This is a genomic window from Companilactobacillus versmoldensis DSM 14857 = KCTC 3814 (assembly GCF_001434295.1).
Classification (GTDB): Bacteria; Bacillota; Bacilli; order Lactobacillales; family Lactobacillaceae; genus Companilactobacillus; species Companilactobacillus versmoldensis.
Window position 1 is genome coordinate 173015 of the sequence record NZ_AZFA01000001.1, and the last position, 57671, is coordinate 230685.

The window sequence follows — 57671 nt, forward strand, 5'->3', positions numbered from 1 at the left end:
ACAACAAGTCTGCTGCCCAAGTAGTATTACGTTGGCAAATCGATGAAGGCTTTGTGATTTTCCCTAAGTCTTCTAATATTGATCACGTTAAGGCAAATATCGACATTTTTGATTTTGAATTGACAAAAGACGAAATCAAAAAAATCGATGCCTTGGATCAAAACAAGCATTTGAATTACGATAATTAAAGTATCGTTGAACCAATAGTTGTAACAATTTAAGTAAAAAAAGGCAATTTGCTAGGATCGAAAGATTCTGTCACATTGCCTTTTTTGCATTTAAAGCTAATGCACAGGATTTCAGCAGCTTTTATTAAAATTTCAATTTGTGTGGGGGGATCCAATGATAGTCATGGAAACATTTATTATCCATATGTAATAATAAATGTTTTACGAAAACATCATGTCAAAAAATAACAACGTACTTAGGAGAAAAATTTTCCAATCTAAATAACGATTCTATGATTCATGTAGTATTTTAGAAAGTTTTACAATAAAACAATCAACTTAGCTATCAGGGAATTTCGTTTTCAAAATGCCATTGGAGACTATGATCTTTCGAAAGAGCATTGCTGATTTTGTTAATAAGATCATCGATCATCCGGAAAAATATTTTCATGAAAGTTATGGAATAAGTAAACCAGGGACAGATGATAAATTAGATGAAATAAAGAAACTCCAAAAAGAATATAAAAAATCTCCAAAGTATTTTTGAAGTGTTCCATAAATCTAATGCTTATGTGACATTTCAGTACTTTAGAGATTTTTTTCTTTAGTATTTAAGCAAAATATTTTTCAGCAATTTGTTTATAAATCGTGATGTATTGCAAATAGTCATCTTCAAAACAGAATTCATTGATCTGATGGGCACTTTCATTACCAGGTCCGGCAACGATGACATCAATATCAGAGTTAGCACCAATAAATTGTGAAGCATCAGTTCCACCAGGAGCACCAACAACGACATTTTTTTGACCCCAAACATCTTCATAGACTTCACGACCAATCATGACTAATTTCGAATCAAGATCAGTCTTAACAGGAAGGTTGCTGGAGTCAACGACTAATTCGAGATTCATCGTTGGATCAGCCTGATTCAATTTAGCAATCAAATCTTTAATATCAGTCAAAATCTTATTATTGTCATATTCAGGCACAGTTCTGATTTTGACACCTAAGTAAGCTAAATAAGGGATAGTATTTGGTTGATCACCAGCTTTAAAGACTGTGACTGAAGGCTTGGTAGTTCCCAAAATATCATCTTCATATTCATTAAGTGTTTTGAAATAGTCATTTTGTTGATTATAGAAGCTAATAAGTTTATCGATAGCGTTGACACCAGTTTCTGGCATCGAACTGTGGGCCGCTTTACCGTGAGAAATTACCCGATAATCAACTGAACCCTTGTGAGCAGCAAAGAAGGAGTGACGGCCAAATTTATCAGGATTTGGTTGAGGTACGCTCAATAATCCACTAACCACCAATTTATTGATGATCAATTGAGAAGAACCGTTGCTTGGTTCACCCACGATCAAGGCATTTAGGTCATTAGCATAGCCTTTTTCAGAAAGTTGAGTGGCACCTAATTCACCCTTTTCTTCACCAACGGTGGCGATGAATTTGATTTTATGGTCGAAATCTAACGATTCATTTAATTCAATCATGGCAATTGCCAAAGCGGCTAAGCCACTTTTCATGTCGGCCGCACCACGACCAATAATTTTTCCATCGATATGTTTTGGATTAAAAGGGCCATAATTCCATTTTTCTGGATCGACTGGGTCAACCACATCTTCATGACCAGTGAAGCCAAGTACTGGTCCATCAGCATCAGGATTGATCGTAGCAATCAGACTGGAACGATTATCGTCATATTTTTCTTGGGTAGCTTTAATGCCATTGTCTTCAAATAATTTTTGTAAGTAATCAGCAACTAATTTTTCATCACCATTGATGGTTTGTAATTTGATCAAATCATCAACAATTGCCAATCTAGCTTTTTTATCCATAGAGAATGCCTCCACATTTATATAAAATAGGTATAATTTTTATCCTTGTTACCAGTATAATATTAATTAAGTCAAAGGGTACATTTAGATGCCTTAATCAACATTAATGGAAAAAGTGGTGATTTTAGTGAATTTTATTATGAAAATTGATCGTTTCTTGGGAGCCATCCTTGTCATTGCTGGTATCGTCAGTTTTATTTTTAAATGGTTCTCCAACCAAACTAGTTTGGTTTACATCTTGGTCGGTATAGTTTTGATTGCTATATCAGCAACTGCTGATAAGAATAAACGTCCTGGACGAAAGAATTAAAAAAAGTGCAATTAGTCATTTTGACCAATTGCACTTATCTGAATTATTAATAGTTTAATTTACTTTTTTTCTACCTTCAGGTGTATAACGAGCACGTGCGTGTGCTAAGCGGGTACGCCGGTAGAAATAGTATATTAAACCTATGACTACTGCAGTAGTAATTAGTGGTATACCAATATAAACAAATAATGCGATTGAAACTGCCAGAATCAAGAACCACTTAAGTAGTCCTAATATTGTATCGAGCAATTAAAATCCTCCTTCTTTTATGTTGTTTATACATAATGATGCATATATGCCATAAAGTCAAGAAATAGCTTGCATTTTTCAAAAGAACCTAGTATAGTGACCATTAATCGCTACCTCTTGTAATACGGAACATAAAGGAGGTGTGAATAATTATGAAATATAGAATCTCATTAGATATTAAAGACCAATTATTCACAGCAGTAGATGTAAAAGATTCCAATCTTTCTGGTAATGGAACTACCATTGAACAAGCAATCGCAAACTTACAACACAAAGCTGAATAATAATAAGTGAGATGTACTCACTTAAAAAGACGCTAACAAATCACTCATTTTTTGAGAGTTTGTTAGCGTCTTTTGTTTATTCTGGTTCATCAACACCAAAATCGCCAAAGGTAGCCTTAACTGATTTAGCTAGGTCGTGTGGATCAATGATCAGTGAATAACCGATTTTACCAGCAGAAACAATGATCTCTTTCGATTTTTCTGCTTCTGTATCGAAATAAATTGGATAGTTATGTAGGGAACGGATTCCGACAGGACTATTAGCCCCATGTTCAAAACCGCTAGTTTTGACCAGGTCTTTCAAAGGAACCATTCCAACTTTCTTATTACCAGAAAGTTTAGCCAGTTTTTTATAGCTAATGTGTTTATCAAGTGCGACCATGCCGACGATTGGGCCAGTCTTGTTGCCAGTCAAGACCAAGGTCTTATAGATTTTGTATCCTTCTTGGATACTTTTGTCAGTCACTAATTCTTGTGTGTCACCATCAGCTTGAGTAGCGAAGGTGATTGGTTTGTAAGCGACATTTTGCTTATCAAGGATCTTTTCAACTAAAGTTTTTTGAATCTTTTTTTTCTTACTCAATATTAATCACCACGGATTTCTGAAATATTTAAGCTTCAGCAATTTAATGATAACAAAAGTAAACAATTTTGTCGCAATTATCCCTAGTTTAAAAATTGATTAATAATTTATCCATTTATAATAAATATTTTGAGAAATGATAGAAAAATCCGATTAAATCGTCACTTTTTACTAATCTGTGTTATATAATTAGGCAATGAAAATGATGAAAGGACAGATTAACATGGGACTTTTTAACAAGAGTAAACAGGAACGCGATCCAGCGGACAATGATTTCAGTAAGATCTCACAAGAGATCAAAAAGAGTCCAGAGAAATTAACTGAAGCACAGAGTCTTTTCAAAAATGATGAATCAAAACGTACTCGAGCTGCCGGCATTAAAGAAAAATCGGCTGATAAATAAATTTATTAATTAGTAATAAATAATCTTTATCATAAGAAAACATTATGATACAATATAAAAAACGGATTGGAGAGCCTATATGACTAGAAGAACCGCTATTGCTGAAACAAATGCTTTCTTGGAGAGATTTATTACTTATCGCTCAGTCTTTCAAGAATATTTCAAGACTATGCACTTGATTGAAAGTGGTGAAGTCCTCAAGTATGAGACTTACCAACGATTAACTAATAATTTTTTATTGAACGTTAAAATATATAATCGAGTTTGTTGGGATTTTATTGAGAAACAACAATTGGTAGAAAGCAAAGTCCATAAAAACTTGGACAATTATTTTATAAAGTTAGTTAAGAGTGTCCAGTGTATGAATCCAACTGATAATCAACTGGATCATAAATCCTTAAAAAAATCACAAATAGAAATAGATCGTGCTGGCCATGATTTTGTGACCGCATTGAGTAGCAATTTAGGATAAAGACGTGTTAAACGTCTTTTTTTTGTGGCTCTATTCTAGTAATCTTAAATATAAATGGAGGTAACGCATGAAGTGGACAAAAATTAGTGTCGAAATACCTAATGATTTCGACGAAGAAATTATTTCTGATGTTTTGATGAAGGTCGGAGCTACCGGCACAGAAATTATTGATAATGACGATTCGTCGGAACATTTACAAGGGAAATATGGTGAAATATATGATCCGCGCCCTCAGTTACCCTTTGTAACCGTCAATGCGTATTTTGAAAAAAATAAATTTGAACAAAAGATTATTGATGATTTAACTGAAGAAATCAATAATCTAACCAATTTTGGTTTTGACGTTACTGACGTTGCTGTTAAACAATCTGAAATGGATGATGCTGACTGGGAAAATAATTGGAAACAGTATTATCATCCAATTCACATCAGTCGTTATTTAACTGTTGTTCCGCAATGGGTAAAATATCAGCCACAGCCAAACGAAACGATTATTACGATGGATCCTGGTAAATCATTTGGGACAGGAACACATCCAACGACCTTTACTTGTATGCAAGCCTTAGAATTGATTTTAGGTGATGCAAGGTCAATGTATGACGTCGGAACAGGCTCAGGGATTCTGTCAATACAGGCCCGTAAATTAGGCGTCAAAGATATTACCGCTTTTGATTTGGATCCAGAGGCAGTTGATGCAGCTAAAATGAACTTAAAATTAAATGATGATTGTCAAGATATCGAGGTCTATGAGAACTCCTTACTAGATGGGGTGACAGGAAAAGTAGATGTTATCGTCGCTAATATATTGGCAGACATTGTTTTAAAATTCGTTCCTGATATTGAATCGCATTTAAATTCTAATGGATTCGTGATCCTTTCAGGTATAATAAATGAAAAAGAACAACAAATCACTGATGCCATGGTTCAAGAAGGCTTTGAAGTTATCGAAGTCTTTCATTTGAAAGGTTGGTCGACTTTGATTTGTAAACGTAAATCAGATATCGAGGCACAAAATGGAGCAATACTTCGTTGATCAACGCATTGAAAATTCGCAGTTGATCCTAGATGACAAGGAACAGTACCGTCACATTATTACAGTTTTACGCCACAAAGTAGGTGATGAACTCTATTTCGTTGATAACACTCGAAAACTTTTTCAAGCTAAGTTAGTTGATATTCAACCTGAGAAAGCAATTTTTGAGGTAGTAGAAAGTAAGCTGTCAATGACCGAATTACCAGTAGACGTGACAATAGCATGCTCGTTGTCTAAGAAAGATAAGATAGAATGGATCACCCAGAAAGCGACCGAATTAGGAGCTGTCAAGATTGTCTTTTTCCGTTCTCGCTACTCGATTATGAATTGGAAGAACAACGTCGTTGATAAAAAAGTTTCTCGCCTGCAAGAAATTGCCAAAAATGCCGCCCAACAATCAAAACGTCGAGTGATTCCAGAAGTAAGTTATTTAAGTGACCTTGACCAATTGAATAACGTTTCTAATGATTTGAAATTAGTAGCTTACGAGGAGTCTGCTAAAGAAGGCGAGACTAGTATTTTGGCTCAACAATTACAAAAAGTCGGTGTTAATTCAATCATCGGTGTGTTTGGACCAGAAGGTGGTTTCTCAAATGAAGAGTTTCAAAGCTTAGTAGATCACGGTTATCAGTCAATTGGATTGGGACCGAGGATCTTGCGAGCAGAAACTGCTCCTCTATACTTATTATCAGTGATATCCTATAATTATGAATTACGAATGAATGAGGAATAAATGTTGAAGAATTTTTGGACTATCGTTAAAAGATCTAAAACGACGTATATCGCGTTGATCTCTATCCTGTTGGTATTTATCATGCCAATACTGTTTAATTTATTTAACTTAGGTAGAACGAATCGCATCGTTTATCTGTTTTTTGTAATCAACATTATTTTTTCAGTCTTTATGGGCTGGTTTGTTAAAAAATATTCATTAGCATTTTATAATTTAGTAATTTTCCCAATTATTTTTGTAATCAGCGTATTTGCAAAATATGGGCGTTACGGGTATTTTTTAGCTGGTATATACTTGATCCTAAGTATTTTAGTTTATTTTTTATTTGATGATAAATAATAGATTGAATTTTAATATTTAATACATGATAATGATATACAAGAAAAGCACTCTTTGAGTGCTTTTTATTGTAAGAAAGAGGGAGTGAATAGGATGAAAAAAAGAGAAGATTATACTCCTGAAGAAGTCCTGGATATTTGCCGGAAGTACATGAATAAAGAACATGTCGAGTTTGTCAATAAAGCATATAATTTTGCTGCCTATGTTCATAAGGAACAAAAGCGCGCTACAGGCGAACCATATATTATTCATCCTACTCAAGTGGCTCAGATTCTAGTTTCACTTAGAATGGACCCTTATACAGTTGCTGCTGGTTATTTACATGATGTCGTTGAAGATACCAACATCACTTTGGGTGATGTTAATGAATTGTTTGGCGATCAAGTGGCTACCATCGTTGATGGTGTCACCAAAATCAGTAAATACAAATATCATTCACATCAAGAACTGCTAGCAGAAAATCATCGGAAGATGTTGATTGCTACTGCTAAGGATTTACGGGTCATCATGGTCAAATTAGCTGACCGCTTGCACAATATGCGGACTTTGAAGGCGTTACGCCCTGATAAACAAAGACGAATAGCTACTGAGACCTTAGAGATCTATGCTCCCTTAGCTGACCGCTTAGGTATCAGTCGAATCAAGTGGGAATTGGAAGATCTTTCATTACAATACATAAATCCCCAACAGTATTACCGGATCGTTCACTTGATGAATAGTAAAAGAGAGCAACGGGAAGGTTATATTGCAGAGGCCATCAAATATATCCGCACGAGTGTCGATTCATTAGGGATCAAATATGAAATCTATGGACGTCCCAAACATATTTATTCAATTTATAAGAAAATGCGTGACAAGCATAAACAATTTTCCGAATTATATGATCTTTTAGCAATTCGGATCGTCGTCGATACTGTTAAAGATTGTTATGCTGTGCTGGGTTCGATCCACTCCAAGTGGAAACCAATCCCCGGAAGATTCAAAGATTACATTGCCGTTCCCAAAACTAATGGATATCAATCTTTGCAAACAACGATCATTGGACCAGGTGGTCAACCACTAGAAGTGCAAATCAGAACTCATAAGATGCATGATGTGGCTGAATATGGTGTGGCTGCTCACTGGGCATATAAAGAAGGCAATTTCAAAGGTGTCCATCTAGATGAAGATGAACAGAAGATCGATGTTTTCCGTGAAATCTTAGAATTACAAGAAAACTCTGATAATGCCGCGGATTTTATGAAGTCAGTCAAAGGTGAGATCTTTAACGACCGTGTCTACGTTTTTACTCCTCAAGGTGAAGTTATTGAGTTACCAAAGGGCTCAGTTCCGCTCGATTTTGGTTTTCAAGTTCATACGGAGGTCGGAGCTCATTCGATTGGTGCAAAAGTCAACGGTCGGATGGTGCCATTGAATTATCAACTTAAAAATGGCGACATCGTTGAAATGTTGACATCTGCAAATGCTAAACCAAGTCGTGATTGGGTCAAGTTAGTTTATACTACCAGGGCCCGCAACAAGATCAAGCGTTATTTTCGGGTCAAAGATCGCCAAGAGAATATTTCTCTTGGAAAAGAATTGATCGAATCGGAATTGAAGAATCAATCTTTGTCACCTAATAAATATATGGACAAGAGTCATATTGAAGAAGTGATGAAACGATTCAGTTATACTGACTCTGAAGAATTGTTCAATTCGGTCGGTTACGGTGAGTTATCACCACTGAATGTGGTTCATAAATTGATCAGTGAAGATCCGGATAATAAAAAAGAGACCGAAAGAAAAGAGCTCGAAGAGAAAGTTATTTCTGATGATGACTCTAAGAATTCTAAGGTCCCTAATGAGCATGTACAAAATAAGCTCAAAAAAGAGCGTAGTGATGCTAACAACAGTATTTCAGTGGAAGGTATCGACAACTTACTGATTCGTCTTGGCAAATGTTGTAATCCGATCCCTGGTGATGACATTGTTGGCTATATCACTAAAGGAAGAGGTCTAACGATCCATCGTGCTGATTGTCCGAATGTTCAAAGTGAAGAAGCGAAGAAACGTTTCGTAGAAGTTAGTTGGGACAATGTCACTGTTGACAAACGATACATAGCTGAACTGGATATTTATGGTTTCAACCGTAATGGTTTGTTGAACGATGTTTTACAAGTTATCAACTCGACGACTAATTCGCTCAATAATGTAAATGGCAGACTCGATAAAGACAAAATGGCCATTATCCACGTTAGCGTCGGTGTCAATAACAAAGCACATCTCGATAAGATTATTTCACGTTTGAATAGTGTTCCCGATGTATATCAAGTAAAAAGGACGATTGAATAGTATGAAAGTAGTGATTCAACGAGTATCACAAGCTCAAGTTTCAGTCGCTGACAAAGTCCTTGGTCAAATTGATCAAGGACTTTGTTTGCTAGTGGGCATTGCCGATACAGATGACCAAGAGACAATTGAATATGTAGCAAGAAAAGTTGCCAATATGCGGATTTTTTCAGATGAAGCTGGCAAAATGAATCTGTCTGTCAAAGATGTTTCGGGCAGTATTTTATCAGTGTCGCAATTCACCTTGTATGCAGATACGAAACATGGCAATCGACCAAGTTTCACTAATGCTGGTGATTATGAAGAATCTAAAAAGAAGTATCAACAATTTAATAAAGCATTAGAACAACATGACTTGACGGTTGAAACCGGTGAGTTCGGTGCTGACATGCAAGTCCAATTGACAAATGATGGGCCTGTAACAATAATAATGGAGCGTTAAAATGACGAGTATAGTGTGGGATTTTGATGGGACGATTGCCAATAGTTATCCAGGGATGGTCATAGCTGTTCAGCAATCTTTGAAAGAGAACTTTCAATTAGAGTTTTCGAAAGATACGATTTACCACGATATCAAGAAAACATCCATCAGAAATTATGTAACCGAATTATTTAGGGATAAAGTTCATTCTGAAGATGAGCTAAAAAAGAATGTTGACATTTTTTATCACGACTACAAATTTTTGGAAAAAAACAATCAAGACAAGACCAATCTCTTGCCACATGCTAAAAGTACTTTTGCAGAATTAAAACAAGCAGGTTTTCAGCAATTTTTAGTCACACATCGTGATGAATCGATTTATCAATTAGCCAAAACTTTAGAAATTGAAGACTACTTCACTGAGATCGTCAGTGTGGAAAAAGATTTCCGCAGGAAACCTGACTCACACATGTTGGATTATCTGATTGAGAAGTATCACTTAGATAAGAGTAATTTGTGGGTCATTGGCGATCGTCAGATCGATATTGATTTTGGTAGATCAGTTTCTGCTAAAACTATTTTGTTGACTGATCAAAATGTTGATTTAGGCCAAGATAAAACAATCACTGATTTAAACCAAGTTTTGTCAGTTATCAAATAAATTTTTGCAGCAAAAAAGCTCGACCAAATGGTCGAGCTTTTTGATTTATTGGAAATAGTTTTTCAATCCAGCGGTAACTGCATTGGCAACTTGTTCCTTGTATTTTTCAGAATTGATGTGCTTATAGTCAGATTTAGAATTGATATAACCTAATTCAAGTAAGACTGAAGGTTGACTATTGTAATGCAAGACGTAAAGATCATTTTGTTGGGTACCACGATTATTGATCTTGATACTCTTTAATTGGTCATTCAATGAAGTTGCTAACTTACCATCTTTATTCTTTTGATAATAATAAGTCGTGACACCTGAACCAGAATTAGCGGATGAACTAGAATCAAAATGCAAACTAATGAAGGCATCAGCCTCAATCTTACTAGAAAGTCGAGCTCGGTCACCTAATGATTTGGTCGTATCTGAATCTCTAGTTAAAATTACCCGAGCACCAGTTTGTTCAAGCTTTTGCTTGATTGCTTGTGCATATTCCAAGGTAAATTTCTTTTCGTAAGTATCTTTTTTCGACTCAGCACCAACGTCACTGCCACCATGTCCAGGATCGATTACGATAGTTGCTTCAGAAATGTTTGTTGCAGCTGACTTGATGGGGTCCTTAGTACCGGAAACTGTAACTACCCAGCTAGCAACGTAGCCAACTGAACCATCTTTATCACGAACTTTATACCATTTACCAGTTTTACCTAAATAATCAAAAGTCTTACCAACGTTGACTGATTTAATCACTCGGCCGCTAGAGTTGGGTTCGATCCGCATCTTCGTACTTGGTTGAGTAACTGTAACAGTCTTGACGTCATTGCTATTGGAAGAACTACCAGCATTAGTTTCACCAGCAGTTTGTTGAGTGCCTTGAATGAAGTCACTCTTGATCCAACCAGCGGTACCTTTATAAAGAATCTGTGTCCAGTCGTTTTCTTGATACATGATCGAGACTTTTTGCGATTGGGAGACAGTTCCTAGGACAGAACTGGTTACGCTAGCATTTTTGAAGACTGTCGTGTTTTGAACTTTAATGATCCCGACTTTATTGGTGGTTGAACTAACAGTCGTATTATCCAGTAACCAGCTGGCGACCCAACCAATTTTATCACCTGATAATCGAACCTCATACCACTTGTTTTTTTCGCTAATGATTGATAATTTATCGCCTTTTTTTACTTGTCCCATATTTGCATATGAAAGTCCTGGTCCGATTCTAACGTTGACAGAATCAGATTTGACAATAACTGAATTAGCGTTAGCTAGTGCAACTGATGACCAGCTTGATATACAAAGTAGGATGATGACGGCGACAATGATTTTATATTTACGGAGAAATGCGATTATTTTTTTCATATAAAATCCTTCCTTTTGTCGCGTTTTATATAATTTCACATTGTCTTATAAACTATATTACTAAAAGTTTTGACAATTGTCCGAATTGTCATCAATATTTATAGGAAACTTGAAAAGTTTACCACATTTGATGGTATTAATTTATCGCTTGATGAATTTAATTCATAAAAGAGTGAATGGAAACGGATACAGTTATAATCAAGCTTGACATTTCGGGCCAACTTGATTAGTTTATAAATATATATTTCTTAATCAAACAACATTTACTTTACAGAGAACCTGAAGGCTGAGATCAGGTAGTAAACATTTGAGTGACGTTACACAAACGTATGGCAGGCGTTAACTGTAGAAACAAACTAGGTGGTACCGTGCCAAGAGCACCCTTGTCTTTAAAGACAGGGGTGCTTAAAAAAGGAGTAAACCAATGCGCTATCAAAAGCCAAAGGGGACCATGGATATTTTGCCAGGTGAGTCCCAAAAGTGGCAATACATCGAAGATGTAGCCCAAAAAGTTTTTAATCGTTACCGTTTTTCGGAGATCAGAACACCGATTTTTGAATCATATGAAGTTTTCGAAAGATCATCAGGTGACACATCAGATATCGTTTCGAAAGAAATGTATGACTTCAAGGATAAGGGTGACCGTCATCTTGCATTACGTCCTGAAGGGACAGCCGGCGTAGTTAGAGCTTATGTTGAAAACAAGTTATATGGGCCAGAACATATCAAACCATATAAAGTTTGGTATAAGGGTCCAATGTTTAGATATGAACGTCCACAATCTGGTCGTCAAAGACAATTCCATCAAATTGGTGTCGAAGCTTTTGGTTCAGATTCACCAGAATTAGATGCTGAGATCATCTCAATGGGATTAGAATTTTTAGGTCAACTTGGCGTTAAGAACTTGAAAGTTGCTATCAACACTTTAGGTGATCCAGAGTCACGTCAAAATTATCATCAAGCATTAGTTGATTATTTCACACCATTCAAAGATCAATTGAGCGATGATTCAAAGATCCGTTTGGATAAAAATCCTTTACGTATTTTAGATAGTAAAGATAAAAACGACCAAAAGATTGTTGAAAATGCTCCTTCGATTTTGGATTATTTAAACGACGAATCACAGTCACGTTTTGAGTATTTAAAGTCATTACTAGATGATCTGAATGTCAACTATGAAGTTGACCATACAATGGTACGTGGTCTCGATTACTACAACCATACGATCTTTGAATTCATGGTCACTGATCCGGCTTTTAATAATAAAGAAATCACCGTCTTAGCTGGCGGTAGATATAACGGTTTAGTTTCAGAATTGGGTGGACCAGAAACACCAGGTATCGGATTTGGATTAGGTGTTGAAAGACTACTCTTACTTTTAGATGATAATTTGAATTTGACTTCTGACTTAGATGTTTATCTAGTAACGATTGGCCAAAAAGCTGAACAAGCTTCAGTTAAAATCTTATCTAAGTTACGTGCAGCTGGTTTTTCTGCCGATAAGGATTATTTGCAACGTAAGACTAAGGCTCAATTTAAGACAGCTAACAATTTGAATGCAAAATATACAGTCACAATTGGTGACAATGAATTAGAAAATGATACAGCTAACGTCAAGAACATGGCTACTGGTGATGAACATCCAGTGTCATTGGAAAAATTAGCTGACGAGCTAAAACGAATCGAGGACAAATAATGGAGAAGAGAACAGATTATTGCGGTAATATCGATGAAAATTATCTCGGCAAGACTGTTTCACTAGATGGCTGGGTTCAACGCCGTCGTGATCTTGGTGGATTGATTTTCGCTGATCTTCGCGATTATAAAGGTATCGTACAATTAGTATTCAATAATGACGACAGTGAGATTTTTGCTAAGGCGGAAACTTTGCGTTCAGAATACGTTATCAATGCAATTGGTACAGTTAGATCTCGTGGACCTAAAGCTGTTAACCCAAATATGAAGACTGGTAAAGTTGAAGTTGTGGTTGAAAAATTGGAGATCCTCAACAAATCAAAGACACCACCATTTGAAATTGCTGATAATATCGATACAACTGAAGAAACCAAATTGAAGTATCGTTACCTTGATTTCCGTCGTCCGGTCATGCAAAAAGCTTTGCGGACACGTGCTCAAATCAAACATTCAGTTAATGAATATCTGTATGACAATGGATTTATCGACATCGAAACACCTAACTTAGGAAAATCTTCTCCTGAGGGTGCTCGTGATTACTTGGTACCTTCACGTGTTTACCCAGGTAGTTTTTATGCCTTGCCACAATCTCCTCAATTGTTCAAGCAATTATTGATGGTCGGTGGATTTGATCGTTACTTCCAACTTGCACATTGTTTCCGTGACGAAGATCTTCGTGGTGACCGTCAGCCTGAGTTTACTCAGATCGACTTGGAAACTAGTTTTATGAGTGCCGAAGAGATTCAAACAGTTACAGAAGGCTTGATTGCTCGTGTTATGAAAGATGAGAAGGGGATCGATGTTAAATTACCATTCCCTCGTATCGAATGGGACGATGCTATGGCCCGTTATGGTTCAGATAAACCTGATATTCGTTTTGGAATGGAATTGCAAGACTTGAGTGACATCTTTGCTGACTCTGAATTTAAGGTCTTCAAGGGTGCTATCGACAATGGTGGTCAAGTTAAAGCTATTGTTGTCAAAAACAATGCTGATAAGTATTCTCGTAAGAATATTGATGCTTACACTGAATACATCAAACGTTTTGGTGCTAAAGGTTTGGCTTGGGTCAAATATAATGATGATAAGTTGACAGGACCAGTGGCTAAATTCATTACTTCTCATGAAGATAAATTAGTTGAGCGTTTGAGTCTTGAAAACAACGATTTGGTCTTGTTCGTTGCTGACCGTAAAAAAGTGGTTGATGATGCCTTAGGTTACTTGAGAACTGATATTGCCAAAGACTTGAACTTGTACGATCCTAACGAGTTTGCCTTTACTTGGGTCGTTAACTGGCCATTGTTCGAATATGATGAAGGTATTCAAAGATGGACTGCTGCCCACCATCCATTCACAATGCCTAATGAAGAAGATGTTCACTACTTAAACGATGGTGAAGATCCTCATAAGGCTTACGCTCAAAGTTATGATATCGTCTTGAATGGTTACGAGTTAGGTGGAGGTTCTATCCGTATTCATGACCGAGAGATTCAAGAAAAGATGTTGAAGGCACTTGATTTCACACCTGAAAGAACCAATGCTGAATTTGGCTACTTAATGGATGCCTTGACTTATGGATGCCCACCACATGGTGGTTTGGCTATCGGACTCGATCGTTTTGCCATGCTATTGTCTGGTAAAGATAACATTCGCGACGTGATTGCCTTCCCTAAGAATTCAAATGCAACTGAACCAATGACACATGCACCTGCTCGAGTATCCAAAGAGCAGTTGGCAGAACTTGGCATTGAAGTTGCTGACGAAAAAGAATAGAGTCGATTTAAACTAATTGAATAAAATAGGACGTCGATCATTTTGATCGACGTCCTATTTTCAAAAAATCAGCAAGTTGACACTAAACAGGCAAGCCTTTGAGGTAAAACTTTTTACCAAAATGACATTTTTTGAAGAATTTATTACATATTTAAATTAGTTTCTGAAAATCGTGTGAAAATCTTAAATTTGTGAGCAGATTAATAGTAATGAGTATATTCTTGTTTATACTAAAATATATAAAAAGGAGTGATTTTGTTGGCAAAAGAATATAAGAAAGATTTAGATAACTTGGATGAGATGGAGTACATGGTTACACAACATGCTGCAACTGAAAGACCATTTAGTGGTAAGTACGATGATTTCTACAAAAAGGGTATCTATGTTGATATTACGAGCGGAGAACCACTCTTTTCATCAGCTAAGAAATATGATGCCGGTTGTGGTTGGCCTTCATTTAGTCAACCAATTGCTAAATTACAAGAAAAACGTGATACATCTATTGGAACTGAAAGAACAGAAGTTAGAAGTGAGGGTACTGATGCTCATTTGGGTCATGTCTTTACTGATGGTCCTGAAGCTGAAGGCGGTTTAAGATATTGTATCAATTCAGCTTCGTTGAAATTCGTTCCTTACGAGGAAATGGATGAAAAAGGATACGGCGAGTATAAGCAATTTGTAAACGAGGGTGATAAATAATGAAGGAAGAAACTGCGATTTTTGCTGGAGGATGTTTCTGGTGCATGGTTCATCCTTTTGATCAACAACCAGGTATTATCTCAGTTATTTCTGGATATACTGGCGGACACGTGCCAAATCCAACTTACGAACAAGTTTGTTCCGAAACAACTGGACATACAGAAGCAGTCAAGATCACTTTTGATGCTGATGTTATTTCTTACAAAGATTTAGTTGAGATTTATTGGACAGTAGCAGATCCTACTGATGCTACTGGTCAATTCCAAGATCGCGGAGACAGTTATCGTCCAGTGATCTTTTATGCAAATGATGAACAAAAAGACATTGCTGAAAAGTCAAAAGCTGCTTTAGCTGAATCTGGTGAGTTTGATGAACCTATCGTTACTAAGATTCAACCAGCCAAGGAATTTTATGTTGCTGAAGACTATCATCAAGATTTCTATAAGAAGAATCCACTACGTTATGAAATGGAAGAAAAAGGTGGACGTGCTGCATTTTTGGAAAAACACCAAAAATAACAGCTTTTATCAAGAATTGTGTTAAGATTACTAAGGTAAAAATACTAAGGTAATTAGGAGATTTTTTCATGGATGAACTCGATAAGTTGATTGAAAGACATCAGAGCTTATCAAAACTATCGGTTGCATTTCTATATTCAATTACAGTCTCAATAGCCGTTAATATGTTTTGGACCCCAGGCGGAATTTATGGTTCTGGAGTTACTGGTGCTGCCCAGTTAGTATCAACTATCTCGCAGCGCTGGATGCCATTTCATGTTTCAACGGCTATTATGCTGTTTGTTTTGAATGCACCACTGTTCGTTCTGGCTTGGACGAAAATTGAACACAAATTTACGATGTTTACATTCGTGGCAGTCGTCCTTTCATCGTTTATGATGCATTGGATACCACCTTTGAAGATCACAGCTGATCCTTTAGTCTGCGCAATCTTTGGTGCAGTCGTTAATGGTTTTGGTACAGGTATGTCATTAAGAAATGGAATCTCGACCGGTGGTATTGATATCATCGGTATCGTATTACGAAGGAAAACTGGAAAAAGCGTTGGCACGATAAATATTATTTTTAATTTATTTATCATCATCTGCGCAGGCTTTCTATTTGGCTGGGTTCATGCTCTATATAGTGCTGTCAGCATTTTTATTAATGGACAGGTTATTGATATGATCTATAACAAAGATCAAAAATTACAGGTTATGATCGTAACTTCTAAGCCTAAGAGTGTGATCACTGAGATTCAAAATGAAATGCGTCGTGGTATAACTATCGTGCATGATGCAGAGGGTGCTTATAAGCATCAACAAAAGACAATTTTGTTCACGGTCATTTCACGAGCAGAACAGCATGAACTAGAAAATGCTATGTATGAATCTGATCCACACGCTTTTGTCAGTGTTACTGATACTGTCAAAGTCTTGGGTAGATTCTATCAGAAACATATTTATTAGTAGGGGGATAAAAATGATTATTGGTTCACATGTCGCAATGAAAGCTCCAAAAATGTTGGTCGGATCGGCTCAGGAAGCTCATAGTTATGGTGCAAATGCTATAATGATTTTCACCGGTGCTCCACAAAATACACGTCGTAAAGACGTTTCTGAAATGCGGATACCTGAAGGTCAGAAATTACTCAAAGAGTATGACATCAACAATATCATTGGACATGCGCCTTATATCATTAATCTCGGCAATACTGTTAAACCTCAAAATTTGAAGTTTGGGATTGAATTCATGCAGGGCGAAATTGAGCGCTGTGACGCACTAGGTATTCAAGCCCTGAGTTTTCATCCTGGAGCTCATTTGGGTAAAGGCCCAGACGTGGCGTTGACACAAATTGCCCATGCTTTAGATGAAATCATTTCACCAGATCAAAAAGTTTCAATTGCGATTGAAACGATGGCTGGTAAAGGAACTGAAGTCGGCACTAGTTTTGAGCAGATTGCGCAAATTTTTGACTTGGTTTCGCAAAATGATAAGTTATCAGTGACAATTGATACTTGTCATATGAGTGATGCAGGTTATGATATCAAAAATGATTTTGATGGTGTTTTAAATGAATTTGACCACATTATTGGTCTTGATCGTATTTCGGTCGTTCATTTAAATGATTCAAAAAATGAACGTGGATCCCATAAAGATCGACATGATGATATTGGTTTTGGAACGATTGGCTTTGATGCCTTAAATTATGTTGCACATCATCCACAGTTAGAAGATGTTCCTAAGATTATGGAAACACCTTACGTGAAAAAAGATGACAACGATAAAAAGGGTGTCCCGGCATTTAAAGCTGAGATCGACATGCTGAAGGCTGAACAATTCGATCCGGATATGAAAACTAAATTATTAAATAATAAATAAAAATAGACATCATTCATAATTTGAATGATGTCTATTATTTTGGTTAGTGTATTATTTGAATGCTATTTAGTTTCGTGATAACCATTAAGGTTTAATTTTTCCATAATCAGTGCTGCTGTCTCTTCGATTGAACGGTCAGCTGTATTGATAACATAACAGCCAATTTTGTCATATAGTTCATTTGAGTAGTCTAGTTCCTTTTGGATTTCATCCGCCTCAGAGTAAATTGTATCTGGATCAAGTCCATAGGCAATCATTCTTTGACGACGAATTTTTAATAGAACACTTTTGTCATTAGTCAAGCCAACGATTTTATCAGGATCCACTTTCCAAAGCTCTTTGGGAATGCTGACTGATGGTATCAGTGGCAGATTGGCGACTTTAACATTTTTATTTGCTAAGTAGAGTGACAAAGGTGTCTTAGATGTCCTGGAGATGCCTAGAAGAACTAAATCAGCATCAAGAAATCCTTTGGGATTTTGACCATCGTCATTTGCTAAGGTGAATTCCATTGCTGAAATCATATCGAAATATTCATCATCTAAATTATGGGTCATACCTTTCTTACGGATTGGAGCAACATTTTTTAGTTGCGAAAAAGTTCCAATAATAGGGTTAAGTATGTCATAATAAGTAAGATCATTATTTTGACAGTAATCGTCAATGGTGTGAATGGTTTCTTTAGAAACAATCGTATGAACGATAACGGCATTTTTTTCTTTTGCTAATTTCAAAATAGTCTCTAATCGGTCATCATTTTTTACAAAAGGAAATTTGGTATAAATAATATCAAGCGTAGGGAATTGGGCGAAGGCCGCTGTAGCAACTTGTTGAGCGGTTTCACCGACGGCATCAGATAATACAAACACGTTTTGTTTTTCAGCCATAAAAACTCCTCCTAAAAAAAGTAAAAAATAGTTTGAACATTAAGCTCTTTTTGTTATAATAACATATGAACTGTAAAAGAAATAGGCAGTTACGTTCAATATTGGAAGGAGGGATATCATATGGCAAAAACTATCGTTCATGAAAATGAGTCGCTTGATGATGCTCTTCGTCGTTTTAAACGTTCTGTCTCAAAAAGTGGAACACTTCAAGAATACAGAAAGCGCGAATTTTACGAAAAACCTAGTGTTAAAAGAAAGTTAAAATCTGAGGCTGCTCGTAAGCGCAACAAGAAGCGTCGTTAAAAACAAAACCATATCCGTTTGGATGTGGTTTTTTTCTATCTAGAATTATTGATAATATAGAAAATTTGCTTTAAAGGGTTAAAACATTAGAAGGTTTAGCCTTTTTTTATTAGTTTTTACTATCACTATGGTATCATTCAAGGTAATGACAGGGGTGTGATTTATTGGCTGAAAACAAGCAACAAACTAAAAAAAGTATTTCCATCAGCAATCCGCAAGATGCAGTTAATATTTTTGGAGTGAATGATAGTAATTTGAACTTGATTGAAGAGGGTTTGAATGTAGAAATTCATGCTTTCGGAGAACAGGTGGATGTCATTGGAGAAACTTCTGATGTCGACAAAGCATTGTCTCTGATCAAAAAGCTCATCAAGCTTTCTCAAAATGGTATTTCATTTGGTTCCGCAGATATTGTCAGCGGTTTGAAAATGGCTGAACGAGGGACCTTGGACTATTTTGGTGACTTGTATAAAGAAGAATTGATTAAAGACTTTAGTGGCAAACCAGTCCGGGTACGTAATTTTGGGCAACGCCAATACGTTAATGCAATTCGACATAATGATATTACTTTCGGTATCGGGCCTGCCGGTACTGGTAAGACATATGTTGCAGTTGTAATGGCAGTTGCAGCATTGAAACAAGGAAGAGTTCAAAGAATCGTTCTTACTCGTCCGGCAGTTGAAGCTGGAGAGAGTCTCGGATTTTTACCAGGAGATTTGAAAGAAAAGGTCGATCCATATCTTCGCCCAATCTATGATGCCTTATACGCTATTATGGGTGCCGACCATACTAATCGTCTACTCGAACGTGGTGTGATTGAAGTGGCCCCTTTGGCATATATGCGTGGTCGGACGTTAGATGAATCCTTTGTCATTCTTGATGAAGCTCAAAATACTACTCGAGAACAAATGAAAATGTTTCTGACACGTCTTGGCTTTGATTCCAAGATGATCGTTAATGGTGATGCAACTCAAATTGATTTGCCCGGACACAGTCGTAGTGGATTAGTTCAAGCAGAGAAGATCTTACAAGATCTGCCTCACATTGAGTTCGTCAATTTCACTTCTGCGGATGTCGTTCGTCACCCAGTAGTAGCCGAAATTATTGATGCGTACGATGGTTCAGATAACAAAGAAAAATAACAACGGAGTAAAATATGGATTTAGAAATATATAATGATGACAATTTAATTGATGAAGAACGTCAAGCATGGGTGGAAGACTTGGTTGATTTCACAGCTAACGAGCTTGAGCTGGCTGACAATACCCAACTTTCGATCCATTTTGTAACTAAGGACAAGATTCATGAAATCAACAAAAAATATCGTGATGTTGACCGAGCTACTGACGTGATCAGTTTTGCTATCAATGACGGTGAAGATTCACTGGATTATATGGAACAACAAATTCCTGATTTACCAGTTGACTTAGGTGATCTATTCATCAGCGTCGAGATTGTTGCCGAACATGCGAAAGATTATGGCCATTCATTTGATCGTGAACTAGGCTATACTATCGTGCACGGAATTTTGCACTTGAACGGATACGATCATATTGAACCTGAAGACGAAAAAGTCATGATCGGTCTTCAAGAAAAAGTATTAAGCGCCTACGGCTTAAAAAAATAAGAGGTAACGACTATTGAAAATCGACGAGCAACAATTATTTGAGCAAGCTAAATCTGTTTTGGAAAATGCTTATGCGCCTTATTCCAAATATCAAGTTTCGGCCGCTATAGTAACTGAAGATGGCACAATTTATACCGGAGTCAATATTGAAAATGCTTCCTATGGATTAACGAATTGTGCTGAACGAACAGCTATATTTAAAGCTGTCTCAGAAGGGCATACTAGTGTTGAGGCTATTGTGATAGTTAATGGCACAACTGAGATGTCTAAACCATGTGGTGCTTGTCGTCAAGTGATGAGTGAATTTATGGGTCCAGATAGTCAAGTGTTCTTGGCTAATGTTAATAATGATTACCATGAATTTACTTTTGAACAAATACTACCGCTAGCTTTTAGTGATAAGGATATGGATTAATTATGGATAATAAATTTCGCTCAGGATTTGTAGCTATTGTTGGAAGACCAAACGTTGGTAAATCAACATTTATGAACCGTATTATTAAAGAACAAGTAGCTATTACTTCCCCAAAAGCACAAACTACCAGAAATAAAATACAAGGCATTTATACTGACAATGAACGTCAGATCATCTTTCTAGACACACCAGGTATCCATAAGACTCATAATGACTTGGATCAATATATGGATAAGGCAGCTCTTTCAGCTTTAAAAGAAGTTGATGTTGTTTTATTTATGACAGAGGCTGGACAACAAGCAGGTCCTGGAGATAAATATATCATCGAAGAATTGGCCAATGTCAAAGCACCAGTGTTTTTGATTTTAAATAAGATTGATTTGATCAATCCTGATGAGATGGCTCCTCAAATAGATGAATATAAGGATCTCTTGGATTTTGCTGAAGTGATTCCAATTTCAGCTACCAACGGAAATAATGTCGAAGATTTAATTGATTCACTGACTAAACATTTACCATTTGGTCCAAAATATTATGATGAAGATCAAATTACGGATCATCCTGAATATTTCATTGTTGGTGAACTGATTCGCGAAAAGATTCTTGATGATACTCGAGATGAGATTCCTCATTCTGTTGCTGTTATCGTTGAGTCTATGAATCAGCGGACTGAAAGAGGTAAGTTACAAGTTGAGGCCACTATTTATGTTGAACGCGATGGTCAGAAGGCCATTGTCATTGGTAAAGGTGGTAGTATGCTCAAAAACATCGGTATTGGTTCAAGAATCAAAATTGAACACTTATTAGGCGAGAAGATAAACTTGAAACTTTGGGTCAAAGTTAAGAAAAACTGGCGCGATGATCCGTTGTTCTTGTCTAAAGCTGGGTACTCACTCAAGGACCTGAAGTAATGAGCCGAAAAACGACTAATTTCTTTGGTATAGTCGTAAAACGACAACGTTATCGTGAACGTGATGCTTTAGTAACCATTTTGACACGCGAATATGGATATCGAACTTTTCTAGTTCGAGGTACACAGACAGGAAAGTCAAAGATTTCTGGGGCAGTTATTCCATTTTCTTACGGAGATTACAGTGGCCTAGTCAAATCACAAGGTTTATCCTATATAAATTCTGCCAGTAATATTCGTCAATTTGATGAGATCATTCAAGATATTGAACTCAATGCATATGCGACTTTCTTATTTGATATCGTGCAAAATGCTTTTATCGAACAAAGGCTACCAGACGATTGGTATAAGACTGTCTTCAAAACTTTGATGTACATCAACAATGGAGCTGATGCACAAATCTTAGTCAACATTGTCCAAATGCATCTTCTAAAAATCTTTGGTGTCGAACCAAATATGCATAGATGTGTTGTAGGTGGAGAAACAGAAGGTATCTTTGATTATTCGGTGAACCTTGGCGGGATAATTTGTTCAAAACATTTCAAGGCTGATCCTAATCGTTTGCATCTGTCCCGAAAAACACTTTATTTTTTACAATTGTTCTCAAATATTCAAATCGATCAAGTCCGTAGTATTGAATTAAAAGAAAGCAATAAAGATTTGATTCAACATGCGATCGATGCAATTTACCTAGGTTCAGTTGGGTTTTATCCTAAGAGTAAAACTTTTATCGAAAAGATGCATCATTGGGATGTCTGATATTGACAAAAAACTTTAAGATAGCTATCATTTATGTTATGTGACAGCGACGTGGGTCAGTGAAAGCCACGATAATTTTATATGGCGTAAGATTATTTTAATACAAAAGAGCAGAACTTTGATTAGTTCTGAATAAGGGTGGAACCGCGAGTGATCGTCCCTTGCAGCATGTACAAGTGTACTTTCTGCGAGGGGCGATTTTTGTGTTGTATTCACTTGAAGGGAGAAACAATGACAAAAAAGTTAAATATTCAAAATATGATTTTGACACTTCAACGTTTTTGGGGTGAAAAGGGTTGCATGTTGATGCAAGCTTACGATACTGAAAAGGGTGCGGGGACAGTGAGCCCTTATACATTTTTACGTGCTATCGGACCAGAACCTTGGAATGCTGCATATGTTGAACCTTCAAGAAGACCGGCTGATGGTAGATATGGTGAAAATCCTAACCGTCTTTATCAACATCATCAATTTCAAGTTGTTATGAAGCCAGCTCCTGAAAATATCCAAGAATACTATCTAGATTCATTACGTGCTCTTGGAATTGAACCACTAGAACATGATATTCGTTTTGTCGAAGATAACTGGGAGAACCCCTCAATGGGTTGTGCTGGTGTTGGTTGGGAAGTTTGGCTTGATGGTATGGAGGTCACTCAATTCACTTATTTCCAACAAGTTGGTGGTCTTCAATGTCATCCAACAACCAGTGAAATCACATATGGTGTTGAACGTTTAGCTGAATACATCCAAGATGTTAAATCTGTTTATGATCTTGAATGGGGCGACGGCGTCCTTTATGGAGATATCTTTAAAGAGCCTGAATATGAGCACTCAACATATTCTTTTGACGAGAGTAATCAAGATATGTTGTTTGACTTTTTCAATAAATATGAAAAAGAAGCAAATCGCTTAATGGATCTAGGCTTAGTACATCCAGCTTATGATTATATTTTGAAGTGTTCACACACTTTTAACTTATTAGATGCTCGTGGCGCTGTTTCAGTTACCGAACGTGCTGCTTATTTATCAAGAATTAGAAAGATGGCTCATAAAGTTGCCAAGGCCTTTGTAGAAGAACGTAAAAAACTAGGCTTCCCACTTTTAGCAAATAATGAATCGGCAAAGGAGAAAGCAAATGACTAAAAATTACCTATTAGAGATCGGACTTGAAGAAATGCCTGCTCATGTGGTTACACCAAGTATCGATCAATTAGCTCAAAGAACATCTAAGTTCTTAAAAGATAATCGAATTTCTTTCTCTGCAATTGAAAAATACTCAACTCCACGTCGTTTAGCTGTTCTTGTCAGAGATATGTCTGATAAACAAACAGATATCGATGTTAAAGCTAAAGGACCATCGAAAAAAATTGCTCAAGATGACGATGGCAATTGGACTAAGGCCGCTCAAGGATTTGCACGTGGACAAGGTATGACGGCTGATGACATCTTCTTTGAAGAATTAAAAGGTGTTGAGTATGCTTACATCCAAAAACATGAAACTGGTTTAGATGCTGCTGATGTTCTACAAAATATTCCTGAAGTTATCACTGCAATGACTTTCCCTACCAGAATGCGTTGGGGAAATTATAACTTTGAATATATCCGTCCGATTCATTGGTTGGTTTCTCTATTAGATGATGAAGAAGTCAATATTAAAGTTTTAGATGTCGAATCTGGTCGAATGACACTTGGTCATCGATTCTTAGGTGAAGATGTTGAGATTGACAATGCCCGTAATTACGTCGAAAAACTACGACAACAATTCGTGATCGTTAATGCTAAGGAACGTAAGGATATTATCAGAGATCAAATCCAAACTATTGCTGACGACAATGATTGGGTGATAGATGTTGATGAAGATCTGTTGGAAGAGGTTAACAACTTAGTTGAATTTCCAACGACTTTCCATGGTACATTTGACCGTAAATATTTAGAGATACCTGAAGAAGTTTTGATTACATCAATGAGAGATAATCAAAGATACTTCTTCGTTCGAAATAAATCAGGTCAACTCGAACCAGATTTCATTGGTGTTCGTAATGGTAATTCGGAACATATCGAAAATGTCGTTCAAGGTAATGAAAAAGTTTTAGTTGCTAGACTTGAAGATGCCGACTTCTTCTTCAAAGAAGATCAGAAGAAATCAATCGATGATTATGTTAACAAACTTAAAACAGTTAATTTTCACGTTAAAATTGGTACAATGTACGAAAAAATGCAACGAGTTCATCAAATCTCTGAACATTTGGCTGAAATTTTTGGTTTGAATGATTCGGAAACCAAAGATGTGCTTAGAGCTAGCGACATTTATAAATTTGATTTAGTAACTAACATGGTTGATGAATTTCCAGAACTCCAAGGTGTTATGGGTGAAAAATATGCTTCAATCATGGGTGAGACTGATGGTGTTGCTAAAGCTATTCGCGAACATTACATGCCAATCTCATCTGATGGCGAATTGCCAGCTACTAAAGCTGGTGCAACCTTAGCCATTGCTAATAAATTAGATTCGTTGATTACTTTCTTTGCCGTTGGATTGTTACCAAGTGGTTCAAATGATCCTTATGCATTGCGTCGCCAAGCTTACGGAATTATTCGCATCTTGCAAAATAATCAATGGTCATTAGATATCGATAAATTACAACAATACTTAGTTGAGAATCTTGATGTTCCTGAAAAGCTTGATCTTTCGGCTCATGTTGACGATCTAAATGACTTTATGATCGACCGTGTACGTCAATGGTTGTATACTACATCAATTAGAAAAGATATCATCGAGGCAGTTACTTCAGGTTCTAACTTTGATCCAATCTCAATGATCAAGACAGCCCAAGTTCTACAATCACATGTGGCTGATCAGAACTTTAAATTAAATATGGAAGCACTTGGTCGAGTAGTTAACTTAGCTAAGAAAGCTGATTTCAAATATTCAAAAGATCTTAAAGAAGATGAAAGTATTTTCGAACATCCTTCAGAAACTGAGCTAAATAAACAAGTTCAAGCTATTTATGGTTCAACGACTAAAGATATCGCTCAATTGTATGATCAATTGGTTGCTTTAGAAGCCACTATTAATAGTTACTTTGATGAAAACATGATCATGGATAAGGATGAAGCTATCAAGAAGAACCGTTTGACTCAATTAGTTGTCTTAAACAATTTAATTGCAAAATTAGGAGATTTGTCTAAAATAGTAGTTAAATAGAAAAAGTGGTTGCAAATGTATTTCTATCGTGATATATTGTAAGTCACTGTTTTTACAATTCTTTTGAGGGAGGTGACGCTGTGGCAAGAAGAATTCCGCAAGACTTCATCGATGAAGTTACCTCAAAAACAAATATCGTTGATGTGATCAGTAAGTATGTTCAATTACGGAAGTCTGGTAAAAATCTTGTTGGATTATGCCCATTTCACGAAGAGAGGACTCCTTCGTTTAATGTGCTAGAGGACAAACAGTTTTTCCATTGCTTTAGTTGTGGACGTGGAGGCAATGTTTTCAAGTTCATTATGGAAATTGAAGGCAAAAGTTTCCCTGAATCCGTCATTGAGGTTGCCCAGTTTAGTAATATTCCCATTCCAGATGGTGTCCAAAATGATGGCTCGTCATCTTACGAAAATTCTGACAGTCGAATTTTGATGCAAATGTATCAGGATGCTGCCAAATTATATAGTCATATTTTGACTAAAACTGAGAATGGAAATAATGCGTTGAAGTATCTTCATGATCGAAATACCACGGATGATCTGATTAGTGATTTTGATTTAGGATATGCACCTAACGACTCAAATTTATTACTACAGTTTTTTAAAGACCGTTCAATCGATGAAAGTACCCTGAGAAAATCCGGCTTATTTGCCGAAAATGATCAAGGAGAAATGTTCGATCGTTTTAGAGATCGAATGATGATACCTATCAAAGATGAGAACGGTCGAATTATCGCCTTTTCTGGTCGAATATTGAACAAAGAAAAAGGTGTCGCTAAATACATGAATAGTCCGGAAACTCCTATCTTTAGTAAGAGCAAGACGCTATTCAATCTGAATTTAGCCAAGCGTGGTATTCGTGAAGAAAAAAACGTCATCCTGTTCGAAGGCTTTATGGACGTCATGAGCGCTTATAAGGCTGGTGTAACTAATGGGGTAGCTTCTATGGGTACAAGTTTAACGGATCAACAATTGTATACGTTGAGTCGTTTAACTAATCAGATCAATGTTTGTTATGACGGAGATGACCCCGGTGTTGAAGCAACGTACCGAGCTTTGACGCAACTAAATGATGATCGTTTCAACTATGGAGTTATCAGCATTCCGGATCAAAAAGATCCTGATGAATATATTCGTAGCGAAGGTGCTGAGAAGTTTCAGCAATTGACTAAAAGTGCTGTTTTAACACCAATATCGTTTATTTTAAGGTATTTTCGTCGCAACTATAATTTGGATAACGAACATGATCAACTGGAGTTTCTTAACAAGACGCTCCAGGAGATCGTGAAACTCAAGTCACCAGTGGAAATTGACATGTATGTTGGTCAAATAGCTGATGAGTTGAATGTTTCTACTGATTCTATCCACAAAGAATTAGAGAATCTTCGTCGAAAGAATGCAATTTCCAAACCAGCTAATAATTATAAAAATGTTCAGAAGGCTAAGCTTGAACAAACCACAGCTAAGGTTTCTGATCGTTATGATCGCGTTGAAAAATCCGAGCGTAACTTAATTTATTGGTCACTTATTTTTCCGGAGATCAGGTCGATGCTCAAGGGTAATGGATTTACCTTTGTTCATGATAAATATCAGACCATCTTCAACGATTTAATAAGTTACGTGGATACAAGTAATGATGACGGCGAGATTAACATCTCAAGCTTTATGAATTTTCTTGATGATGAATCAAAAAATATTTTAGCAGACATCGAAGTTATGCAAATGCCTGATGAATATAATGATCAAGAGATTCAAGACTACATTTCTAATATTCAAAGTCATGATTTGGAATTTAAAATTTCCGATATAAATCGTCAGTTAAAGAAGGCGGCTATGGTAGGTGATAGTAAATTACAACTTGAACTAGCTCAAGAGTTGATCAATGTTAGAAAATTGTTAGCTAGCAATTAATGCATACTGGAGGAATTTATATATGGCAACAAAGAAAACAACAGTATCAAGCAAAGCAAAGACAAAAAAGGTCGTTAAATCAAGTAAGGCTCTCAAAGACGCCATTAAGAAATTGATCAAAGACAAGAAGAAGGCCGGTCAAGTTACTGAAACTGAATTGACTGATACTTTGATCAAACCTTTCTCATTGAAGGATGAAACACTTGATGACACTTTGGAACAATTACAAGATAAAGGTGTTGCCGTTGTCGATGAAAAGGGCAATCCTAGTAAGTTAGCTCTTTTAAACGAAAAGAAGAATGAAAAAGCGCCAAGTAAAAAAGATACAGCTGCTCCAACTGACATCAAAGTTAATGATCCAGTTAGAATGTACTTGAAGGAAATTGGTCGTGTTTCATTGTTGAATGCTCAACAAGAAGTTGACCTTGCCTTGAAGATCGAACAGGGTGATGAAGAAGCTAAGCAAAAATTGGCTGAAGCTAACCTTCGTTTAGTTGTTTCAATTGCTAAGAGATATGTCGGCCGTGGTATGCAATTCTTGGATTTGATTCAAGAAGGTAATATGGGCTTGATGAAGGCGGTCGAGAAATTCGATTACCGTCTAGGATTTAAATTTTCTACGTATGCAACTTGGTGGATCAGACAGGCTATTACGCGTGCTATCGCTGACCAAGCTAGAACTATCCGGATTCCAGTTCATATGGTTGAGACAATCAACAAATTGATCAGAATCCAACGTCAATTACTTCAAGACCTTGGTCGTGAACCACTTCCTGAGGAAATTGGTGCTGAAATGGATATGGCTACTACTAAAGTTCGTGATATCCTTAAAATCGCTCAAGAACCTGTTTCTCTTGAAACACCTATTGGTGAAGAGGACGATTCACATTTGGGAGACTTTATTGAAGATTCAGATGCAACTAGTCCTGAAGATCATGCTTCATATGAGTTGTTGAAAGAGCAACTTGAAAACGTTTTGGATACCTTGACCGATCGTGAAGAAAATGTCTTACGTTTACGTTTCGGCTTGGATGATGGAAGAACTAGAACCCTCGAAGAAGTTGGTAAAGTATTTGGCGTTACTCGTGAAAGAATCCGTCAAATCGAAGCTAAGGCTCTTCGTAAACTACGTCATCCTTCAAGATCAAAGCAATTGAAAGATTTCTTAGAGTAGTTTACTTGAGGATCGTTTGGAAGATAATTTCCAGGCGGTCTTTTTTTTGTAAAATACCACAATAAAGTTTTTGTTTTTTCATTATTTGATTTACAATTAATATATTCAATTTTTGGAGGATCTTATGTTAGATAAAACGATTTATGATCAAATTTTTAAGCGTTCATTTACAATTCCCGTGAAAGTTATTTTTTGGGATGGGAAAGAAAAACAATATGGACCTGCTGGGGATTCTGACATAACAATTAAATTTAATAAGGAAATCCCAATCTCAGAAGTTGCAAAACACGCAACACTGACTTTAGGTGATGCTTATATGGCAAAGGACATTGAGATTGATGGGTCAATCCAAAAGCTTATCACATCAGCATATACACAATCTGATAGTTTAATGTCCAGTATCAAATTAAAGAAAATAATTCCTAGTTTCAGTCATTCAGAGGAAAATAATAAAAAAGAAATCCAAGAACATTATGATATCGGTAATGATTTCTACAAATTATGGCTTGATAAAACAATGACATACTCATGTGCATATTTCAGAACACCAGATGATGATTTGGAAACTGCTCAAATGAATAAAGTTCATCATATTTTGAACAAATTGCACACAAAACCAGGCGAGACAATTCTTGATATTGGTTGTGGTTGGGGAACATTTATGTTTACTGCCGCCAAAGAATATGGTTTGAAGGCTAAAGGTGTAACTTTAAGTCAAGAGCAATATGATTACGTTAACGATAAAATCAAGCAAGAAGGCTTAACTGATCAAATGGAAGTCATCTTGGAAGATTATCGTGAACTTGATGAACAGTTTGATCACGTTGTTTCAGTTGGTATGTTTGAGCATGTTGGTCAAAAACATCTCGAGGGATATTTTGCTGCTGTTAAGAAACTTTTGAAGCCTAATGCAAATGCCTTAATTCACGGTATTACTGGTCAACACGAAGGACTTGGTGTTGATCCATGGTTAGTTTCACACATTTTCCCAGGTGGATATATTCCTGATATCAAAGAAAATGTTGGTCACATTATGGATGCTAAATTGCAAATTGACGATTTGGAACCATTAAGAAGACATTACCAAAAGACTGTCGAAACTTGGCATAAAAACTTTGTTAAGGTTGAAGACAAAGTTAAAGATATGTACGGTGAAAGCTTTGTTAGAATGTGGGATCTGTATCTTCAAGCCTGTGCAGCTTCATTTGAAAGTGGAAATATTGATGTTATTCAATTCTTATTGACTAATGGCCCTAGTGGTACAAATATGCCAATGACTCGTGAATACATGACTGATGAAGACCGTAAAACCGATGAAAAGGTAGCCGAATAAGTGACCTTATTATCGAAAAGACTTCAATCCGTTGCTCAGATGGTCGATTCCAATGTACGTCTAGCGGATATTGGTTCAGATCATGCCTATTTACCGGTCGAATTAATCGAACAAGGCATCGTTGATTACGCTATTGCCGGTGAAGTTGCTAAGGGTCCAATGAGTCGTTCACAAGCTGATATCGAGAAGTTTGGTTTGCAAAACAGAATTGATGTCCGTCTAGGAGACGGATTAGCCGTAATTGAATCTTCGGATAAAATTGATACTGTGGTTATTGCTGGTATGGGTGGAATACTCATCAGTGATATCTTAAAAAGGGCCACTAAGGATCAATTATCAGCGGTGAGAACTCTGATTTTACAGCCAAATATTGGTGAACCACTAGTCAGACATTGGTTAGTCGACAATGGCTTTAAGATCGTTAATGAAGATATCGTTTCCGAAGAAAATCATTTATATGAAATCATTAAAGCTGAAAAAACTGATCAAGTGAAACCCTTATCGTCAGCTCAGTATTTGATGGGACCAGTGTTAATGATGAATAAGTCGGAGACCTTTCGTCAAAAGTGGAGTAAAAAGCTGTCTAGTTATCAGCGCTCTGTTGCCAATATGCATAAGGCTAAGAAAATCGATCAAGTAAAAATTAATCAAATGCAGGATTATATTAAATACATTGAGGAGATTTTATAATGGTAAAAGTTCAAGATATTTTAAACAAAATTGATGAATTTGCTCCATTGTCAATCAAGATTGATGGGGATCCAAGTGGTTTTCAAATTGGTGATCGTCAAAAAGACGTTAAGAAAGTTTTGACAACTTTAGATGTTCGTCCAAAAGTTGTTCAAGAAGCTATCGATCAAAATGTTGATTTGATTTTAGCTCATCATCCAATCATGTTTCATCCAGCTAGAAATCTTGATTTAAATTCACCACAAAATAAAATGTATCAAGACTTGTTAGCTCATGATATTGCTGTTAATGCTTCACATACTAATTTAGATCGTGCCCATGGCGGTATGAATGATTGGTTAATGGAAAAGTTACGTGAAAATGTTGATATTAAGACGTCAAGTTATCTTGATCCTGATGATGATTATTCTATTGGTCGCATCGGAGATTTAGGAGAATCGATGGATCTTCTTGATTTTGCTAAAAAAGTCCTTGATACTTTTGGTGTAGATAATTTACGTTATGTAAAGTCAGAAAAAGGCCAACCGGTAAAACAGGTGGCTTTGATTGGTGGAGATGCTGGTAAATTTTATCCAGAAGTCCTTAAAGCGGGCGCCGATACTTTTATTACTGGTGATGTGTATTATCACACGGCTCACGATATGATGTCTAATGGCTTAAATGTAATTGATCCAGGACATCATATTGAAGCTATTTTTATTGAAAAAATGGCTCATAAGATTTCAGACTGGGCCAATGATTATCATTGGGATATTGATATCGTTAAATCAAAAATAAATACTGAACCTTATAATTTTATTTAGGGAGTGTTCGAATGACTGCAAAGTATGAGAAGTTAATACCACGGTTTTTGGGTTATGTGAAAGAAAATACTCGTTCAGATGAAGATTCAACTACAGTACCTTCATCCAATAGGGAAACAGTCTTTCTCAAGCAATTGGAAACAGAATTGACTGACTTAGGTCTAGATAATATCCGCATCCATCCAGTCAATTCATATTTAATTGCTGAATTACCTTCAAATCTTGATTACGAAGTGCCAGTTCTTGGTTTGATCTCGCATATTGATACAGCTGATTTCAATTCTGAAAATATCAAACCAAAAATTGTGGAAAATTATGATGGAAAAAGTATTATTCCTTTAGATGATAAAGGTGAATATACACTCGATCCAAAAGTTTTCCCATCATTGAATAATTATGAAGGTCAAACATTGATCACCACTAGTGGTGATACTTTGTTAGGATCAGACGATAAGTCTGGAGTCAGTGAGATCATCACAGCCATGGAATATTTTTTAGCTCATCCAGAGATCAAACATGGGAAAATCGTTATTGGTTTAGGTGCTGATGAAGAAATCGGTACTGGTGCCGATAAGTTTGACGTTAAAGACTTTGGAGCAGATTTCGCCTATACAGTTGATGGTGGTCCAGTTGGACAACTGGAGTATGAAACTTTTAGTGCCGCTAGCTTAAAGGTCCATATCACTGGAAAAGATGTTCATCCAGGTTCTGCTAAGGACATCATGATCAATGCACTAGGTATTGCTAATGATTTCCAAAATGCTTTACCAGCTGATGAAGTACCTGAAAAGACTTCTGGTCGTCAAGGTTTCTTCCATTTACTGTCTCTTAATGGAACAGTAGATTCAGCTGATATGTCATATATTATTCGTGACTTTGAACGTAATGGCTTAGAAAACCGTAAAAATAAGATCAACCAAATCGTTAAATCTTTGAATGACAAGTATGGTGACGGTATTGTCAAGATTGATATGAACGATCAGTATTACAATATGATCGATGTTATCAAAGATCACATGGATGTCGTCGAAATCGCCGAAAATGCTATGAAGAACCTTGATATTGAACCTGATGAGGCACCAGTTCGTGGTGGAACAGATGGTTCCAGGATCTCATTTATGGGCTTACCAACACCAAACTTATTTGCTGGTGGTGAAAATATGCATGGCAGATATGAATATGTTGCTGAAGAGTCCATGGAAAAAGCTGTTGATGTTATACTAGAAATTGTTAAACTAAATAACGAACGTAAAAAATAAGAGGGAGTGGTTATTATGCCATTAGTACATATTGATTTGATTGCTGGACGTAGTCCTGAACAACTAAAAGGTATGGTTAAAGATGTAACAGATGCCATTGTAAAAAATACTGGTGCACCCGCAGAACATGTTCATGTTGTTCTTAATGAAATGAAAAAAGAACATTATGCTGTTGGTGGCATTTTAAAGAGCGATGAATAGCTCAAGACACTCTTAATGTAATTAGATATATTACAAATAAAAATCTCTCAGAAGTCAATTCTGAGAGATTTTTGTGTATTATGGTTTGATATTCAACTGATTGATATGATTTTGCTGCATTAATTGATCGATCTTGTCTAATAATGTTTGATTTTGATTATAGTCTGCAAAGGCAATAGCCATGGCCAAATCATGACTGATAGTTGGTTGATTGCCAAGATTGTTGTTCAATTTGGCATAAGCCGAGAAATAGTACAATTGATCAGTATATTTAGTTGGTAAAAACCCCTGGTGAGATACAACTAATTGGGGAATCAATTCTAAAGCATGGTTAAATTGATGATTATTGACCATCTCAGAGATCATCTGGGTTGCTGCCTGTAAATAGTAATAGTAGAGGTTATCATTTGGGGCTTGAATAGAATTAAAAATTTTTTCAGCTGTATCTATAAAATACTTCACTTTGTCATGGTCGGTTCTTTTTTGGTAGATCATTGCTAGGCCAATCAAAGCAAGGAATTTCCAAAGTTTGTTTGACTTATGATCTAAGCTTTGCAAGATTAAATTATATTGAAAAATGGCCTCATCTAGATTCATCTGCAAATAATCAATAGTTGCTAGTTGAAAGTGATAATGTGCTTGATTATTGATTGAGTAATTAACTATATCGATTGAATCAGATAATTGCTCGGCTTCAGATATTTTTTGATTTTGAATGAAATCATCGATTTGATTCAATTTATCCAAATTAAGGTTTTTACTTGGTAATTTAGAAAATTCTGAAAAAAGGTCATTCAAAGTAAGCGACAATTTTTGGCAAAGCTGAATTAAAACCTCAACGGAAGGGGAAATGTTCTGATTTTCGATGCGACTGATTACCGCTTGAGTACAAATTCCATCTGCTAAGGTTTGCTGATTTAAATGTAGTTTTTGACGTTGCTCTTTGATCACATTACCTAAAAACATGTTTTCACCTCATTTAATATTTATATGAGTAATAAAAGATGGCAATTATATTTGAACATATTACATATAGTAATATTAACACAATCTAATATGACTATTTATTTAAAATACTTACCAAACTACCCAAACAATTATCACTAATAAATGTGCTGATCAGTGATAATAAAAGCAAAATTTGTCATGAGTGAACGGTTATTACCTGAACAAAATCAATCTTTCACAATTACAGTAAGTCACAAAAAAAGACCGAATAATCGGCCTTGATAATAAACACATTGGAAAAATGAGATCTTTGATAATTAACTATGGAGCTTGATATACTCAAGAACTGTTTTGATTTCATCAGGAGTTGCTTCATACTCGCCAGATTTAAGATTATGAACTCGTTCGACTGAAAGATGACTTTCAAAGGCGAATTGTGTATCGTTCATATTCTTATCTTTTTCGTATTGAATAATTGCTTCTGAAATATTTGGTTTATCCATAAATCGTAACCTCCATAACTACATAATATCATTAAGCGAGAAATTCTGACAATTTTTTAAAAGACTTTCATTTGGTTAAGAGGCCAGTAACGCCATTTGACTTCGCCTACTACGGCACTCTTCTTAATGAAACCAATTAAACGACTATCTTTGGAAACTGTACGATGATCTCCCATAACGAAGTAGGTACCAGCGGGAACTTTGTTGGTTTTCTTAACCTTGTTCAAGTAACTTTTACTATAAATCTGTTGATATTCAGGAGATTTAGCTAATTGACTTAAAGTGAAATCGTAAGTCCAACTATATCCCTTACCAGCATAGATATTAGTATCGTTTTCCTTCAATTTAGAACCAGCTTTTAAAAATGGTTCTTTATAAAGTTTTCCGTTGATGTACATTTTGTTATTCTTTGATTGAATCGTATCACCAGGCATACCGATAACACGCTTGATATAAAACGATCCTGCCTCATCAGGGGCGTTAAGAATAATAACATCACCCCGTTGGATATTGGAATGTTTAACAGCAAGTAATTTTTGTCCATCCTCAAAAGTAGGTTGCATCGATGGACCAGATACTCGCTCATTCGCTAGTGTAAACTTAAATGCCAGCATTATTACAGCATATAACACAACTGTTAATGCAATGGTCTGAAGCCAGAATTTCCATCCAGACTCTTCTTGCTTATTCTTATCTTTTTTCGCCATATTTCACCTCAAACTTGTACTACCTAGAATATTACACTTTTTGGCAATTATTGGAAATAAAATGTAGTATAAGAAATGACAATTTTAGATAAAGGATAATTAACTATTGGATTATATAACGAATTTACGCGATATTGCGGCACAATTACCAAAATCTCAAGTCTTCAACGCACGCTTGAACTTCATGGAACACATCGTTAATGCCCTCAAACAACAGAAGTTGCCTCGTTATCATTTCCCGCAATTTGAGTTGAGTGAGATTGAAATCGAGAGATATTTAAAACAAAATTTTGATCTCGATCAAACCAAGTTCGATCAAACCGTCAATACCCTGCACCAATTCGATGATCAATTAAGTGAATTCCGCACTTATTTACAAGTTCGTTTTGGATATTGGGCCACCATCACTGACCAATTGATGGATCAGTGGACGGAATTGTTTCCAGATAATACTTATTTAGAATTGATGGCCGGAAACGGTTATATCTCGAGAGGTTTTCTAGATAGGGGAGTCAAATCGATTTGTACTGACAATTTAAGTTGGTCCGGCCAAAGTCAAACTGGTCATCTTCCGCTCACTAAAGTTATTCAAACTGATGCTGTCTCTGCACTAGATCAGTTTGGTTCAGAAATTGATTCCGTGGTTTTAGCTTGGAGTCCTGATCATAATGAGATCGATAATGAACTTTTACAACTGATCAGACAGACTGAGTTGAATTTCTTCGTGATCGGTGAAAAATATGGTGCCACCAATAGTCATAAGTTTTGGGACGATGCTGATATTGTTGAGGATGATCGGATCGACAAATTGAATGAAGTTTATTCCCAATATGATTTGGTTAATGATAAAATTTTCTTAATACGTTAATTAGGTGAGATATCAATGAAAAAATTTATTTCAAGTGTGATTATTTTTTTGGTCGTTCTTTTGGCTGCAGTTGCAATCTCTAAAAATGACTCAATCAAATACAATAACACTATGAATCGACTCGGTATGAGTGATAATGCCACAGTTCTGAAGACCAATTCTAAACGGAATTTGACCAACACGATCGTGGATTTAAACAAAATGAAATTGAGCAAGTATCAAATTATCTTTTTTGACAAAGATAACAGTAGTTTTGGATATATTTATGGAAATCATAGCTTAAAGAAATTGCCGACCGTCTCAGGCCGCTATTTTTCAAAAACCGATTTTAAATCGCAGATTCCTTTTGCCGTTCAAGGGCAAAATTCCAGTATCAAAAGTTATAAACCACAAAGTCAGGCTTATATCAAAACAGATAAACGTTATATTTCAGTGATTGGTAATATTGGGTTTAATAATGCTCAATTATTGAATGAACAAACACTGATCTCTTTGTCGCCAACCCAGCGCAAATCTAATAAGCAATTAAAAGATTTGATCCCAGTGATCGACGGTAATGTGGTCAGTTCCAAAACTGATTTGGCTAAAATCAAAAAATTGATGCATGTTAGTTCGACACATAAGTATAGTCCGCAAACAGATGACTTCACGGCAGTTCAGACTAATAATAGTGGCAATCTTTATATCCTTTCATTATTGTTGACCTTGATCGTGACGATTGTTGTGGAGATCTATATTTTATTGCCACTTCGATTTGATATTAAGAAAACAAAATTGACTGGTGATTTGAAGAATAATTATCGAAACAGTTTGCTACTAAGATATCTGATGTTTACTATCATTCCTTATGTCTTGGCATTCTTATGGACGACCTGGAAAATTGTCATTATCAGTCATGCGATTTTCAACAGTTATCTTGTCGTTTCGATAATTGCTGCGATAGCTGTTGGTATCTACCAAATTTACCTCGTTAAAAAGGAGCCCCAAAAAGAAGCATGAGAGTCGATTTGAGCAAAGAATTTAAAGAGAAATACCAAAAATTACTAGGTGATCGAGCTGAAAAAATTTTTCAAGCCATCCAAGCTGACAGTATTGATGCTTTTAGACTCAATCCCTTAAAAGATGATTTTAAAAATGTCAAAGTCAGTTTAGATGCGCCAATTCCATACTCAAATGTGGGTTATTACGGAAGCATCGATGGGAAACAGATCGACCATATTGCCGGCTATTTATATAGTCAGGAACCAAGTGCAATGTATGTTGCAGAATTAGTTGCACCTGAAAAAAACGACCGGATACTCGATCTTTGTGCTGCACCCGGAAGTAAGTCGACTTATTTGGCCACTTTAATGGACCCACAGGACATTTTGGTGAGTAACGAGATCAATCACCAGCGAGCAAAAGTATTGTCCTCAAACATCGAAAGAATGGGTATCACTAATACAATCGTCACAAATAACTCACCACAGGAATTTGAGAAGGGCTTTAATGAGTATTTTGATAAAATTTTAGTGGATGCGCCATGCTCTGGTGAAGGAATGTTTCGCAAAGATCCTGAATCAGTCAAATATTGGTCTCCAGAATATGTTGAACAATGTGCCAATCGCCAACGTCACATTTTAGATTCAGCATACAAACTCTTAAAACCTGGCGGGAGACTGGTTTATTCTACTTGTACCTTTTCCCCAGAGGAAAATGAAGCTAATATCGAATATCTGTTGAAGACATATCCTGATATGAAATTGAACGAAGTTAAGAAATATCCTGGAATGGAAGATGGTGTGCCTGCTTGGGGAAATAACGATCCTGAATTAAAAAAAGCATTACGGATGTTCCCTGATAACTTTAAAGGTGAAGGACATTTTATGTGTCAACTTCAAAAATCGGGTGCCGAGAGCAAATTGCGGATCAAGCAACTTAAACAAAATTTGAAGAAACCAGATCTCGAACTATTAAAGAAATTTGCACAAACTAACTTAGAGGTTCTCCCACAAGATAATCTCTTACGAGTCAAAGATTTTCTTTATCAAGCTGCTAGTTTGGATTCACGTTTTTCAAGTTTGCATGTGATGCGTAATGGTTTGAATATCGGTGAATTCAAAAAAAATCGCTTGGAGCCAGACATTGCGATGGTTTTGGCTACTCAAGCGAGTGATTTAAAAGCTATTTATAATTTATCTGATGAAGAATATAAAAAGTATCTCCACGGTGAATCAGTTATCTTGGATACTCAACCCGATTTTTCTAATAAGTGGATTGGTTTGAGTTATCAAAACAAGTTATTCAGTTGGGGAAGATACAGCAATAAGCAAATAAAAAACGTCTATCCCAAAGGATTAAGACGTTAAGTTGATTTTACGTTGTTTAGCGTAATTTATTAAGTCTGGATCATAAATGATCGGGGCTTTTTTTATTTCTGCAATATTTTTTGCACCGATAGCAGCCAGAATAATTTTTATTTCCACGATCAAAGTCTCAAAGAACTCTTCTGTTTCTGTAAAAGAATATTTCTGGAGGTGGTGCAAAGCTAAACCAGAAATTCCGACTGACTGGGCGCCCATTCTTAATGCTTTCACGACATCTAGGGCTGTTTTGATTCCACCAGAAGCGAAAATGTTCGTTTCTTGACTACTAGATTGAGCTTCAATCAGTGATTCGACTGTTGAAAGGGATAGTTGGTCTAAGTATGTCAAATCAAGTTCATGATTACGAGCACTTTCAATTTCAGCAAAATCAGTGCCACCAAAACCAGAAATATCAAGGTTTTTAACGCCGATTTCCTCCAATTGATGAATGTTTTTGGTAGATAATCCAAAGCCAACTTCTTTGACTATAACAGGGACATCTATGTTATTAACGATTTCTTGAATATTATCTTGCCAGTGGAAATCTCTATCGCCTTCAGGCATAGCTAATTCCTGCAAAACATTTAAATGGATCTGTAAGGCATTGGCTGAAATCAACTGGATTGCTCGTTGAGCTTTTTTTAAATCAGCTTTAGCAGAAACATTGGCGATCACAAAGCCACCGGGATTATTTTCTCGGAGGACTTTGAAACTTTTAGCTGTTTCTGGTATCCGAAAATAGACACCCATTGATCCGCTGGAAACAGGGATATCAAATTTGTTGGCTAATTTAGATAGTTCACTATTAAATCTTTCTGATTGCTTGGAGCCCCCAGTGATGGCATTGAAATAAATTGGTGCGCCGACCTTAGTTCCTAAAAAATCGACCCCGAGGTCGATTTCAGAAGTATTCAATTCAGGTAGGGCATCATGTAGTAATCTCACTTGGTCGAAACCAGCAAAAGATTCATCATTATAGTATTTTTCAGCTAAAAATAAATGCTCTAGTTTCCGTTGAATTTGTTCATCCTGTTTAGGCATGGTCGATTATATCTCCAATTTTGAGTTTGAGAGGAGTGATCCCAACTTTTTTCCATTCTTTTTTAAGGGTATTGATATTTAAATTCTTATTGCTGATGACGATTCCACAGTCACCGCCACCGGCACCAGATGTCTTAGCCGCACCACCGGCTTTTTCTGCGATATCACACAACTTAGTCAATAATTTGGTTTCAATATGAACATCACTGAATTTAGCTAAATCAGTCAAAAGTTTCCGATAATTACTGATCATTTCTTTGATCCTATCAGAATCACTGTCACGGAAACCTTGAATCAATTTTTCAACACTCTTGCGACTCGAATGTAAGAAATGTTGATACTTTTCAACTTTCTGAGCCTTAGTCAAGGCGATACGGTCTACAAGAATCGAGGTAGATGCAGGTGAACCTGTCCAACCTACGATCATTTCTAATTCCTTGGGTAATTTGAGTGGCTCGATCTTTAGATTAGGCCAATCAAGCTTTAAGAGTTTACCTAAGCTGTGATTACGGACCATATTGAAGACCCAGTTACGATCAGGCGACTTGTAAGCAACAATACCACCAAAGGCGCTTGCAGCAATATCACCTAGACTACCGTTGCCTTGAACTGATAAGTGAGCGATCGAAGATAATTTATAAACATCCATTTTAGTCAAATTTAGACCATAAAAGGAGCCTAGTGCTTTAACAACCGCCACTGTGACAGCAGCCGAGCTACCTAGACCAAATTTTTTACCATCTTTAGAATCTAATTCACTGGTAACTAAAAGATCATAATAGGCTAATTTTTTTTGCTTCTCTAAAGCATATCTTTCAACGAATTTTATCGCTGTAAGAATATAAGCTAACTGACTTTCAGTATCGTCGAAGACCAATTCGCTACCTTTACGGTCCCAATGGATCAATTCTTTATTTAAGTTTTTAGATTGTATAGTTCCTCCATTTTTTGATTCAGTAACTGTTACGGTTACGTATTGATCAACAGAGGCAATCACTGCAGGGAAGCCTGTTTCGACAACAGCGTATTCTCCCGCAATGTATAATTTTCCAGGTGCTCTTCCTGTGGACAAAAATATCATACCTTTCTAAATATCAAATGTATTGTATACCTTTTCCAATATGGGCCTCAAATGTCTGAACATTTTTTAGAGAATTATTAAGATATCTTTGGACCTCAGAAACGGACTCCTGACTACAAATGATTTTAACGTTAGGACCAGCATCGATTGTAACATATGCTAAAATCCCTGTACTACGTAAGTGTTTTACCAACTTGATAACTTCAATCGTTTCTGGAGCAAAATAAGTATACGGTGGATTGGCTGACAACGTTAAAGCATGCATCGAAAGTGCGTTGTGCTCAGCTATTTCCCCGATTTTTTGTAAGTCTTTATTTGCAATTGCTTGCTTAATGTCTTCAGTCTCTGAATCCACAAGTGTACACCAACTTGAATAGAAAGGCGAAGTTTTTACTGACATTTCCATCCCTTGAGTAGACGAAATTTCTTTCTTCGCTGTCGAAATGACTGCTGATAAGACGACTATGTCAAATTGCGGGTCTTCATTGATCGGTTCAGCATACGAGGTATCATCATCATTTCCGGCATGCCACTCAACGAAACCACCAAAAATAGATCTAGTAGCAGAACCAGATCCTAAACGTGCTAATGATGAAAGAGAACGTTTTGATAGATTCAATTGAAATGTTTGGTCGATCGAGGCTGCCAGAGCGGCAAATCCGGAGGCAGAGGACGCAAACCCGGCTGCCATAGGCACGTGATTAGTCGAAACGACTTGTAAATGTTCCTGACGGTCAAATTTTTCCCGAACTACGTCGAGATAATTTCTGATTCTTTGGCTAGATTTATCATCTAAGATATCACCGTCTAAACTGATGATATCTTTTGATTCCGAAATAATTTGCGATGTAGTGTCAGTATAATATTTATCTAGTGTTAGGGACAAACTGTTAGTGTAGGGGAGCTTTAAAGCAGGATCCTTTTTACCCCAATATTTGATCAGAGCAATATTTGTATAAGCTCGCGCTGTTTTAGTCAAAGTCAGTTCCCTCATTTTCGTAGATTGATAGTGGTTGGGTCCAAGTTTGTTCGGCACCGTTCTCTCGTAGTGCTTGTTGAATTTTCTTTGCATCTTCAAGGTTTTTGGCCAGACTAATAGTACAGCCACCACGACCACCGCCGGTGATTTTACTACCAAGGGCTCCAGCTGAGATTGCTGCTTTATTTAATTTATCAGTTTTGGGAACAGCTAGATTCAATTTTGACAGGATCGAATTGGCATCAGTAAAGATTTGGCCCAATTTGACTAAGTCGTTATTTTTTAAAGCGATGACAGTATCTTCGGTATGTTGTCCTAATTGTTCCAACATTTGACCGATTTTTTCAGGCGCTTTATCATACATTGTCCTAACATCAGCAACGGTTTCTTTAGTTTTTCCCTTGATCCCAGAATCAGCAATGACGATAAAGCCGTCTGATGTAAATGAGAAGTGACTGGCAGCTTTATCTTTGCCGAATTTGATCGGTGATTCTGAAATGACGGTGTTAGCATCTAAGCCACTGGCCTTACAATGAGTGACCGTCTCCGATTTATTGATGTGTTTCAGCAGTTTTTCTTGGTCGATCGGTTGATCGAAAAAGTCAAAAAAAGCTCTGGTGATGGCTGCGCCGATGGCAGCTGATGAACCCAAGCCTCGTTCGATAGGTAGACCACTATCGATAAAAATAGCATAATTTATATCTTGTTGATTAAATTCATGATCGAGGATATCGATCAAATATTTGACTCCCGATAATGCATCAGGAAGATCAGCGATTTTGCCGACGAAGTAATTTGACAACAAAGTTTTTTCAGAACTTTCTTTTATACGTACAATTACAGGAATGCTCAGAAGAGGAAAGGCGATAGCTGGATAACCGTAAACTACAGCATGTTCCCCCATAATGATCATTTTCCCGTGACTTTTACCAATACCATTATTCAACGGCATTCACCTCAATTTCTCTAAGAATATATTTTAAACATACTTTGAACTTATTTCCACTATATACCGATTTAACTATGATAGAATTTTTGTATTAGGAGAAGACTAATGACACTTAATTTTATTCTCGGAACCAACCAATACGATCATCATCAAGAGATGATCAAACAGTTTCAACAAGACCTTGAGACTGATCCCAAAGGAAAATTTTTCTTCATCGTACCGAACCATATCAAGTTTGAATCTGAGATCAGGGTTTTAAATGATCTCGGTCAGATTCAAGGTAATGGAGAACTAGTTGCCAGCAATAGCGTCCAATGTTTTTCTTTGTCACGTCTAGCTTGGTATTTTTTGCGTGGCAGTGATGTTTATAACATTGAAACATTGACTGATACAAAGTCGGCCATGATCATCAGACGCGTAATCGAGCAAAATCGTTCACAGTTGAAAATATTATCCGGAATGGCTGATAAAAGTGGCTTTATCGACCAACTGACCAGTCAATTTACCGAATTCGAAAATGGCCAGGTCACTCCAGACGACGTGGAAGATGTCATGAAGCAAAATCAAAATGACATTTTTACCGGAAAAATAGGTGAACTGAATCTGATTTATCGCAAGTACACCGAAGCTATCGAACAATATGCGACTAACAATTTTAAATTAGACGCCTTAGCTGATTATCTGGACGCTGATTTACATAGTAAGCATTATCACTTTTATGTTGAAGGATTCTCATCATTTACTGCTTCAGAATTGCAAGTCATTAAAGCTATTTTGCTTAATTGCGGAGATTTGAATATTTCGTTAGTTTTGGATACTCCTGCGGTTCAACCGGTTGAAAAAACTAGTTTTTATGCTCGTCCGGCCAATACTTTCAATCAACTGTATAACTTGGCGAAGGATAATGGAGTAAGTTATCACAGTAAATTTACCAAAACCCGTCGTGTCAGCGATGATATTGGCAAATTAGAGGACTACTGGATCCAATCTTCAGGAGTGAGTCCCATTAAAAGCAGTCATTTGGACTCGATCAATTCGGTTCAAATCTGGAAGAGTACTAACAAACAAGCTGAAGTTTCGGCTGTCAGCACTTATATCCGTCAATTAGTTGCTAACCAGCAATATCGTTATAAAGATTTCTTGATCTTAGCACGAGACCTGAATCAGTACGGTTCTTTTATTGAACCGTTCATGGCTGAAAACGAGATTCCAGCTTTCGTTGATCTACAAAGGAAGATGACTGATCATCCCTTCAAAAAATTGGTTGACCTTTTGTTCACCTTAGTAGACCACGGCTTGCAAAGTGAAGATGCTTTAGCCTTATTAAGGACTGAATTGATGATCCCTGAAAAATACCAAAAGGCCGATATTTCTGAATATCGTCAAGCAGTCGATTTACTAGAAAATTATGTTTTAGCTAATGGAACAACACGTAAAGCTTGGTTAGGGCAGGACTTTGAAGCTCAAGCTAATCTAGATAGTGAGATCGATCAGAATATCATTTTTGATTATCAAAAGATAAATGAAATCAGAAACTTTATCAAGGAAATTTATCAATCTTGGTCTGAGTTCTTTACCGAAGAACAGACTGCCAAAGATGCAGCGACCTTTTTATTCAATTTTCTCGACAAGTTTGGGGTATTTGATCGATTAGGTGTTTGGCAACAACAAGCAGCCGATCAAAACGACCTGACTTCGGCTGGACAGCCTGAGCAAGTTGTTGATAAATTCAATACGATCCTCGATGAGTATGTCAGTGTCTTTGGTGATGAACAATTCAAAAGTGACGAGTTCATCGAGATATTAGATGCTGCATTTGAAAGTGCTCAATATTCACAAATACCTTCGACTTTGGATGCGGTCAACATTTCTGAAATTGGGATGGTTCAACCTAACAACCGTAAGATTACCATCGTATTAGGAGCAACTGTTAACAACATGCCTGGTACGTCGGTCTCAAACGGCATCATTGCGGATGATGAAAGACAACTGATCTCTGACAATTTAGACAGTGATAAGTACTTGAATGCTTCTGATGAAGTGATGAACAATTCTGAACCATTTCTACACGGTCTGACATTCACTACACCGTCGACTCGTTTGATCTTTACTTATCCCAATTATACTGAAGATAATAAGCAGGAAGACATTTCCAGCTATGTCACTAGGATCGCCGAACATTTCGGGATTACACAGCAAGATATCATGTTGAATCCTGATCCTTTGCAAACGGAAGAAAATGAAGTATTGAGATACGTGGGATCAGCTGAAGCTAGTTTGAATTATGTGATCCGTGTTTCGCGTGCTGCTCTAGATAACAAAGCAAAATTATCAGACCAGTGGACCTACGTCCGTAACCGCTTATTGCAAGAAGACCAGACTGATTCAGAGTTTGCCTTGAGTTCATTACAATATCAAAATAAACCAGTCGATCTCAACAAAGAAACCGTCGAGAAACTCTATGGTAATAATATCGATGTCTCGATCTCACGTCTGGAGACTTTCTATCAAAATGAATATGAGTACTTCTTGAAATATGGTCTAAGATTGCAGCCACGACAAATATTTGAAGTCACCTCAGCCCAAACCGGTTCACTTTATCATGCAGTCTTAGATGGATTGGTCAAATTACTTAATGACCAACAAGTCGATATCCGTAATTTGTCAGATCAACAATTGACAGCCTATGTTGCTGATGTTTTCAAAAATGAACTTGATAAGCCTGAGAATAAGATCTTTTCTGCTAATGAACGTATGGGCTTCATCTCCAAAAAAGCTCAAGACACTTTATTGCAGTTAGTCAGGGCTATCAAAGAACAATTGGGCCGTAATAAGTTCATCCCTCGTGCCACTGAAGTAGCTTTTGGCAGGATGAACAATGCCAAACAAGACTTGCCAGGCTTATCATACAAGATACCTGGTGGACACGTGATCAACGTTCGTGGAAAGATCGACCGGATCGATGAAATGTCACTAGATAAAAGTGATTATTTAGCGGTTATCGACTACAAGTCAAGTGGACATAAATTTGATTTCGATAGTTTCTTAGATGGGATCACTATGCAGATGCCAACTTATCTCGAAAATCTGGTTGCCAACAAAGAACAATTATCTTCTGGTCAAGATGTCAAAATTGCTGGTGCCTTTTATTCACATATCCAAAATCCAAAGATCCTGGTTAAGAAGGGCGTCGATGTTGAAAAAGAATTATTAAAGAAATTCAAGTTAGATGGGCTGATCGTTGACGATGATGAGCTGTTGGAAAATCTTGATAGTTTAGTCTCTGGTGCTTCTTTGATTTTGCCAATTTCCAAATCAAAAGCAAAGGGCATCACCATCAACAAAAAGAATGCCATTTCTAATCAAGATCTCTATCGGATCTTGAATTATAATCGTCATTTGATCAAACAAGCAGGTGAGAAGATCTATTCCGGAAAATTACAGATCAATCCTTTCCGTGACAGTGCCAATCGAACCGGATTGCAGTTCAGTGATTATCGTCCAATCTTACAGTTTGATGCGATGTTACCAGAAAATGAATATCACGAGATCATCAATCACGGCCGGGAAGCTAAAAAAGTCGTCTTGAAGCGAATCGAGCAAATCTTGGAGGAAGAAACGAACAATGCCTGAATGGACAGAAAATCAAAAAAAGGCCATCTTTCATCATGGCCATGATATCTTAGTTTCAGCCGCCGCTGGTTCTGGGAAGACGACCATCTTAGTCGAGCGGATCATTGAATTATTGAAAAACAATGAGAACGTCGATAATTTATTAGTCGCAACTTTTACTGATCCTGCCGCTGCTGAAATGAAGGAACGTTTAATTAAACGGATCAAAGAAAGTGTTGCTCAAGATGAGCTTGATCCGGCACAAAAACAGCACATGCAATCACAGATCTATAAAGTGGCTGTCAGCAACATCAGCACTTTACATGCCTTTTGCCTGAGCGTCATAAAAAAATACTATTATGTCATCGACTTAGACCCTAGTTTTCGTTTGTTGAGTGACGAGACTGAGCGGACATTACTTGAAGAGCAAGCTTTCGACAATGTCAGGAACAAGTATTATCAAAAAGATGATACTGATTTTATCGATTTGACCGAAAATTTTTCCAATGATAAGAGCGATGATGGTCTCGCTGATACGATTTATCAGCTGTATAACTTTGCCATCACTAATGCCCAAACAGATCAGTGGCTCGATAACTTGATGAAGTCCTATCAAGTAGATCAGTCGATCACCGATTCAGCTTTCTATCAAAAAAAGGTCAAACCACAATTATTACGAGATCTGGACAACATCATCGACGAAACAAATAGTTTGAGTGATATTGCCGCTGACGATATCCTTAGTCAAAATTATGTTCAACCGTTAAAAGAAGGTGCTAAGGTACTGTCAAATATTAAAGAGAGTATCATCAATGGCACCGCTTTTGATGACATTAGAGAAGAATTAGCTAAATTCAAGTTTCCTCGGGCAAAAGCTGTCGACAAAAAGACTAAAATGCTCAGTGATGACGATAGTATTTCGAAGTCGGTCGCTAGCCAAAAAACTGATTTGAAAAAACAAGTTGATGAACAACTCTATAATAGTTACTTTGTTCAAAATGAATCCGACACGATCGAGACTATCAAGAGATCTCAGGTGATCGTTTCAAAATTAGTCGAGGTCGAACGCGCATTTATCAAAGAATATGATCATCTTAAAAATGGCAATCATGCTTTAGATTTCAACGATCTAGAACATTTGGCGGTCAAAATATTGAATAGTGAAGTCGACGGTCAAAAAATTGCTTTGGATTATTATCAAAATAGATTTCACGAGATCATGATCGATGAATATCAAGATGTTAATACTATGCAAGAGAATATCATCCAATTGCTGTCAAATGAGAACAACCATCTTTTCATGGTGGGTGATATCAAACAATCTATTTATGGTTTCCGACAAGCCGCTCCTTATATCTTTACTGGTAAGTATCAACGATTTCAAAAAGAAGACGATCCTAATGAATTGATCCAGTTATCAAAGAATTTCCGCTCATCAGTCGGTGTCGATGATTTTGTTAATCAGATCTTTAAAAAGATCCTTGATCGAAACGTTGGTGATATCGACTATGATGACAGCGTTAAGTTGATCCCGGGAACTAACTTTCCGGAAGAAGCCGATACTCGTAATGAGATCGATATTTTAACTGATCAGAAGATAGTTGATGATACTCAGCCAGCCGAAAATATTGATCTCGATGAATCGAAAAATATTGATAAGCGTGTCAGCAAGATCGAATTTGTGGCTGATCGGATCAAGCAATTGATGGATGATAACTATCAAGTCTTTGATGCTAAGAAAAATCAGTTCAGAGACTTAAAGTATTCGGATATCGCTATTTTGATGCGTAACAAAAACAGCAATACCGATCTGATCTCATATTTTTCAAAAGCTGAGATCCCCGTAATGGTGACTGATGCTCAGAACTACTTTCAAACGACTGAGTTGCAGATCGTCATGTCGATGCTGAAGATCATCGATAATCCTCGTCAAGATGTACCATTAGTGGCAGTTTTGCGCTCACCAATCGTGGGATTGAATGAAGAAGAATTAGCCCAGATACGATTGGCTGACAGAACGCAGGATTACTATGCAGCCATACTAGCCTATATCAAAGCTGATAACACTGATTTGGCAACGAAACTAGCTTCATTTTTGGAACGTTTGGAAGGATATCGTGACTTTGCTAATAAAAATAGTTTGGTCAAGTTGATCTGGAAAATCTATCAGGAAACTGGGATCTTGGAATATGTTTCAGGGATGCCAGGTGGTAAGCAGCGTTCAGCAAATTTACATGCTTTGTATCAACGTGCCAATAGTTATGAAAAAAATAATTTTATGGGTTTGCATAAATTTATCAACTTTATTCAGCGGATGCAGGATATGGACCGTGACCTTTCGCAGCCAAATAGTATTGAAACGACTGATGATACTGTCAAAGTGATGACTATCCATGCTAGTAAGGGACTAGAATTTCCGATAGTTATCTTGTTGAATATCGACGATAATTTTAATAATAAAGATTATACTTCGGATACTTTATATGACGTTCACACAGGTATTGGGATCAGTGTTTTGAATCAGGTCAGTCGGGCTAATGTCAGGACTATCCAACGAAGTTTGATCAGTGATCAAAAGCAAGTTGCCGGAGTTTCTGAAGAAATGCGGCTTTTGTATGTTGCATTGACTCGTGCCAAGCAAAAATTAGTCTTAGTTGGTTTCAACAAAGAGCCCACCAAGATGCTTAGCAACTGGGAGCACGTCAGAACTAACCAGCAAGGTGTCATCAATGAGGGTGCCCGGATCAATGCTCACTCTTATCAAAACTTGATCGGGATGAGTATCATTCCTGACCCCTGGACGAAAAATAATAAGGAACGTGACCAATTTTCAAACCAAAAGAGTCAAATGGATCTCAATTTGATCAATCTAAATGCAACTGAGATCAGTGGTTCAAAAACTAAGACTCAACAAGCTGAAGAGGTTCCGACTAGTCCGATTTTTCGAGATACTGTCGACAATATTTTGGATTTTCAATACACTCATCAGGATGCGGTCAATACGACAGCCTATCAGTCAGTCTCTGAGATCAAAGGCCTGTTTTCTGATCCAGATGACGATGAAATGGCTCGCGCTGATATAATCAATGACTCTGGACGCTATTTCTCCAATCAATTTAAAAAACCGAGCTTTTTAGTAGAAACTAAGAAGGTAAGTGCGACTGATATCGGTAGTGCGACTCACTTAGTCCTCCAAAAGGTCCCAATCGAACAGATGCCGACTGAAGATATTTTTACTGACCTGATCAAACAATTAGTAGAAAGCAATGTTTTGAAAAAAGAAATTGCTCAAAAAATTGATATCACTAGTCTGATCAATTTTTATCAGAGTAAACTTGGTAAAGCGATAGTTGAGAATTCAACAAAGGTTGAGCGAGAATTTCCATTCTCAGTCTTAATGCCCGCCGAAAAATTATTTAATTCTACCAAAGATAGCTCGACAAGTGATGATAAAATCTTAGTTCATGGTATTATTGACGGTGTGATTGAATTAGAAAAGGGAATTATTGTTTTTGATTACAAAACTGATAATGTTAATAGTCAAAACCTTCAGGAAAAAATCAAAACTTATTCCGGACAATTGAACCTATATGCAAAAGCTATTTCCTTAATCAAAGAAAAACCGGTTATTGGAAAATATCTTTATTTCTTAAAGGTCAATCAAATAGAGAAATTAGATTAGTGGTGAATTAATAGTGAAAAAATCCTACGCTGTTGTCGATCTGGAGACAACGAATGCCAATTGGCATGACAACGGGCGTATTATTCAATTTGGCTGTGTATTGATTGAAGATGGTGAGATCACCAAGATCTTCAATCAAAAAATCAATCCCAAAGTACCGATTCCTAGTCGGATTACGGCACTGACTGGTTTGACCAATGATGATGTTAAGGATTCACCGACGTTTGAAGAACTCGCACCTGGGATCTTCAAGTTATTGAAAGACAAAATTTTTATTGCTCATAATGTTAATTTTGACCTGCCATTTTTGAATCGAGAATTCAACCGGATCGGCATGAACGAATTGAATATCAAAGCCATCGATACGGTGGAATTGTCACAAATAATGTTTCCAACTGTAAGTAGTTATAAATTACAAGATTTAACTAGTTATTTAAGCATTGAACATGATAATCCACATAGTGCCGATAGCGATGCTTTGGTGACCGCAAAACTATTTTTGGTAATTGAAAGTCAAATTCGTGATCTATCGATGACGACTTTGAAACAGTTAGTCGATTTAGGTAAGGATACTATTCGAGAAACTAATACTGTCTTTAAAAGTATTTATCAACAAAGAGAAAATTATCAAAAATTATTACCAGATTATTTGTATGAAAAAAATGGCTTAGTCCTTCGTAAGAAAGATTTTCACATTAGTGAACAAATCGATAAAAAGACTAAGTATCCAACTTCTGAAAAAGCCAAAAAGAGTTTATTGGCTGGTAAATTAGATTATCGGAAAAATCAAGCTGATCTGATGGACCATATTTATCAGTCAGCCAATCATCGTCAAAAAGATAAAAAATGGAATCTGATCGAAGCGCCAACAGGTTCAGGAAAGACAATCGGCTATTTGTTGCCACTGTCTTATTTAGTCAACAGTCAACAAAAGTTGGTCATCGCGACTACCACGAAAGTTTTGCAGCAACAGATCGTTGATCAGGCCATCCCTTTGTTGAACCAAGTATCTCAGCATAATTATCATGCTGAGGTGGTTAAGAGTAGCTATAATTTTATCGATCTGGACCGTTTTTATGAATCAATCGAAAATTATCAAGGACATCGTCATACAGCACTTTTGAAAATGAAGATACTTGTTTGGCTGACGATAACTACTACTGGTGATTTGAATGAGCTGCATCTGACTAACTACAATAATCCACTGTTCACGATTATCCGTCACCGTGGTGAGTTGAAAGAAAAAACTGTTTTCTCTGATGATGATTTTTGGCGTTATCAACAAAATCATTATCATGAATCTTTGATCTTGGTCACTAACCAGGCCTATTTAGCTCGGCATTTGGATAGTTCAATGTGGGGCGAGAATTCATATTTAGTTGTTGATGAGGCTAACCACTACGCTGATAATTTACGCGAAGTTGCCTCTCCGACAATTGATTTTTACAAGTTAAACGATTATGTGAAGAAATTAAGTGATATCCTGTATCAGAATCGTGTCACACTCCGGTATGCCTTTACTGAGGTGACGACTCAATTGTGGAATTATCAAGATCTGCAAGATATGGAAACTCATTTTCAGGCCATCGATGAATTGATGGAACGCTTAGAATTCGACATTTTCGAAAACGATGTCCAAACACAGGTCGGTTTAAAAGATCGTAATCAATTCGTCAGTTTGTTGTTGAATCCACAAGAATTCAAAAAAGAAGATCATAATTTGGTCGATCTTTTGTCTGACCTGATCGTTGAATTGACAATGGTCGTTCATCGGATCGATGTCTTATTTGACCAATATAATTTTCAGAAGAATTTTATTTCTGTCGAGTTATCAAAGATCATTTCAAACTTGATTCTTGAAAATAGTAAGATCCGCAAAGTTTTACAGGCTATGGATGAATTATTGCAGGTGATCCAGAAGAAAGATTCAGATTTTGGGATCCAGATCGACATGCGTGACTTCTATGAACCTAATACTTTGAAGTTGAGCTGGCGTCAATTTGATATTCGCGATTTGATCAAAGAGACGACTGATGCCTTTAGTCAAATTTATGCCATGGGCGCAGCAATCACCATCCAAAAGGATTTTTCACATTTTATTTTGGATCTGCAACTTGATGAAGAACAGATCAATGAGATGTTGATCCTGCCGGATGCTAATAATATTGCAAAAAATAGTAAAATTTACTTGCCAGAAGATGTCCCTGATATCACTCGTCTGAATAATGAACAATATTATTCAATGGTCACCAAGCATATCGTTGATATTTTAGACGACATGGACTACCAAACCATGATATTATTTAATTCGTTGACTACTTTAGAAGCCGTATATAATCAGCTGATGGAGACCGATGTCAAAGAAAAATGGGAAATCCTTGCTCAAGGTGTCACTGGTACCAATGAGAAGATCAAGAAACGTTTTGCTATCGGCAATCGTTCTGTGCTTTTAGGTGCTAATTCCTTTTGGGAAGGGGTCGACTTTCCTAATAAGATGCTCGAGATTTTGATCGTGACACGGATACCATTTGAGTCTCCGGAAATGATCGATGTGAAAGTCCGTCAAGAAGCCATGGGTAAAGCTGGGTTCAACGTTTTCCAGGCTGATACTTTACCTAGAGCAATTTTGCAACTTCGTCAGGGATTGGGTCGCTTGGTCAGGAATTCTCAAGATCGTGGTGTGATAATTTTATTAGATGATCGCATCTTAACTAAAAATTACGGGAAAACCATTTTAAAATCTTTGCCAAATGGACTGCCAGTGGTACAAAATGATATGAAGTACATAAAAAAGGATATAAATAAGTTTTTGAAATAAACAAAAGTTGCTATACTATGTTTGTTGATTAACCTAAAGGGAAGAATTTATGAGTAGAAGTACAAAAATCTTATTAACAATTTCATTAATAGCGTTAGTAGTCGTTTCGGCATTGACTTATATCAATCTATCGTTTGCACCATATTCGAGTGCAAAATCACAATCAAATTCGATTGCCAAGGATAATGCCGGTATCGTGGATCCTGATTATTTTGGTGATTACACGCGTGAAGATCGCTACTATTCAGTTGGTGGATTGACCTCGAAAAAGCAGTATCGTTATATCATTATTAATGCTAAATCGGGAAAGACTCAAACAGTCAACAAGGATAATGCTCCTTTACGTCAATCAGTCGTTGATGGTGTAGCTGAACGTTATAATCCAAAAAAGATCCTGCATATCAACTTGGGACTATATAAGAAAAAGCCTACTTGGGAAGTTGCCTTTAAGAATAAGAATGGCACAATCGGGTACGACTTAGTCGATTTTAAGTCTGGTAAGAGCCGGCAATTGATAAATAATATTTAAAGGTATCGGCAGTAATGTCATACCTTTTTTCTTTGGAGTGTTATGAAATGGAAGATGAAATTTTTAATCAATTTATCAACAGTGGTACAACGAGTGTCAGTAATTTGATTCTGAAAAACTTTCGGGAATTAGGGATGACTGCCAATGAGCTTATGATTTTTTTGAATTTACAAATGTATGCTCAACAAGGCAATCAATTCCCAATGGTGACTGAGATCTCCAAGAATACTGGCATAAAAGAAGCCAATATATTTAACAGTATCCAGAATATGATCAAGCTCGGAGTGATCGAGTTAAAAACGGTAGTAGAAAACCATCAACAACGTGATATTTACTCCTTGACGCCGGTTTATCATCGCTTGAATAAATTATTAGAGCAGCAGCAAAGTTCTGATGCTAAGGCTAAGTTACTATCCGATACGGAAGAACTATTCAAAAAGATCGAAGTTGAATTTGGTCGTCCGATCTCACCGATCGAGCAGGAACAAGTTCATCAGTGGATCGATGATGATCATTACAGCATTAAATTGATTGAATTAGCCTTACGTGAGGCAGTCTTGAATCAAGCTTATTCATTGAAATACATGGATCGTATTTTGATCAGTTGGGAAAAGAGTAATATTAAGACTGTCGGACAATTAGAAGATCGTAGAAAGAAGTTGGAATATTAATGTTAAAAGATGACCAGATAGTTTGGGCGATTCATCAAATGGAAGCTGATATTGGCCCGGTTGAACCATCACTTGATTCAAGGACGCCATTTCAATATTTAGTTTCAGTGATATTGAGCGCGCAAGCAACTGACGTTTCCGTTAATAAGGTGACACCAATACTTTTTGCTAAATATCCTGATCCTAAAGACTTGATGAATGCAAATTTGTCTGACGTGGAAGAGATGATCAAAAGTGTCGGCTTATTTCACAACAAGGCTAAAAATATCATCAAGACGGCTGGACTTATCCATACGCAATATAATGATGTTGTGCCTGAAATTAGGTCTGAGATAATGAAATTACCAGGGGCGGGCAGAAAAACGGCTAATGTGGTCTTAAGTGACGTTTTTCATCAGGCAACTTTTGCAGTCGATACTCATGTATCAGCTATTTCCAAACGTCTGCATTTTGTCGATCAAAAAGCGACTCCAGTTCAAGTGGAGAAAAAAATCGTTTCAGCTTTGCCAGCCGAGGAATTGCATCAAGCTCATCATACGATGATTGAATATGGTCGAAAATATTCGATGAAGTTACCAGTTGAAGAAGAAACCAATAAATTGATCATTGCTTGTGATGAAATGAATCAAACTAATGAAATCGAAGCAAATTGATTTTGATAAACAAAAAGGACTTTAACATCCCTGAAAAAGGGAAGTTAAAGTCCTTTTATTTTGCTTATTCAGCTTCACTGCCACTTTGAGTATTGCCACCCTGAGTGTTTCCACCTTGAGTAGTGCCACCGCCAGTGTTGTTATCGGTCGTACCGCCACCAGTGTTGCCGGTATTTCCAGTATTGTTATTGTTGTTAGAACCAACAGTTGTGTTACCACCAGTATTAGTATCTCCACCACCAGTAGTTGGTGGGTTAGTGGTAGTAGTGTTTCCACCGGTATTGTTATTGGTATTGTTATTATTGCCATCTGTGACAGTTTGATCATTGTCACCATTGGTTGTCGTACCATCACCAGTATCAGTGTCACCATTTTGTTCATTAGTATTATTGTTATCGTTAGTTTCATCATCATCAGAACTCTGACGACGGTTAGGGATTACTTCTTCAGAACTTGAACCCGTTGAACTGCTTGAACTAGATGAACTCGAGTAATTCTTATAAGGATTATTCGGTGCATGTCCACGGACAAATAATTCAGTAGTGTATGAACTGCTTGAAGATCTTGGTGAAGCAACGACAGGTGTTGTCGATCCACCAGTTTTGATCTTCAATTTAACGACTGAACTTGGTTTCTTCCAGTCTGAGTTGGTAGATTTCTTAGCGAGATATTGCATTTCAGCCTTGTAGATCTTACCAGCGACACTTTGATAAGTGGCTGACACACCATGTGAATTCTGCGAGTCATAACCCGTCCAAACGCTCATTGAATAGTTCTTGGTGTAGCCATTGTACCAAGCATCTTTAGCCGTGTTCTCTAAATTGGAGTTACTACTTAAAGCATCGTCAGAATAGTTGGTCGTACCAGTTTTCCCAGCTTGATGAAGACCAGAAATAGCTGCATATTGAGCAAATCCCTCACTCGTTGGCACCCCTTTGAGCACATCAGTCATCATATAAGCAGTTGAAGCTTTCATAGCCTTCTTCGGCTCAGAATGATATGAGTGGGTGATACCATCAGCAGTTTCGATTTTCGATACATAGGTTGGTTTGTAGTAGTCTCCACCGTTAGCAAAGGTCGCATAAGCTGCAGCACCTTGTAAACTGGATACGTCACTACCAATACCAGCTGAAGTACCTTGATTATCTGGAATGGTGATACCTAATTTCTTAGCAAATTTCTTAGCTTTAGAGAAGCCAACTGTTGACAAGGTCTTGATAGCTGGAACATTCCGTGAAGTTACCAAAGCCTCACGAAGACTCATTTGTCCCTTATAGGTTTGATCCCAATCTTTTAGGACAATATCAGTTCCAGGATAGACATATTTGGTGTCATACAATTGATGGTAAGTCGACCAATCCAAATATTCAAACGCGGGTCCGTAATCAAGGATCGGTTTCATAGTTGAACCATTGCTCCGTGAGGTCTGAACCGCACGATTAAGTCCAAATTGGATATTTGATAATTTGCGACCACCGATCATGGCCACGACTTTACCATTATTTGGATTAACTATCGTCGCTCCGACTTGCATCTTCGAATCGGGAAACTGGACGTAATTAGATGAATTAACAATATTATAGAGACGTTTTTGAGCATCGTAATCCATATTAACTGTGATCTTAAGATTATCACGATAAGGATCAAAACCTTTAGCTTTGACTTCTGAAATAGCTTCCTTAATGTATGGATCCGTGACCATTTTGTCAGTATCATTACCAGTGGTATTTTCCTTAAAAGGCTGTAATCCTGAATCGATTGGTGTATTGATAGCCTTCTCGGCTTGAGACTTAGTTATTTTTTCATTGTCGAGCATAGCTCTGATAACCAGATCACGACGCTGCTTAGCTTGTTCAGGATGTTTATAAGGATCATAATTGCTTGGTGCATTAGGTAGACCGGCTAGCATGGCCATTTGTGGTAGAGTGAGGTCTTTAAGCGATTTACCGTAATAATAGCGGGCACCAGTTTCGATACCATAAGCACCATTATTCATATAAACTTTATTAACGTAAAATTCCAGAATTTGTTGTTTCGAATAATCATGACTGACTTTTACAGCTAACCAAGCTTCTTGCATTTTGCGTTTAAAAGTTTGATCTTTAGCATCAGTCGAGAAGGCAGTAAGTTTGATCAATTGTTGAGTCAAAGTACTACCGCCTTGTAAAGTCCCTTTAGTAGCATTATTAAAAGCTGACTTGACGATCCGGACAGGATCGATACCAAAGGTCTCATTATAGAAGTTTTTATCTTCGATCGAGATCACAGCATCTTGCATTTGTTGAGGGACTTTATCGATAGTGACATAATTTCGCTTATTTGACCCCAAGGAACCAATTTGGTTACCCTTAGAATCAACGATGGTCGATGAACCACCGCTTTGGAGAGTCTCTTGACTGATTGCTGGAGCGGACATGGCGTAATAGGCAAAAACACCAATAAAAGCAATCACCACAGCACCAATCAAAATACCTAACCATTTAAAAATGTTTTTCCAAGGTGAATAAGGAGCATGGTTATTATTATTTGATTGATTATTCATTATTGCTCCTTTCTTTGCTTAATGAATTTATTAATAACTTCAATATATGGCAAAGTCGGGTTATAGTTTGCCATAATTTCATAAGAATCGTTTTCAATATCTGAAAGCTGAATCGACTTTGGCCCATCATTTTTCTGATTTTCCCAGTAGAAGAAAAGTTTCTTGGCTGGCATGATAAAATATCTATTAAGGGTCACATACTTAATAATTACGAAACAGATACCGTTTTGTTTTTCGCAAGCCCGGAGATGGTCAATCTGATGTTGATGGAAGTTTTTCAATGGGAAAGTGTTTTTATTGGTCGTTTCTTTGGCCTCAAAGTCCACATAATAGCCTTGATAAACTCCATTGTAATCAGTCGTTGAAGCTTGACGGAAATAAGCTTCCTTTATAACAGCTCGACTTCTTTTGGGATAATCAACTTTAACGATTTGAACCGGCGTTGGTTTTTTGTATATTACAGCAATCTCATGAGCGCGATAGTACTTGTTACTTTCGTTGATTTCATCTTCCAGTCGCATACCACGATCACCGAAGATCACTTTTTT

At 36.8% G+C, this 57671-nt stretch carries 54 protein-coding genes (2 of these 54 running past the window's edge); 41 read left to right on the top strand and 13 right to left on the bottom strand.

What is annotated here, in order from left to right:
- Both FC27_RS00865 and FC27_RS11700 read left to right on the top strand, forming a co-directional pair.
- Window positions 1-188, top strand: partial view of an aldo/keto reductase gene (locus FC27_RS00865; protein WP_010623580.1) — the final stretch only. It extends 622 nt beyond the left edge of the window; only the last 188 of its 810 coding nucleotides appear in the window; its start codon lies off the left edge, out of view; it ends in the stop codon at window positions 186-188.
- 361 nt (window positions 189-549) lie between these two features.
- Window positions 550-714: a hypothetical protein gene (locus FC27_RS11700; protein WP_010623579.1), complete on the top strand. Its 165-nt coding sequence runs from the start codon at window positions 550-552 to the stop codon at window positions 712-714.
- 64 nt (window positions 715-778) lie between these two features.
- Here FC27_RS11700 and FC27_RS00870 read toward each other — a convergent pair whose 3' ends face one another.
- A complete protein-coding gene (locus tag FC27_RS00870) occupies window positions 779-2008 on the bottom strand; it encodes a M20/M25/M40 family metallo-hydrolase (protein WP_010623578.1) in 1230 nt (409 codons plus the stop codon).
- 139 nt (window positions 2009-2147) lie between these two features.
- Between FC27_RS00870 and FC27_RS11705 the strand changes: the two genes are divergently transcribed.
- The gene (locus FC27_RS11705) at window positions 2148-2318 is read left to right on the top strand and encodes a hypothetical protein (RefSeq protein WP_155802059.1); all 171 of its coding nucleotides are present in this window, start codon (window positions 2148-2150) and stop codon (window positions 2316-2318) included.
- Window positions 2319-2719: 401 nt separating this feature from the next.
- Window positions 2720-2851: a hypothetical protein gene (locus FC27_RS12130; RefSeq protein WP_010623576.1), complete on the top strand. Its 132-nt coding sequence runs from the start codon at window positions 2720-2722 to the stop codon at window positions 2849-2851.
- Between the two features lie 76 nt (window positions 2852-2927).
- On the opposite strand, the gene FC27_RS00880 is transcribed toward FC27_RS12130, so the two are convergent.
- A complete protein-coding gene (locus tag FC27_RS00880; RefSeq protein WP_420805436.1) occupies window positions 2928-3437 on the bottom strand; it encodes an aminoacyl-tRNA deacylase in 510 nt (169 codons plus the stop codon).
- 220 nt (window positions 3438-3657) lie between these two features.
- On the opposite strand from FC27_RS00880, the gene FC27_RS00885 reads away from it, so the two are divergent.
- From FC27_RS00885 to FC27_RS00920, 7 genes are all read left to right on the top strand, one after another.
- Window positions 3658-3837: a hypothetical protein gene (locus tag FC27_RS00885; protein WP_155802058.1), complete on the top strand. Its 180-nt coding sequence runs from the start codon at window positions 3658-3660 to the stop codon at window positions 3835-3837.
- Between the two features lie 79 nt (window positions 3838-3916).
- Window positions 3917-4309 carry a hypothetical protein gene (locus FC27_RS00890; RefSeq protein WP_010623573.1) on the top strand — a complete coding sequence of 131 codons (393 nt, stop codon included), beginning with the start codon at window positions 3917-3919 and terminating at the stop codon, window positions 4307-4309.
- A 67-nt stretch (window positions 4310-4376) separates the two neighbouring features.
- Window positions 4377-5342, top strand: coding sequence for a 50S ribosomal protein L11 methyltransferase (gene prmA, locus FC27_RS00895; protein WP_010623572.1), 966 nt, complete (start codon window positions 4377-4379; stop codon window positions 5340-5342).
- Window positions 5323-6075 (top strand): RsmE family RNA methyltransferase, encoded by a 753-nt coding sequence (locus FC27_RS00900; RefSeq protein ID WP_010623571.1) that lies wholly within the window; start codon window positions 5323-5325, stop codon window positions 6073-6075. The genes prmA and FC27_RS00900 overlap by 20 nt, the downstream gene beginning before the upstream one ends.
- A 432-nt stretch (window positions 6076-6507) precedes the next feature.
- Window positions 6508-8745, top strand: a complete 2238-nt coding sequence (locus FC27_RS00910) for a RelA/SpoT family protein (protein WP_010623569.1) — start codon at window positions 6508-6510, stop codon at window positions 8743-8745.
- A 1-nt stretch (window position 8746) separates the two neighbouring features.
- Window positions 8747-9184 (top strand): D-aminoacyl-tRNA deacylase, encoded by a 438-nt coding sequence (dtd, locus tag FC27_RS00915; protein ID WP_010623568.1) that lies wholly within the window; start codon window positions 8747-8749, stop codon window positions 9182-9184.
- Window position 9185: 1 nt separating this feature from the next.
- Window positions 9186-9824: an HAD-IA family hydrolase gene (locus tag FC27_RS00920; RefSeq protein ID WP_010623567.1), complete on the top strand. Its 639-nt coding sequence runs from the start codon at window positions 9186-9188 to the stop codon at window positions 9822-9824.
- A 45-nt stretch (window positions 9825-9869) separates the two neighbouring features.
- On the opposite strand, the gene FC27_RS00925 is transcribed toward FC27_RS00920, so the two are convergent.
- Complete coding sequence (locus FC27_RS00925) at window positions 9870-11174, bottom strand: N-acetylmuramoyl-L-alanine amidase family protein (protein WP_010623566.1); 1305 nt, start codon at window positions 11172-11174, stop codon at window positions 9870-9872.
- A 424-nt stretch (window positions 11175-11598) separates the two neighbouring features.
- On the opposite strand from FC27_RS00925, the gene hisS reads away from it, so the two are divergent.
- From hisS to FC27_RS00955, 6 genes are all read left to right on the top strand, one after another.
- Complete coding sequence (gene hisS / locus FC27_RS00930; RefSeq protein ID WP_010623565.1) at window positions 11599-12870, top strand: histidine--tRNA ligase; 1272 nt, start codon at window positions 11599-11601, stop codon at window positions 12868-12870.
- On the top strand, window positions 12870-14642 hold the full coding sequence (gene aspS, locus FC27_RS00935) for an aspartate--tRNA ligase (protein ID WP_010623564.1): 1773 nt from the start codon (window positions 12870-12872) through the stop codon (window positions 14640-14642). Before hisS ends, aspS begins: the two co-directional genes overlap by 1 nt.
- Before the next feature lie 258 nt (window positions 14643-14900).
- Window positions 14901-15341: a peptide-methionine (R)-S-oxide reductase MsrB gene (gene msrB / locus FC27_RS00940; protein WP_010623563.1), complete on the top strand. Its 441-nt coding sequence runs from the start codon at window positions 14901-14903 to the stop codon at window positions 15339-15341.
- Window positions 15341-15859: a peptide-methionine (S)-S-oxide reductase MsrA gene (msrA, locus tag FC27_RS00945; protein ID WP_010623562.1), complete on the top strand. Its 519-nt coding sequence runs from the start codon at window positions 15341-15343 to the stop codon at window positions 15857-15859. Before msrB ends, msrA begins: the two co-directional genes overlap by 1 nt.
- A gap of 68 nt (window positions 15860-15927) precedes the next feature.
- On the top strand, window positions 15928-16806 hold the full coding sequence (locus FC27_RS00950) for a YitT family protein (RefSeq protein WP_010623561.1): 879 nt from the start codon (window positions 15928-15930) through the stop codon (window positions 16804-16806).
- A gap of 13 nt (window positions 16807-16819) precedes the next feature.
- On the top strand, window positions 16820-17719 hold the full coding sequence (locus FC27_RS00955) for a deoxyribonuclease IV (protein ID WP_010623560.1): 900 nt from the start codon (window positions 16820-16822) through the stop codon (window positions 17717-17719).
- Window positions 17720-17781: 62 nt separating this feature from the next.
- Here FC27_RS00955 and FC27_RS00960 read toward each other — a convergent pair whose 3' ends face one another.
- The gene (locus FC27_RS00960; RefSeq protein ID WP_010623559.1) at window positions 17782-18606 is read right to left on the bottom strand and encodes a pyruvate, water dikinase regulatory protein; all 825 of its coding nucleotides are present in this window, start codon (window positions 18604-18606) and stop codon (window positions 17782-17784) included.
- A 120-nt stretch (window positions 18607-18726) separates the two neighbouring features.
- Between FC27_RS00960 and rpsU the strand changes: the two genes are divergently transcribed.
- The 15 genes from rpsU to FC27_RS01035 all read left to right on the top strand — a co-directional run bounded on the left by rpsU (window position 18727) and on the right by FC27_RS01035 (window position 33195).
- On the top strand, window positions 18727-18909 hold the full coding sequence (rpsU, locus tag FC27_RS00965) for a 30S ribosomal protein S21 (protein WP_010623558.1): 183 nt from the start codon (window positions 18727-18729) through the stop codon (window positions 18907-18909).
- 164 nt (window positions 18910-19073) lie between these two features.
- The gene (locus FC27_RS00970) at window positions 19074-20051 is read left to right on the top strand and encodes a PhoH family protein (protein WP_010623557.1); all 978 of its coding nucleotides are present in this window, start codon (window positions 19074-19076) and stop codon (window positions 20049-20051) included.
- Between the two features lie 14 nt (window positions 20052-20065).
- Entirely contained in the window at window positions 20066-20536 is a 471-nt protein-coding gene (gene ybeY, locus FC27_RS00975) for an rRNA maturation RNase YbeY (RefSeq protein WP_010623556.1), read from the top strand.
- Window positions 20537-20549: 13 nt separating this feature from the next.
- On the top strand, window positions 20550-20951 hold the full coding sequence (locus FC27_RS00980; protein WP_010623555.1) for a cytidine deaminase: 402 nt from the start codon (window positions 20550-20552) through the stop codon (window positions 20949-20951).
- Between the two features lie 2 nt (window positions 20952-20953).
- Window positions 20954-21862, top strand: a complete 909-nt coding sequence (gene era / locus FC27_RS00985; protein WP_010623554.1) for a GTPase Era — start codon at window positions 20954-20956, stop codon at window positions 21860-21862.
- Window positions 21862-22620, top strand: a complete 759-nt coding sequence (recO, locus tag FC27_RS00990) for a DNA repair protein RecO (RefSeq protein WP_010623553.1) — start codon at window positions 21862-21864, stop codon at window positions 22618-22620. Before era ends, recO begins: the two co-directional genes overlap by 1 nt.
- Before the next feature lie 231 nt (window positions 22621-22851).
- Entirely contained in the window at window positions 22852-23763 is a 912-nt protein-coding gene (gene glyQ, locus FC27_RS00995; protein ID WP_010623552.1) for a glycine--tRNA ligase subunit alpha, read from the top strand.
- Window positions 23756-25825 carry a glycine--tRNA ligase subunit beta gene (gene glyS, locus FC27_RS01000; RefSeq protein WP_010623551.1) on the top strand — a complete coding sequence of 690 codons (2070 nt, stop codon included), beginning with the start codon at window positions 23756-23758 and terminating at the stop codon, window positions 25823-25825. Before glyQ ends, glyS begins: the two co-directional genes overlap by 8 nt.
- An 80-nt stretch (window positions 25826-25905) precedes the next feature.
- A complete protein-coding gene (gene dnaG, locus FC27_RS01005; protein ID WP_010623550.1) occupies window positions 25906-27735 on the top strand; it encodes a DNA primase in 1830 nt (609 codons plus the stop codon).
- A 22-nt stretch (window positions 27736-27757) separates the two neighbouring features.
- Window positions 27758-28909 carry an RNA polymerase sigma factor RpoD gene (gene rpoD / locus FC27_RS01010; RefSeq protein ID WP_010623549.1) on the top strand — a complete coding sequence of 384 codons (1152 nt, stop codon included), beginning with the start codon at window positions 27758-27760 and terminating at the stop codon, window positions 28907-28909.
- A gap of 124 nt (window positions 28910-29033) precedes the next feature.
- Complete coding sequence (locus FC27_RS01015) at window positions 29034-30242, top strand: SAM-dependent methyltransferase (protein ID WP_010623548.1); 1209 nt, start codon at window positions 29034-29036, stop codon at window positions 30240-30242.
- Entirely contained in the window at window positions 30243-30932 is a 690-nt protein-coding gene (locus tag FC27_RS01020; RefSeq protein ID WP_010623547.1) for a tRNA (adenine(22)-N(1))-methyltransferase, read from the top strand.
- Window positions 30932-31735 (top strand): Nif3-like dinuclear metal center hexameric protein, encoded by an 804-nt coding sequence (locus FC27_RS01025; protein ID WP_010623546.1) that lies wholly within the window; start codon window positions 30932-30934, stop codon window positions 31733-31735. Before FC27_RS01020 ends, FC27_RS01025 begins: the two co-directional genes overlap by 1 nt.
- Before the next feature lie 11 nt (window positions 31736-31746).
- Window positions 31747-32994 (top strand): peptidase T, encoded by a 1248-nt coding sequence (pepT, locus tag FC27_RS01030; protein WP_010623545.1) that lies wholly within the window; start codon window positions 31747-31749, stop codon window positions 32992-32994.
- A 15-nt stretch (window positions 32995-33009) separates the two neighbouring features.
- Window positions 33010-33195 (top strand): 2-hydroxymuconate tautomerase, encoded by a 186-nt coding sequence (locus tag FC27_RS01035; RefSeq protein ID WP_010623544.1) that lies wholly within the window; start codon window positions 33010-33012, stop codon window positions 33193-33195.
- 78 nt (window positions 33196-33273) lie between these two features.
- On the opposite strand, the gene FC27_RS01040 is transcribed toward FC27_RS01035, so the two are convergent.
- The 3 genes from FC27_RS01040 to lepB all read right to left on the bottom strand — a co-directional run bounded on the left by FC27_RS01040 (window position 33274) and on the right by lepB (window position 35353).
- A complete protein-coding gene (locus FC27_RS01040; RefSeq protein WP_010623543.1) occupies window positions 33274-34161 on the bottom strand; it encodes a helix-turn-helix domain-containing protein in 888 nt (295 codons plus the stop codon).
- Window positions 34162-34460: 299 nt separating this feature from the next.
- Window positions 34461-34646, bottom strand: coding sequence for an LBP_cg2779 family protein (locus FC27_RS01045; RefSeq protein WP_010623542.1), 186 nt, complete (start codon window positions 34644-34646; stop codon window positions 34461-34463).
- Window positions 34647-34702: 56 nt separating this feature from the next.
- Window positions 34703-35353 (bottom strand): signal peptidase I, encoded by a 651-nt coding sequence (gene lepB / locus FC27_RS01050; protein ID WP_010623541.1) that lies wholly within the window; start codon window positions 35351-35353, stop codon window positions 34703-34705.
- Between the two features lie 106 nt (window positions 35354-35459).
- Between lepB and FC27_RS01055 the strand changes: the two genes are divergently transcribed.
- The 3 genes from FC27_RS01055 to FC27_RS01065 are packed head-to-tail and all read left to right on the top strand — an operon-like array spanning window position 35460 to window position 38569.
- The gene (locus FC27_RS01055; RefSeq protein ID WP_010623540.1) at window positions 35460-36221 is read left to right on the top strand and encodes a hypothetical protein; all 762 of its coding nucleotides are present in this window, start codon (window positions 35460-35462) and stop codon (window positions 36219-36221) included.
- 15 nt (window positions 36222-36236) lie between these two features.
- Window positions 36237-37220, top strand: a complete 984-nt coding sequence (locus FC27_RS01060) for a hypothetical protein (protein WP_010623539.1) — start codon at window positions 36237-36239, stop codon at window positions 37218-37220.
- Window positions 37217-38569, top strand: coding sequence for an RsmB/NOP family class I SAM-dependent RNA methyltransferase (locus tag FC27_RS01065; RefSeq protein ID WP_010623538.1), 1353 nt, complete (start codon window positions 37217-37219; stop codon window positions 38567-38569). The genes FC27_RS01060 and FC27_RS01065 overlap by 4 nt, the downstream gene beginning before the upstream one ends.
- On the opposite strand, the gene fni is transcribed toward FC27_RS01065, so the two are convergent.
- The 4 genes from fni to mvk are packed head-to-tail and all read right to left on the bottom strand — an operon-like array spanning window position 38558 to window position 42613.
- Entirely contained in the window at window positions 38558-39607 is a 1050-nt protein-coding gene (gene fni / locus FC27_RS01070; RefSeq protein ID WP_010623537.1) for a type 2 isopentenyl-diphosphate Delta-isomerase, read from the bottom strand. The genes FC27_RS01065 and fni overlap by 12 nt on opposite strands.
- Complete coding sequence (locus FC27_RS01075; RefSeq protein ID WP_056938055.1) at window positions 39600-40679, bottom strand: phosphomevalonate kinase; 1080 nt, start codon at window positions 40677-40679, stop codon at window positions 39600-39602. Before FC27_RS01075 ends, fni begins: the two co-directional genes overlap by 8 nt.
- Window positions 40680-40701: 22 nt before the next feature.
- Complete coding sequence (mvaD, locus tag FC27_RS01080) at window positions 40702-41667, bottom strand: diphosphomevalonate decarboxylase (protein ID WP_010623536.1); 966 nt, start codon at window positions 41665-41667, stop codon at window positions 40702-40704.
- Window positions 41660-42613 carry a mevalonate kinase gene (gene mvk, locus FC27_RS01085; RefSeq protein WP_010623535.1) on the bottom strand — a complete coding sequence of 318 codons (954 nt, stop codon included), beginning with the start codon at window positions 42611-42613 and terminating at the stop codon, window positions 41660-41662. The genes mvaD and mvk overlap by 8 nt, the downstream gene beginning before the upstream one ends.
- A gap of 108 nt (window positions 42614-42721) precedes the next feature.
- Here mvk and FC27_RS01090 point away from each other — a divergent pair, with 108 nt between their 5' ends.
- Genes FC27_RS01090 through FC27_RS01115 form a run of 6 tightly spaced genes read left to right on the top strand, consistent with a single transcriptional unit; the run spans window position 42722 to window position 54581 of the window.
- Complete coding sequence (locus tag FC27_RS01090) at window positions 42722-46249, top strand: PD-(D/E)XK nuclease family protein (protein ID WP_010623534.1); 3528 nt, start codon at window positions 42722-42724, stop codon at window positions 46247-46249.
- Window positions 46242-49910: a helicase-exonuclease AddAB subunit AddA gene (gene addA / locus FC27_RS01095; protein WP_010623533.1), complete on the top strand. Its 3669-nt coding sequence runs from the start codon at window positions 46242-46244 to the stop codon at window positions 49908-49910. Before FC27_RS01090 ends, addA begins: the two co-directional genes overlap by 8 nt.
- Window positions 49911-49923: 13 nt before the next feature.
- Window positions 49924-52728, top strand: coding sequence for a helicase C-terminal domain-containing protein (locus FC27_RS01100; protein ID WP_010623532.1), 2805 nt, complete (start codon window positions 49924-49926; stop codon window positions 52726-52728).
- 49 nt (window positions 52729-52777) lie between these two features.
- Entirely contained in the window at window positions 52778-53257 is a 480-nt protein-coding gene (locus FC27_RS01105; RefSeq protein ID WP_010623531.1) for a hypothetical protein, read from the top strand.
- A 47-nt stretch (window positions 53258-53304) separates the two neighbouring features.
- Window positions 53305-53928, top strand: a complete 624-nt coding sequence (locus FC27_RS01110; RefSeq protein WP_010623530.1) for a DnaD domain-containing protein — start codon at window positions 53305-53307, stop codon at window positions 53926-53928.
- Window positions 53928-54581 carry an endonuclease III domain-containing protein gene (locus tag FC27_RS01115; protein ID WP_010623529.1) on the top strand — a complete coding sequence of 218 codons (654 nt, stop codon included), beginning with the start codon at window positions 53928-53930 and terminating at the stop codon, window positions 54579-54581. Before FC27_RS01110 ends, FC27_RS01115 begins: the two co-directional genes overlap by 1 nt.
- Before the next feature lie 64 nt (window positions 54582-54645).
- Here the strand turns inward: FC27_RS01115 and FC27_RS01120 are convergent, their stop codons facing one another.
- Both FC27_RS01120 and recU read right to left on the bottom strand, forming a co-directional pair.
- Entirely contained in the window at window positions 54646-57123 is a 2478-nt protein-coding gene (locus FC27_RS01120; protein WP_010623528.1) for a transglycosylase domain-containing protein, read from the bottom strand.
- Window positions 57123-57671, bottom strand: the 3' portion of a protein-coding gene (recU, locus tag FC27_RS01125) for a Holliday junction resolvase RecU (protein ID WP_010623527.1). Its footprint extends 75 nt past the window's final position; 549 of the gene's 624 nt are visible here — the last part of the coding sequence; its start codon lies off the right edge, out of view; its stop codon occupies window positions 57123-57125. The genes FC27_RS01120 and recU overlap by 1 nt, the downstream gene beginning before the upstream one ends.

Excerpts from the sequence above, each read along its gene's own strand:
- FC27_RS01090 (WP_010623534.1), top strand. The coding sequence starts at position 42,722 with ATGACACTTAATTTTATTCTCGGAACCAACCAATACGATCATCATCAA.
- FC27_RS00960 (WP_010623559.1), bottom strand. The coding sequence starts at position 18,606 with ATGGCTGAAAAACAAAACGTGTTTGTATTATCTGATGCCGTCGGTGAA.
- ybeY (WP_010623556.1), top strand. The coding sequence starts at position 20,066 with ATGGATTTAGAAATATATAATGATGACAATTTAATTGATGAAGAACGT.
- glyS (WP_010623551.1), top strand. The coding sequence starts at position 23,756 with ATGACTAAAAATTACCTATTAGAGATCGGACTTGAAGAAATGCCTGCT.
- FC27_RS01065 (WP_010623538.1), top strand. The coding sequence starts at position 37,217 with ATGAGAGTCGATTTGAGCAAAGAATTTAAAGAGAAATACCAAAAATTA.
- FC27_RS11700 (WP_010623579.1), top strand. The coding sequence starts at position 550 with ATGATCTTTCGAAAGAGCATTGCTGATTTTGTTAATAAGATCATCGAT.
- hisS (WP_010623565.1), top strand. The coding sequence starts at position 11,599 with ATGCGCTATCAAAAGCCAAAGGGGACCATGGATATTTTGCCAGGTGAG.
- FC27_RS01025 (WP_010623546.1), top strand. The coding sequence starts at position 30,932 with ATGGTAAAAGTTCAAGATATTTTAAACAAAATTGATGAATTTGCTCCA.
- FC27_RS00955 (WP_010623560.1), top strand. The coding sequence starts at position 16,820 with ATGATTATTGGTTCACATGTCGCAATGAAAGCTCCAAAAATGTTGGTC.
- FC27_RS00870 (WP_010623578.1), bottom strand. The coding sequence starts at position 2,008 with ATGGATAAAAAAGCTAGATTGGCAATTGTTGATGATTTGATCAAATTA.
- msrA (WP_010623562.1), top strand. The coding sequence starts at position 15,341 with ATGAAGGAAGAAACTGCGATTTTTGCTGGAGGATGTTTCTGGTGCATG.
- FC27_RS00920 (WP_010623567.1), top strand. The coding sequence starts at position 9,186 with ATGACGAGTATAGTGTGGGATTTTGATGGGACGATTGCCAATAGTTAT.
- FC27_RS00925 (WP_010623566.1), bottom strand. The coding sequence starts at position 11,174 with ATGAAAAAAATAATCGCATTTCTCCGTAAATATAAAATCATTGTCGCC.
- FC27_RS00950 (WP_010623561.1), top strand. The coding sequence starts at position 15,928 with ATGGATGAACTCGATAAGTTGATTGAAAGACATCAGAGCTTATCAAAA.
- FC27_RS01060 (WP_010623539.1), top strand. The coding sequence starts at position 36,237 with ATGAAAAAATTTATTTCAAGTGTGATTATTTTTTTGGTCGTTCTTTTG.
- rpoD (WP_010623549.1), top strand. The coding sequence starts at position 27,758 with ATGGCAACAAAGAAAACAACAGTATCAAGCAAAGCAAAGACAAAAAAG.
- FC27_RS01115 (WP_010623529.1), top strand. The coding sequence starts at position 53,928 with ATGTTAAAAGATGACCAGATAGTTTGGGCGATTCATCAAATGGAAGCT.
- FC27_RS01120 (WP_010623528.1), bottom strand. The coding sequence starts at position 57,123 with ATGAATAATCAATCAAATAATAATAACCATGCTCCTTATTCACCTTGG.
- pepT (WP_010623545.1), top strand. The coding sequence starts at position 31,747 with ATGACTGCAAAGTATGAGAAGTTAATACCACGGTTTTTGGGTTATGTG.
- glyQ (WP_010623552.1), top strand. The coding sequence starts at position 22,852 with ATGACAAAAAAGTTAAATATTCAAAATATGATTTTGACACTTCAACGT.
- recO (WP_010623553.1), top strand. The coding sequence starts at position 21,862 with ATGAGCCGAAAAACGACTAATTTCTTTGGTATAGTCGTAAAACGACAA.
- FC27_RS00900 (WP_010623571.1), top strand. The coding sequence starts at position 5,323 with ATGGAGCAATACTTCGTTGATCAACGCATTGAAAATTCGCAGTTGATC.
- fni (WP_010623537.1), bottom strand. The coding sequence starts at position 39,607 with ATGCCTAAACAGGATGAACAAATTCAACGGAAACTAGAGCATTTATTT.
- addA (WP_010623533.1), top strand. The coding sequence starts at position 46,242 with ATGCCTGAATGGACAGAAAATCAAAAAAAGGCCATCTTTCATCATGGC.
- FC27_RS00885 (WP_155802058.1), top strand. The coding sequence starts at position 3,658 with ATGGGACTTTTTAACAAGAGTAAACAGGAACGCGATCCAGCGGACAAT.
- FC27_RS01035 (WP_010623544.1), top strand. The coding sequence starts at position 33,010 with ATGCCATTAGTACATATTGATTTGATTGCTGGACGTAGTCCTGAACAA.
- aspS (WP_010623564.1), top strand. The coding sequence starts at position 12,870 with ATGGAGAAGAGAACAGATTATTGCGGTAATATCGATGAAAATTATCTC.
- FC27_RS01040 (WP_010623543.1), bottom strand. The coding sequence starts at position 34,161 with ATGTTTTTAGGTAATGTGATCAAAGAGCAACGTCAAAAACTACATTTA.
- FC27_RS01015 (WP_010623548.1), top strand. The coding sequence starts at position 29,034 with ATGTTAGATAAAACGATTTATGATCAAATTTTTAAGCGTTCATTTACA.
- FC27_RS12130 (WP_010623576.1), top strand. The coding sequence starts at position 2,720 with ATGAAATATAGAATCTCATTAGATATTAAAGACCAATTATTCACAGCA.
- dtd (WP_010623568.1), top strand. The coding sequence starts at position 8,747 with ATGAAAGTAGTGATTCAACGAGTATCACAAGCTCAAGTTTCAGTCGCT.
- FC27_RS00910 (WP_010623569.1), top strand. The coding sequence starts at position 6,508 with ATGAAAAAAAGAGAAGATTATACTCCTGAAGAAGTCCTGGATATTTGC.
- FC27_RS00890 (WP_010623573.1), top strand. The coding sequence starts at position 3,917 with ATGACTAGAAGAACCGCTATTGCTGAAACAAATGCTTTCTTGGAGAGA.
- rpsU (WP_010623558.1), top strand. The coding sequence starts at position 18,727 with ATGGCAAAAACTATCGTTCATGAAAATGAGTCGCTTGATGATGCTCTT.
- FC27_RS01105 (WP_010623531.1), top strand. The coding sequence starts at position 52,778 with ATGAGTAGAAGTACAAAAATCTTATTAACAATTTCATTAATAGCGTTA.
- prmA (WP_010623572.1), top strand. The coding sequence starts at position 4,377 with ATGAAGTGGACAAAAATTAGTGTCGAAATACCTAATGATTTCGACGAA.
- era (WP_010623554.1), top strand. The coding sequence starts at position 20,954 with ATGGATAATAAATTTCGCTCAGGATTTGTAGCTATTGTTGGAAGACCA.
- FC27_RS01045 (WP_010623542.1), bottom strand. The coding sequence starts at position 34,646 with ATGGATAAACCAAATATTTCAGAAGCAATTATTCAATACGAAAAAGAT.
- FC27_RS11705 (WP_155802059.1), top strand. The coding sequence starts at position 2,148 with ATGAAAATTGATCGTTTCTTGGGAGCCATCCTTGTCATTGCTGGTATC.
- FC27_RS01110 (WP_010623530.1), top strand. The coding sequence starts at position 53,305 with ATGGAAGATGAAATTTTTAATCAATTTATCAACAGTGGTACAACGAGT.
- lepB (WP_010623541.1), bottom strand. The coding sequence starts at position 35,353 with ATGGCGAAAAAAGATAAGAATAAGCAAGAAGAGTCTGGATGGAAATTC.